The sequence below is a fragment of the Mitsuaria sp. WAJ17 genome, from assembly GCF_014174515.1.
In the GTDB taxonomy this organism is placed as follows: domain Bacteria; phylum Pseudomonadota; class Gammaproteobacteria; order Burkholderiales; family Burkholderiaceae_C; genus Roseateles_B.
The window spans coordinates 1-57,443 of record NZ_JACJUG010000008.1; the positions used below are offsets into that span (position 1 = coordinate 1).

General features: G+C 67.8%; 47 protein-coding genes (1 of these 47 running past the window's edge). 26 read left to right on the forward strand and 21 right to left on the reverse strand.

From position 1 onward, the window contains the following. Both H5407_RS07945 and H5407_RS07950 read right to left on the reverse strand, forming a co-directional pair. Positions 1 to 917: PfkB family carbohydrate kinase (locus tag H5407_RS07945; RefSeq protein WP_183103921.1), on the reverse strand; the 917-nt coding region annotated here is incomplete at its 3' end. A gap of 52 nt (positions 918 to 969) precedes the next feature. Then, positions 970 to 2,217: an MFS transporter gene (locus H5407_RS07950; protein ID WP_183103922.1), complete on the reverse strand. Its 1,248-nt coding sequence runs from the start codon at positions 2,215 to 2,217 to the stop codon at positions 970 to 972. 573 nt (positions 2,218 to 2,790) lie between these two features. Between H5407_RS07950 and H5407_RS07955 the strand changes: the two genes are divergently transcribed. From H5407_RS07955 to H5407_RS07975, 5 genes are read left to right on the forward strand one after another with little or no spacing between them, the layout of a single operon-like run. Next, entirely contained in the window at positions 2,791 to 4,338 is a 1,548-nt protein-coding gene (locus H5407_RS07955) for a GMC oxidoreductase (RefSeq protein WP_183103923.1), read from the forward strand. Next, entirely contained in the window at positions 4,329 to 4,592 is a 264-nt protein-coding gene (locus H5407_RS07960) for a DUF6137 domain-containing protein (protein WP_183103924.1), read from the forward strand. The genes H5407_RS07955 and H5407_RS07960 overlap by 10 nt, the downstream gene beginning before the upstream one ends. An 8-nt stretch (positions 4,593 to 4,600) precedes the next feature. After that, positions 4,601 to 5,704, forward strand: a complete 1,104-nt coding sequence (locus tag H5407_RS07965; protein ID WP_183103925.1) for a hypothetical protein — start codon at positions 4,601 to 4,603, stop codon at positions 5,702 to 5,704. Next, positions 5,701 to 6,933: a glycosyltransferase gene (locus H5407_RS07970; RefSeq protein ID WP_183103926.1), complete on the forward strand. Its 1,233-nt coding sequence runs from the start codon at positions 5,701 to 5,703 to the stop codon at positions 6,931 to 6,933. The genes H5407_RS07965 and H5407_RS07970 overlap by 4 nt, the downstream gene beginning before the upstream one ends. Before the next feature lie 48 nt (positions 6,934 to 6,981). Further along, positions 6,982 to 7,872, forward strand: a complete 891-nt coding sequence (locus tag H5407_RS07975; RefSeq protein ID WP_183103927.1) for a phytanoyl-CoA dioxygenase family protein — start codon at positions 6,982 to 6,984, stop codon at positions 7,870 to 7,872. A 36-nt stretch (positions 7,873 to 7,908) separates the two neighbouring features. Here H5407_RS07975 and H5407_RS07980 read toward each other — a convergent pair whose 3' ends face one another. The 17 genes from H5407_RS07980 to H5407_RS08060 all read right to left on the reverse strand — a co-directional run bounded on the left by H5407_RS07980 (position 7,909) and on the right by H5407_RS08060 (position 29,651). Beyond that, a complete protein-coding gene (locus H5407_RS07980) occupies positions 7,909 to 8,637 on the reverse strand; it encodes an SDR family oxidoreductase (RefSeq protein WP_183103928.1) in 729 nt (242 codons plus the stop codon). Next, complete coding sequence (locus tag H5407_RS07985) at positions 8,634 to 9,998, reverse strand: radical SAM protein (protein ID WP_183103929.1); 1,365 nt, start codon at positions 9,996 to 9,998, stop codon at positions 8,634 to 8,636. Before H5407_RS07985 ends, H5407_RS07980 begins: the two co-directional genes overlap by 4 nt. Positions 9,999 to 10,168: 170 nt before the next feature. Beyond that, positions 10,169 to 12,493, reverse strand: coding sequence for a carbohydrate binding family 9 domain-containing protein (locus H5407_RS07990; RefSeq protein ID WP_183103930.1), 2,325 nt, complete (start codon positions 12,491 to 12,493; stop codon positions 10,169 to 10,171). A gap of 51 nt (positions 12,494 to 12,544) precedes the next feature. Next, entirely contained in the window at positions 12,545 to 13,333 is a 789-nt protein-coding gene (locus H5407_RS07995) for an ABC transporter permease (protein ID WP_183103931.1), read from the reverse strand. Beyond that, positions 13,333 to 14,103 carry an ABC-2 family transporter protein gene (locus tag H5407_RS08000; RefSeq protein ID WP_183103932.1) on the reverse strand — a complete coding sequence of 257 codons (771 nt, stop codon included), beginning with the start codon at positions 14,101 to 14,103 and terminating at the stop codon, positions 13,333 to 13,335. Before H5407_RS08000 ends, H5407_RS07995 begins: the two co-directional genes overlap by 1 nt. After that, complete coding sequence (locus H5407_RS08005; RefSeq protein ID WP_183103933.1) at positions 14,100 to 15,086, reverse strand: ATP-binding cassette domain-containing protein; 987 nt, start codon at positions 15,084 to 15,086, stop codon at positions 14,100 to 14,102. Before H5407_RS08005 ends, H5407_RS08000 begins: the two co-directional genes overlap by 4 nt. Before the next feature lie 20 nt (positions 15,087 to 15,106). Further along, positions 15,107 to 15,745 carry a histidine phosphatase family protein gene (locus H5407_RS08010; RefSeq protein WP_183103934.1) on the reverse strand — a complete coding sequence of 213 codons (639 nt, stop codon included), beginning with the start codon at positions 15,743 to 15,745 and terminating at the stop codon, positions 15,107 to 15,109. Positions 15,746 to 15,756: 11 nt separating this feature from the next. Next, positions 15,757 to 17,031: a DegT/DnrJ/EryC1/StrS family aminotransferase gene (locus tag H5407_RS08015; protein WP_183103935.1), complete on the reverse strand. Its 1,275-nt coding sequence runs from the start codon at positions 17,029 to 17,031 to the stop codon at positions 15,757 to 15,759. A gap of 14 nt (positions 17,032 to 17,045) precedes the next feature. Continuing rightward, positions 17,046 to 18,104, reverse strand: a complete 1,059-nt coding sequence (locus tag H5407_RS08020) for a hypothetical protein (RefSeq protein ID WP_183103936.1) — start codon at positions 18,102 to 18,104, stop codon at positions 17,046 to 17,048. Next, positions 18,101 to 18,850: a PIG-L deacetylase family protein gene (locus H5407_RS08025; RefSeq protein WP_183103937.1), complete on the reverse strand. Its 750-nt coding sequence runs from the start codon at positions 18,848 to 18,850 to the stop codon at positions 18,101 to 18,103. The genes H5407_RS08020 and H5407_RS08025 overlap by 4 nt, the downstream gene beginning before the upstream one ends. Continuing rightward, positions 18,847 to 20,094: an aminotransferase class III-fold pyridoxal phosphate-dependent enzyme gene (locus tag H5407_RS08030; protein ID WP_183103938.1), complete on the reverse strand. Its 1,248-nt coding sequence runs from the start codon at positions 20,092 to 20,094 to the stop codon at positions 18,847 to 18,849. The genes H5407_RS08025 and H5407_RS08030 overlap by 4 nt, the downstream gene beginning before the upstream one ends. Beyond that, positions 20,094 to 21,905, reverse strand: coding sequence for a phosphoribosyltransferase (locus H5407_RS08035; protein WP_183103939.1), 1,812 nt, complete (start codon positions 21,903 to 21,905; stop codon positions 20,094 to 20,096). The genes H5407_RS08030 and H5407_RS08035 overlap by 1 nt, the downstream gene beginning before the upstream one ends. 38 nt (positions 21,906 to 21,943) lie before the next feature. Further along, positions 21,944 to 22,822 (reverse strand): radical SAM protein, encoded by an 879-nt coding sequence (locus tag H5407_RS08040; RefSeq protein ID WP_183103940.1) that lies wholly within the window; start codon positions 22,820 to 22,822, stop codon positions 21,944 to 21,946. After that, entirely contained in the window at positions 22,810 to 23,964 is a 1,155-nt protein-coding gene (locus H5407_RS08045; RefSeq protein WP_183103941.1) for an iron-containing alcohol dehydrogenase, read from the reverse strand. Before H5407_RS08045 ends, H5407_RS08040 begins: the two co-directional genes overlap by 13 nt. A gap of 126 nt (positions 23,965 to 24,090) precedes the next feature. After that, positions 24,091 to 27,771: a hypothetical protein gene (locus H5407_RS08050; protein WP_183103942.1), complete on the reverse strand. Its 3,681-nt coding sequence runs from the start codon at positions 27,769 to 27,771 to the stop codon at positions 24,091 to 24,093. A 110-nt stretch (positions 27,772 to 27,881) separates the two neighbouring features. Continuing rightward, complete coding sequence (locus tag H5407_RS08055; protein ID WP_183103943.1) at positions 27,882 to 29,066, reverse strand: nucleotidyltransferase family protein; 1,185 nt, start codon at positions 29,064 to 29,066, stop codon at positions 27,882 to 27,884. 156 nt (positions 29,067 to 29,222) lie between these two features. Next, on the reverse strand, positions 29,223 to 29,651 hold the full coding sequence (locus H5407_RS08060) for a hypothetical protein (protein WP_183103944.1): 429 nt from the start codon (positions 29,649 to 29,651) through the stop codon (positions 29,223 to 29,225). A gap of 753 nt (positions 29,652 to 30,404) precedes the next feature. On the opposite strand from H5407_RS08060, the gene gph reads away from it, so the two are divergent. Beyond that, complete coding sequence (gph, locus tag H5407_RS08065; RefSeq protein ID WP_183103945.1) at positions 30,405 to 31,085, forward strand: phosphoglycolate phosphatase; 681 nt, start codon at positions 30,405 to 30,407, stop codon at positions 31,083 to 31,085. Between the two features lie 27 nt (positions 31,086 to 31,112). On the opposite strand, the gene H5407_RS08070 is transcribed toward gph, so the two are convergent. Continuing rightward, positions 31,113 to 31,709 carry a chalcone isomerase family protein gene (locus H5407_RS08070; protein WP_183103946.1) on the reverse strand — a complete coding sequence of 199 codons (597 nt, stop codon included), beginning with the start codon at positions 31,707 to 31,709 and terminating at the stop codon, positions 31,113 to 31,115. Positions 31,710 to 32,117: 408 nt separating this feature from the next. On the opposite strand from H5407_RS08070, the gene trpE reads away from it, so the two are divergent. The 18 genes from trpE to H5407_RS08160 all read left to right on the forward strand — a co-directional run bounded on the left by trpE (position 32,118) and on the right by H5407_RS08160 (position 50,887). Then, a complete protein-coding gene (gene trpE / locus H5407_RS08075; protein ID WP_183103947.1) occupies positions 32,118 to 33,602 on the forward strand; it encodes an anthranilate synthase component I in 1,485 nt (494 codons plus the stop codon). Next, positions 33,602 to 34,336, forward strand: coding sequence for a glutamine amidotransferase-related protein (locus tag H5407_RS08080; protein WP_183103948.1), 735 nt, complete (start codon positions 33,602 to 33,604; stop codon positions 34,334 to 34,336). Before trpE ends, H5407_RS08080 begins: the two co-directional genes overlap by 1 nt. Beyond that, positions 34,327 to 34,911: an aminodeoxychorismate/anthranilate synthase component II gene (locus tag H5407_RS08085; RefSeq protein ID WP_183103949.1), complete on the forward strand. Its 585-nt coding sequence runs from the start codon at positions 34,327 to 34,329 to the stop codon at positions 34,909 to 34,911. Before H5407_RS08080 ends, H5407_RS08085 begins: the two co-directional genes overlap by 10 nt. A 52-nt stretch (positions 34,912 to 34,963) precedes the next feature. Continuing rightward, positions 34,964 to 35,986, forward strand: a complete 1,023-nt coding sequence (gene ltaE, locus H5407_RS08090; RefSeq protein ID WP_183103950.1) for a low-specificity L-threonine aldolase — start codon at positions 34,964 to 34,966, stop codon at positions 35,984 to 35,986. Positions 35,987 to 35,998: 12 nt separating this feature from the next. Next, positions 35,999 to 37,030, forward strand: coding sequence for an anthranilate phosphoribosyltransferase (gene trpD, locus H5407_RS08095; protein WP_183103951.1), 1,032 nt, complete (start codon positions 35,999 to 36,001; stop codon positions 37,028 to 37,030). Next, a complete protein-coding gene (locus H5407_RS08100; RefSeq protein ID WP_183103952.1) occupies positions 37,027 to 37,545 on the forward strand; it encodes a hypothetical protein in 519 nt (172 codons plus the stop codon). The genes trpD and H5407_RS08100 overlap by 4 nt, the downstream gene beginning before the upstream one ends. Positions 37,546 to 37,591: 46 nt before the next feature. Next, positions 37,592 to 38,380, forward strand: a complete 789-nt coding sequence (trpC, locus tag H5407_RS08105) for an indole-3-glycerol phosphate synthase TrpC (RefSeq protein ID WP_183103953.1) — start codon at positions 37,592 to 37,594, stop codon at positions 38,378 to 38,380. Next, complete coding sequence (locus H5407_RS08110; protein ID WP_183103954.1) at positions 38,380 to 39,135, forward strand: uracil-DNA glycosylase; 756 nt, start codon at positions 38,380 to 38,382, stop codon at positions 39,133 to 39,135. Before trpC ends, H5407_RS08110 begins: the two co-directional genes overlap by 1 nt. A gap of 177 nt (positions 39,136 to 39,312) precedes the next feature. Continuing rightward, the gene (locus tag H5407_RS08115) at positions 39,313 to 40,500 is read left to right on the forward strand and encodes a M23 family metallopeptidase (RefSeq protein WP_183103955.1); all 1,188 of its coding nucleotides are present in this window, start codon (positions 39,313 to 39,315) and stop codon (positions 40,498 to 40,500) included. A gap of 139 nt (positions 40,501 to 40,639) precedes the next feature. Continuing rightward, positions 40,640 to 41,920, forward strand: coding sequence for a lanthionine synthetase LanC family protein (locus H5407_RS08120; RefSeq protein ID WP_183103956.1), 1,281 nt, complete (start codon positions 40,640 to 40,642; stop codon positions 41,918 to 41,920). Between the two features lie 243 nt (positions 41,921 to 42,163). Further along, positions 42,164 to 43,105 carry a BadF/BadG/BcrA/BcrD ATPase family protein gene (locus tag H5407_RS08125; protein WP_183103957.1) on the forward strand — a complete coding sequence of 314 codons (942 nt, stop codon included), beginning with the start codon at positions 42,164 to 42,166 and terminating at the stop codon, positions 43,103 to 43,105. Beyond that, on the forward strand, positions 43,102 to 43,842 hold the full coding sequence (locus H5407_RS08130) for a GntR family transcriptional regulator (protein WP_183103958.1): 741 nt from the start codon (positions 43,102 to 43,104) through the stop codon (positions 43,840 to 43,842). The genes H5407_RS08125 and H5407_RS08130 overlap by 4 nt, the downstream gene beginning before the upstream one ends. Continuing rightward, positions 43,839 to 44,969: an N-acetylglucosamine-6-phosphate deacetylase gene (gene nagA, locus H5407_RS08135; RefSeq protein ID WP_183103959.1), complete on the forward strand. Its 1,131-nt coding sequence runs from the start codon at positions 43,839 to 43,841 to the stop codon at positions 44,967 to 44,969. The genes H5407_RS08130 and nagA overlap by 4 nt, the downstream gene beginning before the upstream one ends. Beyond that, positions 44,950 to 45,993 (forward strand): SIS domain-containing protein, encoded by a 1,044-nt coding sequence (locus H5407_RS08140; protein ID WP_404935607.1) that lies wholly within the window; start codon positions 44,950 to 44,952, stop codon positions 45,991 to 45,993. Before nagA ends, H5407_RS08140 begins: the two co-directional genes overlap by 20 nt. 13 nt (positions 45,994 to 46,006) lie before the next feature. After that, positions 46,007 to 47,500 carry a beta-N-acetylhexosaminidase gene (gene nagZ / locus H5407_RS08145; RefSeq protein WP_183103960.1) on the forward strand — a complete coding sequence of 498 codons (1,494 nt, stop codon included), beginning with the start codon at positions 46,007 to 46,009 and terminating at the stop codon, positions 47,498 to 47,500. Positions 47,501 to 47,531: 31 nt separating this feature from the next. After that, a complete protein-coding gene (locus H5407_RS08150) occupies positions 47,532 to 48,854 on the forward strand; it encodes an MFS transporter (protein ID WP_183103961.1) in 1,323 nt (440 codons plus the stop codon). A gap of 10 nt (positions 48,855 to 48,864) precedes the next feature. After that, a complete protein-coding gene (locus H5407_RS08155) occupies positions 48,865 to 49,791 on the forward strand; it encodes a glycoside hydrolase family 16 protein (RefSeq protein ID WP_183103962.1) in 927 nt (308 codons plus the stop codon). Between the two features lie 25 nt (positions 49,792 to 49,816). Beyond that, positions 49,817 to 50,887, forward strand: coding sequence for an acyltransferase family protein (locus H5407_RS08160; protein ID WP_183103963.1), 1,071 nt, complete (start codon positions 49,817 to 49,819; stop codon positions 50,885 to 50,887). Positions 50,888 to 50,986: 99 nt separating this feature from the next. Here H5407_RS08160 and H5407_RS08165 read toward each other — a convergent pair whose 3' ends face one another. After that, positions 50,987 to 51,991, reverse strand: a complete 1,005-nt coding sequence (locus H5407_RS08165; protein ID WP_183103964.1) for a hypothetical protein — start codon at positions 51,989 to 51,991, stop codon at positions 50,987 to 50,989. Positions 51,992 to 52,320: 329 nt separating this feature from the next. Here H5407_RS08165 and H5407_RS08170 point away from each other — a divergent pair, with 329 nt between their 5' ends. Together H5407_RS08170 and H5407_RS08175 are read left to right on the forward strand one after the other, a co-directional pair. Next, positions 52,321 to 53,847: a tryptophan halogenase family protein gene (locus tag H5407_RS08170; protein ID WP_183103965.1), complete on the forward strand. Its 1,527-nt coding sequence runs from the start codon at positions 52,321 to 52,323 to the stop codon at positions 53,845 to 53,847. A gap of 516 nt (positions 53,848 to 54,363) precedes the next feature. Further along, on the forward strand, positions 54,364 to 57,443 hold the 5' portion of the coding sequence (locus H5407_RS08175) for a lantibiotic dehydratase (RefSeq protein ID WP_183103966.1). It continues 94 nt past the right edge of the window; the window shows 3,080 of its 3,174 coding nt (coding positions 1-3,080); it begins with the start codon at positions 54,364 to 54,366; its stop codon lies beyond the right edge, outside the window.

Sequence of the window (57,443 nt, forward strand, 5' to 3'; positions counted from 1 at the left end):
TCGACGATGTCCGCCACGGTCGGTGCCGGCACGCGGGCAAGCGGCTGGCCCGCCCAGGCGCAGCGGACCTCGCCGCCGCCCTGGGTGAGCACCAGGCCTTGCAGGCCGCGGGCCTGCAGCTGGGACCAGGCCTGGTCCAGCGCGGGCTCGCCGTCCAGGACCCGGCCGGTGCAGGCGGCGAGCTCGTCCCGGTTCAGCAGCAGCAGAGTCAGGCCGCGCAGGTCCTGCGGCAGTCGGTCCATCTTGGGCACCGAGGCGGCCACGGCGGCGAGCCGGCGTTGGCCGGCTGCGGCCTCGGCCAGCAGGTTAGCGACGGATGCGGCCGGCAGGTTCAGGTCCAGCACGGTCCAGCTGGCGCTTCGGCGAAGGGCCAGGGTGGCCTGCAGGAAGCTGGCATCCAGGGCGTCGCAGGCCTGCATCTGGGCCAGGCCGATGATGAGCTCGCCCTGCTCGTCCAGCACGGCGGTGTAGCTGCCCGTGGGCAGCTCGGCCAGCTGCAGACTGCCTTGTGTGCGTATGCCCAGCGCAGCGGCCTCGGCCAGCAGGGCCTGGCCAGCGGGGTCCTGGCCCACGGCTGTCAGCAACTGTACGGGCAAGCCCAGGCGAGCGAGGTTCTCGGCGATATTGCGCGCCACCCCGCCTGCGCTCTCCAGCTGCGAAGCCGGATTGGAGCTGGCCAGACGTGCCGGCCCCTGCGTGCGCAGCTTGCGGTCGCGGTTGGCGGCACCTATGCACAGCAACTGGCGCGGCTCGGCCAGCACATAGGCACGGCCCAGGATCAGGCCTTCACGGGTCAGCTGGGCGAGCTGGTGCGTGAGGGTCGAGCGCGCCAGGCCCAACTGGGCGGCGAGGGCGTCCTGGGTGATGAAGGGCTGCTCGCGCAGAAGGGCGAGCAGCCGCTGCTTGGGGCTGTCCATGTGAACATTCTAGACAAATGTCCTGGCAATTGGACAAACGTTTGGAGACGGCTCAGGTGGCGCTGGCAGGCTCGGCCGCCGGCCCGGCGCGGCGCTGGGCCACCTTGGCGGCCAGGGCGAAGACCACCAGCGCGGCGCCGCCAATGGCGGCCTCGGCCTGCAGCATGCCGTTGTTGCCCCAGTGCGTCTGCGAATAGCCGGCCACCAGGGTCATCCAGCTGAGCGGCATATTGGCCAGGGAGGCCAGCAGGCTGTATTTGGTGGCGGCCGCACCCTTGCCGATGGCTTCCAGCACGACGGCGGCGTAGCCGGTGTAGCAAAGGCCGGTGCTCAGGGCGTAGAGGGTGGTGAAGACGACGAAGCTGGACTCGCTGTGCGGCGCCGCCGCCATGGCCAGGGCGCACAGAGCCTGCAGGCCGCCGAAGAGGCAGTAGGCCCACTTGCGGTCCATGCGGTCGCAGATGAAACCGCCCAGCAGGCTGCCGCCGGCCGACACGATGCCGCTGACCACGCCGGTCACCAGGGCGACGGTGGCCGCACTGGCATGCCAGTCCGGCGCCACCACGGACCACAGGTTCCCGGCGCCGCCGCTGCCGATGGGCAGGAAGCACACCAGGATGGCCAGCAGGCCAAGGCGGGAGCGTGCGACCTCCCAGAGGTCCTTGCCGGCGGCACGGGCGTTTGCCAGCAGGCTGAAGCCTTCGCTGCGGCCTTCCTGCGCTGGCTCGCGGACCAGGGGCAGGGCGGCGGCGCAGGCCAGAGTCAGCAGGGCCATCAGGCTGCTGGTGAGCATGGCGGACACATGCAGGTCCTCCATCATCCACAGCGCCAGGCCGCCGCCAAGGCTAGAGCCGGCCATGTTGCCGGCCTGCATCCAGCCGGCGGCGCGGCCTTTCTCCTCGTCCGGCGTGGTATGGGCCATGAGGCTTTCCACCGACATGCCCAGCAGGCTGGCCGCAATGCCTGCCGTCACGGCCACGACTGTCAGGAAGGGAATCGACTCGAGCTTGTAGGGCGTCATGCCGGTGATGAACATGCCAGCGGCCGATCCGACGCAGCCGATCAGGTACCAGGTCTTGCGCGTCAGCGTGAGGTCCACGACGGGCGCCCAGAGGAACTTGGCCGCGTGGGGCATGAAGGTCACCGCCAGCAGCCCCGCGATGGCCTCGGCAGGGACCTTGGCCTGGGCCAGCGCATAGGCGGCGGCGATGGCCAGGTAGCCGCTGAGGGCGCTGAAGGGGGCGAAGAGGACGAAGTAGACGGCTGGGTGCGAGGCCCGGTGCGGGGAGAAGGCGGACATGCGGTGATGCTCTGGGCGCCCCGGGGATGTGGGGCGATGCGGCATTGTCCCTGGCCTGCGTGTGGTCGCTGCTCCGCATCTACCCAGGGGCGCATGTCGCCCACGCCCGATCGGCTCGCCTGCGATGGGAGGCTCCTCAGGCCCGGCCGGGCTCGCGGGGGTCATGGCTTGTCCCTTCGGGGTGGCGCCACATGGCCCAGCCGAGCATCGGGGCGGGCTCTTGAAGGCGGTCATGTCCTGGCTGGTGCCGCGTGCTCCCCGGCTCCATGGCTCGGCAGCTTCTTGCAATATAGGACTTCTGGATCGGTGCAACTGCAAACTTTGACAGGGCGCAGAGCGTTTGATAACGCCTAGAAGTGATGCACGCCTGCCGTATAGTGCGCAGCTTCTTCGTGAATCGTCCCGGTACAGCGGCCAGCGGTGAACGGCTGGTGACTGCCTCGCGCCGGCACTGGGGCGCGTGCCCTCAATCTCCCGACAGGTGACACAACGATGAAATTTCCGGTGCCTGGTTTCATCCGTAGGCAAGCCCTGGGGACCTCGCATGTCCATGGTCTCGCCGGGCCAGATGCCTTGTATGACAGCTACGACGTGGTCGTCGTGGGCAGCGGTGCCAGCGGCGCGATCGCGGCCTCCGAGTTCGTACGCGCTGGACTGAGGACCCTGGTCCTTGAGGAAGGTGGCTGGTTGCGTCCCGATGCGGCGAACGCCCTGGTCGATGCCGACGCAGAGCGAGCGCTGGCCGGCAATGGCGAGCTTGGGTGGTCGACCCGGGGCTGGCCTTGGAGCACCCGCAATCTCGGCGGCGGCACGGTGTTCTATGGGGGAGCTTCGTTCCGCTACACCGACTTCGATTTCGACCCTCGCGCCAGGATCACGGCTGAGGGCCTGCATGTGCATTGGCCCATCACTGGAGCGGACCTCGCCGCCAGTTATGACGAGATCGAGGCGCTACTGCACGTTAACAAGCCTTCACCTGCTGGCGCCAAGGACAGGCCGGCCTCGCTTGGCCTCCCGGCTGAGCACCTGTGGCAGGCCGCGCAGCGACTGGGCCATCATCCGCTGGCAACGCCCTTGGCGATCGACCGCCAGCGCTGCGACCATTGCTCGCTATGCATCTCGGCGCAGTGCGACCGTGGGGCCAAGCGCGATGTGGTCCAGGCGGTGCTCAAGCCTTTGGCCGAGTCGCCGCATCTGACCCTCCTGACCGGGGTCAAGGCACTCTCGCTGCAGCAGGAGTCGGCGCGGAAAGTCAGCGCTGTGCAATGCCTGGACCTGAGCAGCGGCACCACACGGGTGATCCGCGGGCGTCTCTTCGTCCTGGCCTGCAACGCCATCCAGACGGCGGCCCTGCTCCTGCGCTCCCAGACCAGCCATGCGCCCCGGGGCATCGGCAACGAACATGACATGGTGGGGCGCGGCCTGTGCATGAAGCTGAGCGAGTACACCCAGGGCGTGGTCGCCATGGACCCGGAGGCCGTGCAGCGCCACCCCATCGGCTATCGCGGCCCCTTCTCCGGCGTCAGCGTGCTGGATCACTACCTTGACGAACGCTGTCCCACCGGGGTTGGCGGGCTCATCTACGAGACCAAGCACGACGAATGGCAGCCCATGGAGGTGCCTGGCTTGCTGCTGCGGGTCGAGACCATCCTTGCGGACCATCCTTCGGCGGCAAACCGGGTCAGGCTGTCCAGCGAGCGGGATCGGTGGGGACTGCCGCGCTTGATGATCGATTACCGAACCGATGCCCGCGATGCCGCCCGGCTGGAGTACATGTGCGATCGTTCCGCAGAGTGGCTGCGGGCGGCCGGGGCGGATGCCATCCAGCGAGAACCCTCGCAGTACGTCATGGGCAGCACGCATCTGCATGGCACCTGCCGCGCAGGCACCGATCCCACAAGCTCGGTGGTCGATCGCGATGGTCGCGTTCACTCGGTCGAGAATGTCCACGTGGTGGACGGCAGCTACATGCCCTATCCCGGTGGACTCAACCCGACGCTCACCATCCAGGCCAACGCTCTGCGCATCGCACGTGGCCTGGCCCGCGCCCCCGCCACGGCGCATAGCGCCAATGCCCTCCAGACCGCTGCCGCCGCGCAAGGGACTGCCTCATGCAGCTGAGCCGCCAATTCATACGCCAGCTCATCGTCCAAACCCTCTGCACCGTCACCGGTGAGGAGATGCAGGACATCCTCGCGATGGACGAGGTGGAGGTGGATACCCGCGACTGGGAGCAAATCATCAGCCGCCTGGAAGCCTTTCTGGACGTGAGTACCGGCCTGCTGAGCTCGGGGCAGCGTGTCGTCCGGATTGACGCTCTGGCGCAAGACCTGTTCCAGCGCGTGCATGGTGCAGGCGGCGATGCCACGGACTGAGCCTGCCCATGCAAGCCCCTGCCATGGATGAGCCTGTCATCGCCATGCTCAAACCGGATGCCCAGGAGCGCGGTCTGGCTAACGAAGTCCTGGCGGCCGTCCGAGATGCGGGCTTCCAGGAGTCGCTGCGGCGCGTGGTGCAACTGGACGAAGCCCGTGTCCGCAGGCTTTTCCTCCATCCATTGCCGGCCTATGTGCAGCATCTGTGTTCACGACCCGTCTCCCTGCACCTGCTGCAAGGTGGCGGGGGGGCGGAAGCCTTCTACGACTGCAAATGTGCCATCCGTCGCCACTTCGGCGTGCCGAGCAAGGTACGCAACCTGATCCATGGCACCGACGAAGGCACGGAGTACCACCTCTTCCTTGACGCATTCTTCCCTGAGCTGGCGCCCAGGCAGTACAGCGCCGGAGCGGATCTGGATTTGCGCTGGCCGGCAGAGACCACCCTGCAGCAGGCGCTCGATTGCCTGCGGCAGCTGGACGAGGACTCGCAGTTCCGCCATGTCTCGGTGAGCCTGACGCCGGCGCAGGCCGATCTCTGTGCCTTGCAGAGGCGGGATTGGAAGCGGCTGCGCCTGGGCTTTGCGGCGCTCCATGCCCTGCCTGCCTCGGCGGGTGGCGTGGGCCGCCTGCTGCTGCATGCCCGGGCGCAAGAGGATGTGCGGCCCTTGCTGGCGCTGTCAGACCCGAAGGCCTTGCTTGCCGACATGGCGGATCCGGGCCGGGCGGTGACCTTGACCGACATCGACATCCCTGCCTCCGAACTGGCAGCCTATGCGAACGAGCTCAGGAAGCCTGCCCCCGAGGTGGATCGGGTCCTTTGGGCCTACCCCTGTCTGCGGTGGGTGGCCCAGCTTCAGCTTCAGGGCGTAAGCCGGCTGGGCGTGTTCCAGCCGCGCCAGCCGCTCATGGCCGCGGAATTCCTGTCCGACATCGCACGGCTGTTGGGTTTGCAGGCCTGCGGCGGCAGCGCGGGCCGTTGCGCGGTCGGGGCATTCAGCATTTCCGGCCGTCGTGCACAAGGCCTGCATGGCCAGGATGGGTCATCGATCACGACGCCGCCCATGACGCCCCCCGCGGTCCCTGCCCGGCATTCAGAGGCGTCGGCATGAGGGTGCTCAAGCTCACGCCGTTTTTCCATCACCCGGATGTCAAGGCCTGGCCGGCCTCCTTCGATGCCGTGGGTGGCATGCAGATCCAGACCTGGCGGCAGGCGGCGCAGTTGGCCGAGCGCGGCGTGCACCAGGATGTGATGACCATCGGCTTTCCAGGCTTGCCGAGGCGGCGCTGCCTCCAGACCAATCTGTGGGTGGAGCGCCAGTTGGCGCCAATTCCGCATATCCGATCGGAGTTCAGCGGCCTGGTGGGACTCACCGAAGCCTGGGCCGTGGCCACCCTGCTCCGCCTGTGGCGGCAAAGACGGCAGCACACTTGGGATCTGATCCATGCCCACTTCGATGGGCAGATTCCCGCCCTTCTGGTGGCCTGGCTGGCGCCGCGCCTGCTGCGGCGGCCCCTGCTGGTCACCGTGCACTGCTCGCGATTGGCGGTGTACGCGCCTCATGGCTGGTTGGATCGCATCCAGCACGGCGTGGCCCGCTGGCTGGAACGCCGGGTGGTGGCGCAGGCAGAGCGGGTGATGGCACTTACCCAGACCACCGCCGCAGTGCTGTCGCAATGGAGTGAGCGTGTGGAGGTGATGCCCGACGTGGTGGATACCCAGCAGTTCGCGCCGCCGCCGGAAGCCGCCGTCAGGGACTTCAGGCAACGCCATCGGCTGCCGGAGCGGGTGGTGGGCTTTGTGGGACGCCTGGCCAAGGAAAAGGGCTGGACGCACCTGGCACCCCTGGCCGCGGCCTTGCAGGCGCAGGGCTACCACCTCCTGGTGGTCGGCGACGGTCCGCAGCGCGACCGCCTGCAGCAGGCATTGGTAGACGCCGGCGTGGCTGACAACGTCACTATCACCGGCTTTATCCCCAACGACGAGGTGCCGCAGGCCATGGCGGCCTGCCGCCTGCTGGTGATGCCTTCGGTGTACGAGGAATTTGGCGGCGCCAGCATCGAGGCCTTGGCCACTGGCGTGCCCGTGGTGGCATTTGCAGTGGGGGGCTTGCGGGAGATCCTCGGTGCCGTCACGCCAGGCCTTCTGGTGCCTCCGCAGGATACCCAGGCCTTGATACAGCGCGTTCAGGAGGTGCTTGCCGGCCGGCACCGCGAGGATCTGCAGGCCGATCGCCTGAGATCCCATGTGCTGGGGCGCTTCTCGCCTGATGTCCTGGCCGAGCGAACCCTGCAGCTGTACCGCCGGGCCTGCAGGCCCGAGCCTGCCCATGCCGCTTGAGCGCTTGGACTCCGCCGTCATCGTTCACTTCAGCAGACCCTTGTCGCCATGTCCTTGATCCACCTACCCAGTGATGTCCGGCCGGAAGAAGTCCTGGCCTGCTTGCAGGAACACGGCTATGCCATCATCGACCGCCTGGTGTCTCCGGACCATATGGACGGGATTGCCGGCGAGCTGGCGCCTTTCATGGACCGAACGCCCTTCGGCCCGGACGGCATCCTGGGCCGGCGCACCAAGCGCACAGGAGGCCTGGTGGCGCGTTCACAGGGCGTCCGCGATCTGGTGATGCATCCAACCATCCTGGAGACCAGCCGACGATTCCTGGCCCACGCGACGACTATCCAGTTGCATTGCACGCAGGTCGTGGCAGTACACCCAGGGGCGCGCGCCCAGACCCTGCACCAGGACGAAGTGGCCTGGGACATGTACCCTTGGCCACAGGACTATCACGTGCAGTGCAACACCCTTTGGGCGATGACCGAATACACGGAGGCGATGGGCGCGACCCGGGTGGTCCCCGGTAGTCATCGCCTGGGCCGGAGCCTGGAGCTCGAGATCGCCGACAGCCTGCCAGCCGAAATGGAGAAGGGTTCGGTGCTTGTCTACGACGGCAAGGTCTACCACGGGGGAGGGGAGAATCGGTCGGACCAAGTCCGCAGCGCGATCAACCTGACCTACGCGGTGGGCTGGGTGCGTCAGGAAGAGAACCAGTTCCTGTCCTGCCCATTGGAAGTTGCCCGCACCCTGCCCGAGGACTTGCTGCGGCTGATGGGCTACCAGTGCGGCGCCTTTGCTCTGGGCTATGTGAATGGTTTCGAGGATCCGATGACGGTCCTGGGGCGAGCGGAGCCGGGTCGCATCTTGGGCGCGGAGCTCATGCGCAATGCCGATCAAACCGATGACCGGCGCTCCTTTCTTCGCGAGGCCGAACTCGGCTGAGAACCGGCCCACCGTGCGGCAGGCCGGGGCGCACCATCAGGCCTCGGCGGCCATGGCGGAGGCTTCGGCGAAGTCGGACAGGCCATAGACGCGTCCGTTGTCCAGGCGCTGGGGTGCCGCCAGCAGGGACAGCAAGCCTCTGGCCACCTCGACAGGATCGTCGGGCGCTTCATCCCCCCCCATGTCCGTCTTCATCCAGCCTGGATCCAGTCCGATGACCTTGGCGCCCCGCGCCTCTAGCGCAGTGGCACTGTTCACGGTCAGCGCCCACAGGAAGGCCTTGGTCGCACAGTAGAGCGGGTAGCTGCCATTCCAGGTCTGGGGGAAAGCCATGTCGGACAGAACGTTCACCAGCACGCCGCCTGGCTGCAGCTTGTCCTGGACCAGGGCGCTGATCACGGCGGGCGCCGTGGCATTCACGCTGGTCATGTCGATGATGTCCCCGATGGCCAGGCCGGACAGGCCCAGTTCCTCCTGCTGCGAGAACACGCCAGCATTGTTGATGGCGCAGTGCAGTGGCCGCGCTTCCAGCAGCGGGCGCAGGCCCGCGGCCAGTGCCTGCGGATCCCGGAGATCACAGGCCAGCTCGACGACCGCCTGGCCTCCACCCTGCAGGGCGGCGCGTTGATCGGGGCTCAGGGGGCGGCGGCACACCAGCAGCAGGTCCGAACCTGCCGCGGCCAGCAATCGGGCCAGATGATGGCCCAGGCCGCGATTGGCTCCGGTGATGAGGGTGAGGGGGCGCGCTGTGGTCTGGACCATCATGCCTCCACCCTCACGGCGGGCATGCGACTCGCAGGAGCGTCCTTGGCCCAGGCCTCCATGCGCTCCAGCAGGGCCCCGATCTCGGCGGCGTCAACCTGGGCGTCCAGTCTGGCGCGCAGCGTCTCGCCCAGGTCCACGGCCGTTGCAATCTCGTCCAGGCTCAAGGTATCGGTTCGCGAATTGGCTTGGTAGCCGGTCATGCGGCTGGGCTTGAATTCGAACCAGCCACGATCCAGGGCATCCTGGTAAAAGGGGGTGCCAGGGTAGGGCGTGATGGTCGAGAGGTTGAACTCGCTGGTGCCCAGTCCGCAGTCGATGATGAAGCGGTAGGTGTTGATGATGTTCTGGCGCGTGTCGCCGGGCAGGCCGACGATGAAGAGGAACTGCATCTTGATGCCCAGCGCATTGGCGAAGGCGCGGATGTCCACCAGGCGCTGGAGGTCTAGCTTCTTGCGGGTGTTCGCTGCCTGGCTTTGCGGGTCGCCGCTTTCCACGCCGATCTCGATGCCCCGGCAGCCGGCCTCTGCCATCTTGGTCAAAAGTTCCTGGTCCAGCCGGTCCAGCCGAGTCTCGCACCACCAGGCGAGGCGGATGCCCTCTGCGACCATGCGATCACAGAGCTCGGCGGTTCTTGCCATGTCCAGGGAGAAGGTCGGGTCACGGAAGACCACGCCCCCAATGCCGAGTGCGGCAATGGACTTCAACTCGTCCAGCAGTGTCTCCAGCGGCACCGGTCGGAACTTGGTGCCTTCGGCGGCGGGGTAGGGGCAGTAGTAGCCACAGGGGTAGGGACAGCCGTAGCTGGCATTGGCTGCCGTGACCAGACCCAGTCCGGGGTCCATGTCGGTCATGGGGCTGAAGCTGTAGCAGGTGTTGTCGATCAGCGAGCGATCAGGAGCAATGTAGGCGGCGGGTGCCGGCATCTCCGTGCCGCTGCAGAGGCTCGCGGCCTGCTCGATCTGACGAGGCCCGAAGACCGTGTCGGCACCCGACCGGGCCTGGATTTCATCCAGGACGGCCTGGTCGGCGATGGAGGTGAGCACGAGCAGCCGGGTGGCGCCCAGCCGGCTCTTGAAGGCAGCGGCGCTGGCGCAGTCCTCGTCCAGAGTGGGCATCGACAGTGTGCTCACCACCACATCGCTGCGATCGGGCAGGGCCTGGTCAGGCTTGACCTGGAGGTCCAGCAGGGCAATCTCAAAGCCCTGGGCGCGCAGCACGGTCGCCATGCGCAGCAGTTCCAGCGGGGGGAAAACGATCTGGTCGGTGTCCGTCTCCTCGACCAGATCACCGTAACCACCCGAGTAGGAGCGCATCAGCCGTGCGCCGGAAGCGACGCCGGGATTGATCAGGGTGACATGCATGCGGGGGCCTTTCTGTGGGCTTGGGTCAGTGGTGGCGCTGCCTGCGTCCAATGGACGCAGGCAGCGCCGTGGCGTCGAACGGGCCGATCATGGGCCGCTCGGAACGAAACAGGGCTCCTCCAGCGCTTGGCAAGACGGACGCGAGGGGGCGACGCGCCCCCCCCCCGTGCTCAGCGCCACAGGTCCTGGGCATACTTCAGAAACCATTCGGTCTGCCGGGTGCCTGCACTGGGACTGCGGGTGTTCGTGAAGCCGAGAGCCAGCAGGCTGCCCTGGGCGGTCCGCCGCTGGTAGACCAGCGAGTGCACGGTGCTGCTGCGCAGCGAGGCTGCGGGGCCGTCCGCTTCTTCGGCCCGGACGGCGCGGTAGCGCTGCGCGATCCATTTCAGGCTGTCCTCGGCCGAGAGTTGCAGCACGGTCAGGGAACGCAGGGCCTGCTCGTCCAGCGAACGGCCGCCGGCCGGGTGCTGCAGCTGGGTCCATTTCAGCAAGGGGCTCCATTCCAGGGACCAGGCGCCCGCCCGGATGTAGCGGAACTGGGCCTCGATACGGCCATTGATGCCCGGCACGACGCGCTCGGCGTCGACATCCAGCATGCGGCCCAAGTCGAACTCCATCTTGAGGCTGCTGAAGCGGGCGCCTGGCGTAATGCCGAAGCCCAGGTTGAAGTTGTGCTCGGCATGAGATCGGCCACCGCCCTGTGTGCGCAGGTGGCGGGTGTTGTAGTGCACCCAGGCGTCCAGGTTGCGCGGGCCGCTGAACCACACGCCAGGCGCCACGGTGCGATCGACCACCTCGCCGCCAGGAATTCCGTGGTGCTCGTCGCGCAGGGCGTGCGTTTCCTGGAGCAGCAGCTGCCACTCGAACTCGTCGGCCTCGAACAGGCCCAGGGGCTTGGGGCCATCACGTTGATTCAGCTCGTACGACAGGCGCCGTATGCCGCTCTGGTTGATGAAGCCGTTGTCATTGGCAAAGCGTGGGCTGATCTCTTCCAGGTGCAGGCGCGAGGCCCAGGCTTCGCTGCGATGGCGGAGGTCCAGCCAGACGTAGTGCCCGTGTTGCGCTTTCTCCTGGACCAGGCGGCCCCCATCGTCCAACGCAGCGGTGGTGGAAGAAAGCAGGCCCAGTACGCGCCACTGCCAGCCGTTCTCGGCCTCACGCTCGATGCTGGCGCCGCCCACGACGTTGTGACGTCCCTGCCCATAGTCGCGGGCAGACGCGAGTCCGGCCAGGCCCAGGCTGTTCAGCTGTGTCCGGCCGCGGATGAAGTAGGCCTCTGAGGCCGTCAGTACTTGTGCCTCATCGGTGCCGTAGGCGTTGGCCCGCAGCACCAGGCCGCCTCCCTTGTCACGCAAGCCGAAGGCGGTGGCCTCGCTGCTGGGGCCGCGCCAGGTCGCGCGCAGCCCCCAGCGCGGGTTGGCGATGGCGCGCGAGTAGAAGCCCGCGAGACCGCGGGCTGCGCCGTCGTCATTGCCCAGCCCTTGGCCCGTGACGTCCATGCTCTCGAGGAAGAAAGGGCGCTTCTCCGCCTGGTACAGCGCATAGCGCACATTGCTGGACAGCTGGGGTTGATCCAGTTCCACCTGGGAGAAGTCGGGATTGAGGGTGGCATCGACCACCCAGTCGGCGCGGGGCCGCCATTTCACGGAAAGGCCCAGGTCGGCGGCCCGCTCCGAGCGGCTGGTGCCATCCTGCTGGGTCCGCGTGCTGCGCAGCGTCAGCTCGGGCCGGACGCGCAGAAAGCTCTGGTCGCCGATGCGTTCCATGCGTTCGGACAGCCCTTCGATGGGGGCCAGCTCGGTCAGCAGATTCAAGTCGTCCAGCGTGGCGGGGACGCTGGTCCACAGAGCGCTTTCGCTGCGTGGCACGCTGCGCACCACCATGACGCGCCAAGGCAGGGCGGAGCTCCTCGGATAGCGCAGTTCAGCCAGGGGCACGCGCAGCTCGACGCTGTAGCCGTCCTCGGTGATCCGCGACGCTGCCTGGACGTCGAAGTCGGGTGCGTAGTTCTCGGTATTGTCCTGGGCGTTGTAGATGCCGTCGGCAATGACGCCACTGGCACTGACGCGGACGTACTGCGCGGATTGCCGGCGGCCGACGGCGTCGATGTAGACGGCGACATGATCCTGACTGCGACCTACCAGATCGCGGCGGACCAGCGGGGCGCGGATGTCCTTTGGCATCGGGTCGAAGGCGCGGATGCCAAAGATCAGCGCGTCTTCGTCCACCAGGATCTGTACTGTGGTGCGCCAGCGCGCTGGCACGCGATCACGCGGCTGCAACTGCTGGAAACTGTCATGGATGGGCGCATCCCGCCACACCGGATCCGAGAGATCCCCGTCGATGCGAGGGGCTTGGGTCTTGCTGATACTGAGCGCGCGATGTGCAAGACCGGGGGATGGAGCCGTTTGAGGCTCGGTGCTCCGGGCTGCTGAGGCTGGGTCGCACAGGCTCAGCAGGGCAGGGAGGACGAGGGTGGCGAAGAGGCGACTCATGCAAGTGATATGGGCATGGGAACGGCGAGGCGGCAGCCGGCGGCTGGGTCCTCAGCTGGAGGCGGATCGGTAGCGGGCCAGTGAGCGCTGCCAGGCCCAGCGCGCCAGGCTCAGGAAGCCCGAGGCGACGGCCAGGCTGGTCAGCGCCTGCTGCGCCGTCAACTGTCCCAGCAGGGCCATGGCCGGGTAGGTGCTGATCACGGCGACAGGCAGGACGAAGGTGAACACCAGTCGCCAGAGCCCCTCGAAGACCTGCGCAGGCCAGCGTGCGAAATCCAGCAAAGAGGCCAGCACGTTCATGATGTTCTGGATCCTGACCACGACGAAGGAGCCCGCCACGCAAAGAATGAACAGGGCATAGACGGTAAGCAGGGCAGCCACGGACATCAGCACGGCCGCCAGCATGGCGCCTGCCGTGGGTATCTGGTCCAGCACCAGCAAGCCGCGGCCGGCGATGCCCAGGCCCGCCAGCGTGTGCAGGATCTGCCAGGGGCGGATGTGGCTGACGGAGCTCAGCACCATGGGATCAACGGGCTTGAGCAGCACATAGTCGAAGTTGCCGGTGCGGATGCCGGCGATGGTCTGGGCGAGGCTGGGGGTGATGATGCCGTCCAGGATGCTTCGCATCACCATGTACCAGCCGAGCAGGACCAGCATGCTGCCGTGGGACCAGCCCGCGATCTCCTGCCGCTGTCCGAAGAGCACTTCAACAGGAATCAGTTGGAGGCTGAGCACCAGCAAGGTGGCGGCTCCCTCCAGGAGGAAGTCCGTGCGGTACTGAACGGCACGCCTGAGCCCGAGCGAGGTGACGGCCTTGAGGAGGTGGAGAGGGTGTGTCATCAGCCAAACGCGGTGTAGCGGCGCACGCCCAGGGCCCAGACCTTCATGGCCATCAAGTTCAGCACGACCAGCATGGCCGCCTGCACCAGCAGCAGGCGCAGGGCCGTCGTGCCGTCATGCTGGCCTAGCAGCAGCTCCACGGGCAGTGAAATGACGAAGCGATAGGGCAGCCAGTCGGCGACGCCTCGCACGCCGGCGGGTAGGAAGGCCAACGGGATCATGTAGCCGGACAGCAGGCTGCCGACGTGCTCGTAGAGCTTGAACAGGGTGATGGACCGGTCCATCCAGAAGCCCAGGCTGCCGACCATGATCTGCACGGCCTGGTTGATGCCCAGGGCCATTGGCAAGGACAGCAGGAACAGCAGCAGGCGACCGCCGACCGGCTCGGCAGCCCCTCCGGCATGCAGGGCCAGCCCGATCACCGGCAGGGCCACCAGAACTCGCGCCGGGAGTTCCGCCAGGGTGATGGAGAGATAGGTGCTCAGGGGGTGTGCCGGCTTGATGAGCCAGAAGGACAGGCCGCCGGTGCGCAGGTCCTCATTGAGGTTCCAGACCAGATTGCATTCGGTGAGCAGGGCGACGGCCAGCACGGCCAGGAAGTAGGCTGTGATGTCCTGGCTGGTGTAGCCAGCGAAGGCGCCGTCCCTCGTCACGGCCCGCCAGAACACCAGCATGATCAAGGGCATGGTCAGCGTCATCAGCCAGAGCAGGAACTCGGCCCGCCAGGCAATGACCTCGGCGAAGCGTATGCGGGCCAGGGTGAGCATCATGCGGCCGCCCGATCCTGGCCCTGGCCATAGGCTTCTCGCAGCACATCGTCCAGCGATGGATCCTCGACCTTGAGGTCCGCGGCCTCATGCATGGACAACATGCGGCGCACCGTGTCCGGCACCCGTTCACTGGGGATACGGCCGCTCACCGTGCCGTCCTCGGACCAGGTCAGGCCCAAGGACTGCAGCAAGCCGTTGGCCGGAGGCGGGCCAAACCAGCGCAGGCTGACGACCTTCTCAGGCTTGATCGAGGTGACGAAGTCGCGGAGGTCCCCGTCATAGACGGCCGCGCCCTGGTTGATCAGCAGCACCCGCGGGCAGATGGCGGCAACGTCCTGCATGTAGTGCGAAGTCAGCAGCACGGTGGCTTCGTGCTTGCGGTTGTAGGCCAGGACGAAGTCCCTGACGGCGGCTTGCATCGCCGCGTCCAGGCCGATGGTGGGTTCGTCCAGGAACAGCACCCGTGGGCGGTGCAGCAGTGCTGCGGCGAACTCGCAGCGCATGCGCTCGCCCAGCGACAGCTGCCGGGTGGGCTTGTGGAGCAGCGGCGCGAGGTGCAGCAGTTCCACCAACTCGTCGCGGGAAGCGCGGAAAGCCTGTCCCGGCATCCGGTAGAGGGCCTGGACCATCTCGAAACTGTCCGCCGGTGGCAGGTCCCAGATCAGCTGGCTCTTGCCACCCATCAGCATGGTGATGCGCTGGAGGTATTGCGGGTGGCGCTCATAGGGCGTGAAGCCATCCACGCGGGCGCTGCCGGCCGACGGATGCAGCAGGCCGCAGAGGATTTTCATGAGCGTGGTCTTGCCCGCGCCGTTGGGGCCCAGAAAGCCCACGCGCTCGCCGGCCTCGATGCGGAAGGAGATGTCGCGCAGGGCGTGCACCTCCTCGGTGGGCCGGTGAAAGAGCGAGCGAAGAACGGAGCGCAGGTCCTGCCCACGCTGATGTACCAGGTAGCGCTTTTGCAGCCCAAGCACTTCAATCATTTGTGACTCCGAGCCGGGTCCTAGACCAGGCGATTCAAATGGGCCAGAGAGTTCACCAGCATCAGGCGAGGCGCGCTGCCATCGGTCTGGCACTCGATCATGTGAACACCGGTGTTGCTCAGGCGGAATCGGAAGCGCTGCAGGTCCTCGAGCGCCAGGCCCAGCAGGCTCAGGATCAGCAGCTCCAGTGTCTGAGCGTGCGAGACGATCATGTGGTGGCCACCGCCAGCGGCCAGCCGTTCCTTCAGAAAGCCCTGGGCGCGCAGGAACTGGGCACGCAGGGACTCCACGCCACTCAGGGGGGACTCGTCTGGCTGGCGGATGCGCTGTTCGAGGATGTCATCCCAATCTTGCTGCCACAGCGGTCGCGTGACGTCGCCCTGCAGAGTGACCTCGGCCAGCCGTTCGTCCAGGACCAGGGGCATCCCGCCCTGCCGGGCGAGTGGTGCTGCGGTTTCCCGGGCTCTGCGCATGGGGCTGACATACAGCTTCGGCGCGTAGAGCTCGGTGGGCCAATGCGCAGCCAGGCTGTTGGCCTGCTGCTGACCCAGTGGCGTGAGCGCGCAGTCATCCAGCGCTGGAGTCCAGGGCGAATCAGGCGCAAGTACGTTGCAGGCGGCCTGGGCATGGCGGATGAGGGTGAAGCGATGCACTGACATGTCGGCTCTGTTCAATCACACAGGTGGTGGGCGTTCGCCGCCACCTTCTCGAAGGCCGCGGCCACCTGTTCAATGGCCTGCGCATCCGCCAGCAGCATGCGGTGCGGGAGCGCCAGCGTGGCGGCGGAGAAGGCCTCGGCGGCTGGCAGGGCGTAGCGCTCGGGGCGGACGGCGTCGGCGAACTCCCGGCCCAGATCGAAGCGGGGTCTGGATGCGGGCTGGTACAGGCGGTTCCTGTTCAGTGAGGCATACATGGTCTTGCAGGGCAGACCGAGTTCGGCTCCGAGGGCCGCGCCAAGGCGGGCGATGGGTGCACGCTCCAGAAGGTACTCGGGCAGCCTGACGACGTAGGTGTAGTGCGCCCGCGCCGTGGTGCCGGCCGAGGTTTCCTGCGGGAAGAAGCCCAGCGACCGCAGCAAGCCGTCCAGGCGATGCGCGTTGGTCCGCCGCACTGCCAGTTGCTGGTCCAGCAACTCCAGCTGAGCCATCAGGATGGCGGCGTGGAACTCGGAGAGGCAGTAGTTGCTGCCCATGAGTTCGGCGGTTTCCACCAACTCCATTTCATCGATTGACGGAGCGGTCTCGGCCAGGATCCGGCCGTCGGCGCGGAGATGGGCCAGTCGACGTGCCAGGCTCGCGTTGTCGGTGATCACGGCGCCGCCTTCGCCGCTGGTCAGCAGCTTGCTGTGCTGCATGGAGAAGGTGCCGGCGGCACCGAAGGTCCCGACGTGGCGGCCGGCATAGCGCGCACCATGGGCCTGGGCGCAGTCCTCGATCAGCGGGATGCCCCGGGCGCTCGCGATCCGGCACAGCTGCTCCAGCTCTGCCACGGCCGACCCCAGATGCACGACGGTGATGGCGCGGGTTCTTGGCGAGAGGGCCTGCTCGACCCGGGCCGGGTCCAGGCATCCGGTATGGGGGTCGACATCGACCAGAACGGGGATGGCATTGATGCCGAGAACGGCAGATGCAGAGGCCACCCAGCTGACGCCGGGGACGATGACCTCGTCATGGGCTCCCACGCCGCAGGCCTCCAGGGCCATGGTCAGGCTGGCCGTGCCCGTGGACGCGGGCACGCAGTGCCCAGCCCCGGTGTACTGAGCAAAGGCCTTGCCGAAGCGCTCCTCCCAGGAGGGCTCGCCGCGGTACTGGCCGCTGATGGACCAGCGATGGCTGTCCAGCACCGCGTCCAGATGGCGGCGCGTGGTGGCTGAGGATTGCGGCCACTGAGGCCAGGACTGCTGGCACAAGGGCGTTCCGCCCAGCAAGGCCAAAGGCTTGTTCATCGATGCTTCCTTCATCAGCAGGAGTTCAGTCCGGCCGCTTCGGCCGGGGCAGGGGCCTGGCGCGCATGTGCCGCGACTTCGCGGACCAGGCCGGTGTAGGCCTGGGCCACATCGGCCCAGCCCCAGGGGGGCAGCTTCCGCGGCGGCAGCGCCTGCAGCGAGTCCGAGCGCAGCCAGTCTGCGAGCTGCTGCGGCCCAGGAACGATGGCGGACGCAAAGACCCGCGTGGCGCCCGAGGCTGCGTAGGCCACCACGGGCACACCAAAATGGACGCATTCAGCGGCCAGAAAGTTGAAGGTCTCGTGGAACTGCGTCAGGACCAGCGCGGCGCGAACGCCGCCGAAGACGCGTGGGTGGTCGTGGAGCAGCTCATAGTCGGTGATGACTTCGCAGCCCGCCTGGTTCCTGGCCTGGGCGAAGTGGGCCAGCGCCTGCTGTCCCATGCGGGTCCAGCGGCAGAAGATCAAGCGGACCGGGAGGTGGAGCTCGCGGCAGGCCTGTACGACCTGCAGTGTGTGGCTCAAGGGGCTCTTGCCTGCCAGCAGAAGCACAGGGCCGTGCGGGTCCCGGTAGTCGATGCGGGGAAGGTGGTCCATGGCCCAGGGAATGTGGCGACGCCGCGGGAAGCACCAGGTCAGAGGTTCGTCGCGGAAGAAGACGTCAGCGGCGAAGTGGTCCGGGCGCGTGGGCGCATGCATGCAGCGGCCCGAGCGCCCGGCGGCGGCGTGCAGGGGACAGGGGGCAGGGGATGCCTCATCGCGCCGCAGTGTGCTGTAGTCGTGCCACACCCGGATCAGGCGTTGACGCAGCCAAGGGTCAACCGGCCAGCCCAAGCGCAGCATGGGTGTGTCGATCAGCGGGATGACGGCGTCCGCGTCCACGCTGCGGGCAAAGGCCAGCAGTTCCTGCGGCCGCAGATGCTCGGACTGGCTGTACCAGTGCAGCCGGACCTCCTGCGGATCCAGGGCGCACGATAGCTGATACATCGCTCGCTCGACACCCCCGCCGTGGCGCAGGTCAAAGTCCGTGCCATAGCGTTGCATCACCAGATTCAGCGCCTGCCCCCTGCTCATGCGAAGGGCTCCGATGCCGCACGGCGCTGCCACAGCCGTTCCGCGCGCTGTGTCCCGTGGGGCCGCACCCGCTCGGCATGCAGCAGCATCTCCGCCACCGTGGGTGCGCTGGTCTGGGTGCGGTAAAGCCACATGTCTTCGCACTTCAGTTGCACGGTTTCGTCGATGGGTACAGTCACCCACGGCTCCAGTCCCTGGGCGCAAAGCTGGGTCTCGACGTCGAGCAGGGATCGTGTGCTGGCGTAGGGAATGTCCTCGTAGTAGTAGAGATGTTGCGGTGAATGTGCCTCGGCAGCCCGGCGCACCAGCTGGTGATCAATGTGGTCACCCAGGGCGCAGGGAGCCAGCACAGCCCAGGGGCGGTGGCGTGCAATGCAGGCGCCGACGGCGGCGACGACGGCTGACAGTCGCGGGTCCGTCTCCACGTCCATCGACAGCTCCTGCCGTGCGTCCAGACCCAGCAGCGCGGCATCCTGGAAGTCCAACTGCTCATGCCGGATGCCGTGCCGGCGGCAATAGACCTGGTCCTCGGCCCGTCGCAGCGCCGAGATCTCCGGGTGCGGCCGCGTGCGCAGCCGGGCCGGCAGGGCCCAGGCGCTCTGGCTGAAGACCGTGACCATGCCATAGCGTGTCTGCGCCGCCGTGGCGGCGATAAGGCCGCCCAGCGAGTAGGCGATGTCGTCAGCGTGGGGGGAGAGCAGCAGCACGTCCCTTCCTGCCAGGCTGGACAGCGCAGAATGACTCACCGCTCCTCCTCCAGCCAGTGCAGCGCGGCGTCCGAGGGCACCTGATCCGTGGCGCCGTCCATCATGCAGAAAGCGGCCTGGAAACGGCGACGGTCGCTGATGGGCTGCGGACCGATCGGCCCCAGCTGCTGAGCAGCTGAGGCCAGGGCACTGTCGAATCGCTCGAGCAGCTCGTCCAGCACCTCGGCGGTGGCGAGCGAGGGGGTCTGGTTGTCGCCTTCATACAGCAGCAGGCCGGCCGCTGCGCAGTGGGTGTAGACCACCTGGTCCATGGCTTCGGTGGCAGCCACGATCTGCAGCATCGGGCCCTCGCCATAGATGGCGATGGGCAGTTCGCGACGGCGCACAATCTCGCGCATGCCCTCTGCAATCTGGGCGCCGCAGCGCGACAGAGCCTGGTAGCCGTTGACGCGACGCATCTCGGCCAGCGTCGCCAGGGAAGCCACGATGGGTAGGGTGTCGAAATAGGCGGTGTAGGTGAACTCCTTGGCTGCGCGCATCAGGGGTTGCAGGCCAACCAGGCAGGACAGGCGCTGGCCGTTGGCCAGGCCCTTGGCGAAGGTGTAGAGGTCGGCATGCTGGCCCGTTGCCTTGGGAAAGGCGGACGCCGCTGTCGAGCGATAGCCTTGCTTGACGTCATCGCAGCACAGCAGCACGCCATGCGCCCGCGTGATGCTGGCCAGCCGGGCCAGTCCCTCCGGGCTCATGTGGACATAGTCCGGTGACATCATCACCAGCGCCACCTGGCCGCGGTACTGCGTCAGCGCACGCTCCAGCAGTTCCGGAATGAAGTAGAAGTCGATGACGCCGGCGGCATTGGGACTCAGCAGCTCGGTGGCGCTGTCCCAATCCTGTCCCCAGCCGTGATAGCCCGCGCTCAGGACCAGCCGCCTCCCGGTGGCCTTTCTGGCGACCTGCATGGCAGCGCGGCAGGCTTCGGTCCCCGTGCTGAAGAAGGCCAGGCTTGACTGGGGCAGGCTCAGGTCCTGGATGATCTGGTCGGCCAGCTGCTCGTGGGCATCGCTCCAGCAGGTCGCCGAGGCCAGCTTGCCCTGCAGATGGCGGATGATGGCCTCGTCGATGGCCGGATGATGATGGCCCAAGGTGACACAGCCCTTGCCGTTCATCAGGTCGATGTACTGGCGGCCATCGGTCAGCGTGACCTTGGCGCCTTCCGAATGTGTGGCGCGCAGGCGTGGCTTGGCGGTGTAGATGCCAGTGACGACGTGGGTGGGTTGGTCCATCAGTGCTCCATCAGGTGTTGGGTGGTGTTGTCCAGGGACTGCAGCTCCTGCTGCATGGCGAGCGTGCCGGCGGGGCTGCCCCGTCTGACGCCGCGCAGCAGGGAGCGCAGCAGGCGATGCAGCGCCTGCGGCAGGGAGGCGCGAAGGTGGTCGAAATCGAGTCCGCACAGTTGGGCCAGCTGTTGGGCATCCGCCGCGCTCAGCTGCTGGCTCAGCGCGAAGCTTGCAAGCTCGAGTGCCATCCAGCTGGGGCCTCCCCAGTTGGCCTCCAGCTGAAAGCGCCGGACCCGGCCGGCACGGTCGCATTGCCAGTGCCAGTGCGCGCCGGCATAGGGCAGGGCCGAGCGATAGAGTTGCAGGGGCCCGGGCAGGGGCCGGTGCATGCGAGACAGCGCCTGCCGAAGCGCGGGCGCCAGGACGAGGGTCGGACCGAACTGCTTCTGCAGCTGAGCCTGCAGCGCGTCGGCGGCTTCATGGACCAGCCCGCCGGGAGGTGGCAGCCGAGACAGCGTGACCGGCGCCGGCTCGGCCTGTGCCTTGAACTGCCGTGCACAGTCCTGCAGCAGCAGGGCCTTGCGAGGCCCGCTGGCTTCGCGCAGTACATCGCGCAGGGCTTGCAGCCCCTCATGGTGCCGGCTCACACGGTAGCCGTCCAGAAAGCAGGACTGCGGGTCCGGTGCCAGCTGCTGCGCCCGCTGGAACTCGGATTTGCCGAACAGCCCTTCGCCGATGAAGCGCAGATGGGCCCAGGCCTGTCCCCCGGGCAGGGTCAGCGTCAGTCCCGTCTTGCGGGGATTGATCAGGCGTCGCTCGACCGAGTCCAATGCCGGATGATCCCAGGGCAGCCAGGCCTGGCCGTGCCCATAGTGCTGCTCGGCCTGGGAGCAGCGAACGGCCAGGCTCAGCTGGGGCGGGAGCGGCCCGAGCCCGCCATGGGCCTGCAGGCGTTCAAGAAACCGCGGATGGGCCGATGGCAGCAGGCATTCCCACAGGCGTCCTGCGCGGCGAGGGTTCAAGGCAGATCGCCGGTGGACCGGGGGACTCGCGGGCGGTGGGGCCCGCCAGATCTTGCCGGGACTGGCAGACCAGAGCGAGCCAAGGGGAGCTTGCAGGGCCTTCGCGACGCGAGTCAGTGTCCGGCCGGTGTCGGGCTGGTCGTCCAGCATCACCACGTGGGCCTGGGGATGTCGCCGCAGCCAATCCAGGCAGGGACCGAGCCCCAGGCAGGCGACACCCTCCGCCTGGGGGCGCACGGTATGCCAGGTCATGGGCCTCGCGCAAGCCCGTTTCAGTGCGGCATGCCAGAGAGGCGCCAGGTACAGGCCGCCGGTACGCACGCCAAGCAGGAGCACGGGACTGTCATCGGGCCGCTGCGCCAGCCAGGCCAGGGCGTCCTCCGGGATCCGGTCCAGATCGGCCAGGTCGTAGCCCAAGCACTCGGGCATGGGCAGATGCACCAGCTTGTCCAGCAAGGCCGGCGGGAACAGGTTCGCGGCCAGGCGCAGGCTCAGGGGGCGGGGCTCGGCAAGGTCGGACACCTTCACAGCTTCAGACGTGTCCTCCATGAGGGCAGCTGCGGCAGCCTCCGCAGCCCTCATGGCCGCAGACTGCGAGGCCTTGATCGAAGCCATGGAGAGGAGCTGCCCGTCTATGAGAGCGTCACTGGAAAGACAGAGATCCAGCAGATCCGACCACAGTTGCAAGCCGAGGCAGGTCTGCTGGTACCGGTCCAGCGGGTCCGCGGCGCAGCGCGCGGCTGCCCAGGGTGCCATGAGCAGGTCCGTCCTGAGCTCCAGCTGGGTGCTGGCCATCGCGGTCGATCGGGTGGGCGTAAGCAAGGGGCAGGCCTTCACAGGCCCATGGCGGGCCGGCGGTTGTTGAACTCTTGGTGCGACAGGCAGGTTCCGCAGGGAAATTCCTCGAACTCGACCTCGTCGCCAAGCCCCTGGATGGTGAAGGCGGGCGGCGGTGCGTAGCAGTCGCACTTCACCATCTCGATGCGATCGTCGGCGACGTAGTAGTTGTAGCCATTGACGAGCTGGTCGCAGACAAAGTCGCCGCGGTTGCCTTGCTTGCGGATGTGCTCCCAGCGATCGAAGTAGGCCTTCTTTTCAAGGAAGGGCGCCTTGTGCAGCGACTCGTAGTCCAGGGCCACCTGAATGGGCTTGCCGCCGAGGGCCAGCAACGGCAGCAGATGCAGGCGGCCTGCAAAGCCGCGGCGGCTGAGCTCATCGATGAAGGCGTTCATCTCCTCCAGGGACTGGTCATGAAAGACGCACTGCAGGTCGGCAGACAGGCGCACGGCGTAGTCCATGATGATGTCGATCTGTGCCTGCTTGAGTCCACGCTTGCTGTTCATGGCTTGGGTGTGACCGTCCAGGGAGATGACCCAAAGCAGGCCCTCTCGGAGGCATTCCGGAAGCCGCGTCCCATTGGTCAGGACCTCGATGCGGTAGCCGTCGCTGGCCACCCGCTGAGCCAGGTAGTCCAGGATGGGCGGATACAGCGCGATCTCACCATCGGCCTCGACGCGGAACAGCGTGGTCTTGGGGTCGAAGCGATCCAGGATCTGTCCCACCGAATGAATGGTCTTTGGCACGTCGACGCGGGCCTTCTTGACCTCGCAATAGGTGCAGCGCAGATTGCAAGGCGCCTTGATCACGATGTTTCGATAGCGGCGGATGGCGCGCGGGCGCGGCGACCACACGGGAATGACTACTGAAGACACAGGTCCCCCTCTCTTTGCAGGGCCTGGCCCGCTGGGGCCAGGCAGTCGGTGATGCAGCGCTCGACCAAGTCGATGTCCACCAGGGTCAAGGGCCGTTCAGCAGGGCCCGCTGGCTGGCCGATGTCCTGGAGCAGGATCATGGCCAGTTGGTTCTCGCCTGCCGCCATGTAGCCGCGCTTGTTGTCGGTCAGCAGCAGGGCACGAACCTGGGCCAGAGTGACGCCCTGCGGCAGTTGAAGGGCAATGCCGTTGCGAGCCAGCAGGCGTCGATGCAAGGCCACCTTCTCCTGGCTGAGCAGGCCCAGCCGACAGGCGACCTCGGCCGCTACGACCATGCCCAGCCCGACGGCTTCACCGTGCGGCAGGCGACCCTGCGCGGCCAACTCGATGGCATGGCCCACGGTGTGACCGTACTCAAAGACCACGGCCTGCTGGCGCTCGCGCTGGTCGTTCCGCATGATGCGCTGCTTCGCCTGGAGGCCCGCCTCGACAACGTCCAGCAGATCCGCGTTGGAATAGCGGGCTTCAGGGTTGAGCAGCTGCTCCAGCAGAGGGATGTTGCCGGAGGCGACTGTCAGGGCATTCTTGATGATCTCACACATGCCGGAGCGCACATGCGCAGCCGGCAGCGTCTGCAGCCAGGCGATGTCCATGAGGACGGCCGTGGGCGTGTGGAAGCAGCCGATGAGATTCTTCCCCATGGGGAGATTGACCGCTTGCTTGAGGGAGGCGACCGAATCCCCAGCAGCGATCAGCGTGGTCGGCACATGGATCAGGCGAATGCCGCGAAAAAGCAGGGCCGCCAGCAGGCCGGCCATATTGCCTACCACCCCGCCTCCTACGGCCACGATCACGCTGGAGCGATCGATGCCGGCGCGCACCATGTCCTGAGCGAGTCGATCGAGGGTGCTCAGGGATTTGACGGACTCGCCTTCACTCATGACCCACATGCGCGTGTGCGCCTGCGCCGCCATGTGAGCATGCAGCTTGCTGGCATGCAGCGCGCTGACCGTGACGTCGGTGACCAGGTGGTAGCTGGAGGCGGGATATGACAGCAGGCGAGACGACAGCTCGGCAATGCAGTCAGAGCCAAGCCAGACGGGATAGTGCGCAGATTCAAACTCAAGTTGCAGATGTCGCATGGGCGATCCTCCCCACTCTGAACGGTGAATCCATCCAGCCTGTGCACGATGCTGCGCCAGGGCAGCTGTCTGAGCACGTCCCACTGGATGCCTAGTGTTGCCTGGCCGGCATTCGGCCCAGGTGCATCAGACGGCCTGCACCTCCTCGTGCCGGGCCGGCTCATTGGCGGGCCCGTCGGCCCAATGGTCCAGGGCTGTCCAGTCCACGCCACTGGAAAGAGCGAAGCGATAGCGGGGGCCGGTCTTGGCCAAACACTCCGCAATGCGGTGCTCAGCCGCCGCTTGCTCGCCCCAGGGCACGGTGTCCATGTCAGTCAGCAGTTGCCGCACAAGGGCGATGGGCAGCTCTCCGGCATGGCGTGCGACGAGCAGTTGCCTGGCTCGCCGATAGCGGGCGCCTTGGCCCTTCAGCAGCTCCGCCGTGGCATGCGCTCCCCATGCCTGGACGAGCAACTCAGGCGCGTACTTCACGCTGCACTGCGCCAGAGGTGTCTGCAGCGACGGACTCGCGCCCAGCAAGGGCAGCAGAGCCTGCCGGCAGTCGCGGCGCTGCAGCACCACACTGGCCAGCAGTTCGTGGCCCACATGCAGAGCCGGCGCGCTGCGCAGGGTTTCAAGTGCCTCGACAGGCCAGTGGCTGCCCATGAGCACACACAGCTGGCGCAGGTATTCGTGGCGATGGCGCCAGCGCTCGGGCGACTCCACGAGGTTCAGCCAGGCGGCGTAGCGATCCAGCAAGGTCACGCAGGCTCGGAATCCGGCGCGTTGCCCTCGCAGCATCAGGCTGCGCACCACGGCGCTCTGAGCCAGTGCGCTGACCGTCGACGACAGCGGCAGCGTGTGCAAGGCGACATACTGGGCGGCATCCTCCAGTTGCGAGCGATGCGCGACGAGCTGCTGCATCAGTCCGCCCCAGCCGGGTCTTTGCAGGCTGGCCATCAGGCCATCGGCGGCTTCGACAGGCACATAGGAGAAGTCGTAGGCCGCGTCAAACAGAAGGCGGTTGGCGGCGATGAACTGATGCAGGTCTTCGAAGCGCCAGCTTCCGCCCGGCTGCAAGTTGGCGTGGATGAGCAAGGTCCAGGTGCCCAGCGTGCGTTCCCGTCGGAAGCTCAGACTGGGAATCTGGGTGTCACGCAGCAGGCCCAGGAGCTGCTCGAAGGCCACGATGCGGGCGATCTCCTCCGTGGGGCAGTTGGGGGGTTCAGACCACTCCACCGCCATTCGTTCTGGCCCGAAGACGAAGCTGGCCTTGTGCGTGCCCATGGGGATCTGGACTTCAAGCAGACCCTGCTCGAAACGGAGCACCTTGGTGGCACGGCTGCTGAAGGTGGAGCACAGCAGCTCCAGGGCCTGCACCCGAGCCGGCAGCAGCCCACTCTCAATATGCAGGGTCGCCAGCGACCACTGGTGCAGAAGGTTATGAATGACATGGGCATTCTCGTAGCGCTCCGGCTCGGCGCCCTCTGCGGCCAGGGCGTCGAACTCAACGCGCCAGTTCCTGTCATCGATCTCGAAGGAATCCGGCATCGGCCCCTGCTGCCACTCCTTGATCCAATGGCGGAACAGGGCGAGCACCTGCTCCTCCTGTGGCGTCAGATGCTGCTGCGCGATGGATGCCAGCCAGCACAGCATCATGCGCAGGTAGCGGCAGTAGCTGCCGGTATCGCCGTCTATCACGGCCTGGGTTAGCAGGGACTTCAGTGTGGCGTCATAAGCCTCGATCAGCGTGCTGCGCAGCTGCTCGCTGACGCCGCCAAGGCCGGCTTCCAGCAGCAGCTGTCTCGCGCGCTGGAAATCGGTGTTCAGCAGTTCGGCAAGCTCGGGCGCCAGAGGATCCAGGACGGCACCCCTGAACTGGACAAAGCGCTGCTGCAGCGCAGACAGCGCAGCGACGACCTGGGGATGGGCCGCATGCGACTGCGCCAAGCGCGCGGTGGTGGGCGCGGCCAGGCCGAAGCTGCGTACAGCGGCCAGCGCGAAGGGAGACATGCCATCGGCCAGGGCCTGGACGCAGCTTGCAAAGCACTGGGCAAGCTCGGCGGGCTCATAAAGGGGCAGTCGCTTGGTCTCGTCAGCCAGCTGCTGCGGGAGCAGGAGGGCCAGCCGGGCGGCGTCCGGCTGGCCCTCTTGCACCAGGGTCGCCGCGAAACGGAAGAGCTTCGCCATTTCAGGCGCGCCGAGCAGCGGCACCTGCTGTTGTGCGCCCAGCAAGGCCATGCGCAGTCGCAGGTCCTCGCTGAGGGCGAGGCTCCGCAGTGAGGCGGCCTCGCAGGCCAGGGAGGCCGCCAGTCGTTGCAGGTCCTGTGCATCCAGGCGGAGTGCGCGGGTGTAGTCCTTCCAAAGGCCGAATGGGTCGCCGTCGCCGCTCAATGGCGCCTCGCAGGCTGATCCTGGCTCGGCTTCGATCTGGCAGGCCCGCAAGGCAGGGGACCTGAGGAAGCCCGGGCGTTGTTCCAGCCAGCGATCGGCGCTGGGCCAGAGACTCACTTGCCGAAGTTCCCGGGCCACGCGTTCGTCGACGGGCAGGTCGGCCAAGCGTTGCAGCTGAGCTTCGGCATCCTGGTCGGCGAACGAGCCCGGGCTTGCCGCCTGGGTCGGGCTGAAGACCAGGCCGCATTCGTCCGGCAGCACCAACTCGTGGCGTTCCTCCGTTTCGACGCACTGAAGCAGCGAGCCGTCGCCAAAATAACTGCGCCCTTCGTCCAGGCAAGCCCATTGCCAGCCCGGTGCGCAGAGCCCCGTGTTGCCGCGCACGCAGGTCATCTGCTGCTGGCGGAACATGATGCCGGCATGCTCCTCGGCGTTGCCCTCGTCAACCAGCACCAGGTCAATTTCCAGGCGTACGGCGGGGTCCATGGCGATGAAGCGTCGCCATGCGGTAGCCAGATCCGGCGCTGTCAGGCAGCGGCCAAAGGCCCGCCGGCCCAGAAGCAGCAGGGTGACGGGGAGCGACGCGTACTGCGCGGCCAATCGAGCACGCGCCTGGCTCGTCAACACCTGACGCTGACGGTAGGCTTCGTCCAGGGGCGTAGGGCGGGCCTGCAGCAGATGGACCTGGCGGACCTGCACCTGACGCAGATGCCTGCCGCGCCACAGGCGCAGCGGCGTCCCGGCGGGGCGCAGGGCTAGGGAGGTGGCGCCTTGGCCCGAGGTCTGGGCGCTGGCAAAGCCGAATCCGAAGGTATGGGCCGTGTGCATGCGGCTGTGGTCGGCCGGGAGCATGGTGGTCGCCGACACAAAACCGGCATCCGTTTCCAGTCCCCATTCGCAATCGATGGCCTGCATGCCGAACTGCGCGATCAGCTGCGTGGCCACGGCCTCCATGCGCTCCAAGGTGGGCTTCGACAGATAGGGCACCTGCGAGCTACCCGGTGTGGACGTTTCGACGGTAAGCAGGGGCTGGATGAAGCAGTCGATCGCTCGTGGTGGCGGCGATGCGCTTGACAGGGCCTGTTGCTGCTGCGTCTGAGGGCGCCAGGCGCTGGTGGCCACCGCTGCGACAGTCAGAAACAGTGCCTGGGCATCGGCACAGGGGCGGCTTTCGTAGGCGCCTGCGTTGCTGTTGAGCTCACTGTCCTCGTCGCCGGCGCTGCGCACGATCCACGGCGCCGAGCCGCAGACCTGCTGGACCTGGGCCAGGAGCTCGGGATTCTGGCGGTGCAGCAACTCGGCGTACTGCTCGCAGCATTCGGCATGCGAGCGGCTTGCAGGCGCGCTGAAGCCAGCCAGGGCGGCAATGGGAAGCAGGGGGGGCACCAGGGGCCGCAGCGCATCCACGGCTTGGATGTCGAGCAGGCGCTGCAACTTCGGGCCGTACTGCGTGCTGCGCGAGACTGGCGACGCGTGTGCCCCGGGTCCAGCATGCTGCTGCTCTGTGGAAGTGCCTTGGCGATGTGGCTCTTGAGACATGGGCGTCACGCGAGGAGTGCTTGCGGCGAATAGGGCCGTAGATCTTGGGGCAGGCCTTCGACCAGACCCAGGGCGCGGGTGACGCGGCATCCGAAATCGATGCACGAAGACCCTCTGCGTACATGCAGGGCATCCATCACCCAGTTCGGGACCTCGGCCACGCCCAGCTGCGTCAGCAAGCGCAAGGCATAGAAAAGCGCCGGTCGCAAATCGGCCGAGGCCACTGTCTGCACGAGCAGGTTCCAGTCGATACCGGGCTCGTTCAGCAAGGCAACCAGATAGGCAAGGTCCCGATGCTTGGGATCTTGATGGATGGTGCTGCTTTCGAGGTAGAAGCGCAAGGCGGTGGTCCAGACGTGGTCCGTGAGGGAGAGCGTCACGGCGCCTGCGTAGTGACTGGGCACCGCACGTTGGAACAGCGAATCCACCTCCATGCGTATGAACAGACTCTTGTGGAGGTCAATGATCTCCATCAGCAAGGCCTGCCCTTGATAGACAAACAAGGGCATCATCCGACGGGCGCTGGCGTACTGGATTTCATCGCTGCTCAGGGCGAGAGGACTCAGCCGGCAAAGCGGGTACAGCTCGCGGTGGGTGGCCTCATGGGCCAGCACCTTTTCCATGGCAATCGGCACCAGGCGGCCTGTACTGGGATCATAGGCCGAGTGCGAAAAGCCGATCTCCTGCAGGGTGCTTCGGGCGCGTTCAATGTCTCCAGGCGCGACCAGGACATCCACATCGGAGCTGCTGGAGATCGCCCGCCCGCCCATGACGCGATGACGGAGTTCCGCGCCCTTGACAACCATTGGCACCAGGCCGCGATCATGCAGCGCTTGTGTCACGGCCGCCGCCGCTCGCGACTGGCCTTCGGCCATGCGCTGATAGACCCGCTGTTCCACGGCATCTCCCTTGCCGCTGGCAAGGTAATGCAGGCTGTCCACGCTGACCTCGGTCAACTGATCGCGGATCCAGGCCGACATGCGCTTCAGGGGACCGAGCTCCTCGTGTTTGCGGATCGCGGGGACCAAGGCCAGCAGGGCAAGGTGAACGTGCGCCAGCTTGGCCGCTGCGAGTCGCGCGTCGCCGGGATGGGGCTCCGACGCCATTTCGGAAAGGTCAGCGTGCCAGCGTGCCCATCGCGCTTGCGACGCAAGGGCGGAGCCGGAAGGGATGTCGATTGCCACGGTCATGCCGGACGCTCCAACGAACAAGGGCCAGGAGCAGGGTTGGCGCATCCTCGGAAGTCATGCGCGCAATAGCCTGCAAGGTCAAAGACCGGATGCAACCCCGAAGGCTTTGGGGCCCGGAGGGTTACACCCGGTGAACTCAAGGGATGCTCAGATCAATCAGGCGCGAACCATCGGAAAGTCGCCGTAGACGCGGCCAAACAGCGAGGCCATGCGATCCAGGGATGCGTTCTCGAAGCTGGCCAGATCGTGGAAGGGGCCGGCGTTCGGGGTTTGCGTCGGATTCGCGGTCGGCGCCTCGTTGATGAGGCCGGCAGCAGCGGCCGTCAGGGTGGGATTGGCCGTGCGGGCCTCTTCAGGCTCCTGGGAGGCGGACTGGTTCTGGGTCGGATCCGAGGTGGGCGCCTCGACCAGCTCCACATAGGCGGCGGCGACCAGCGTGGGATTGGCCGTCGGTGCTTCTTCGGCCGCTGCGGCCTGGGTGGGGTCGGCCGTCGGGGCCTCCACCACTTCCAGGTAGGAATGGGCGACCAGGGTCGGATCGGCCGTGGGGGCCTCATCGACCGACTGGAAGCTGGATGCACTCACCGTTGGATCCGCCGTGGGGGCTTCGAAAAGTTCATGGTAGGCGCTGACCTGTTGAGTTGGGTCAGCGGTCGGCGCTTCCACGAACGAAGTCATCCCGAATGTGTATTCGGGCGCTTGGTCCAGAAGTGCTGAGGTGGACGAGTAGCCACGATCAGTCATTTGCATTTCTCCTAGCAAATCAGTTGTGAAAGCCGATCTGTTGCTGAATCGGCGTCGAGTGATAACGTTCAAGATGAACGGTCCAATCGCCTTTCGATTCATCAATCGATCTATCGACTGACGCGCCAATCGGCGATGAACACGGGTCGGCGTCGATTCAGAGGCTGCTCACGCAGCGGTGCCTCTTGGTCGTGGCCATCGATGCACGTGCGGCAATTCCCAGAGGGCATTGGCTTTCCGCGAATCCAGGCAGACGGCATGTTGGGCGCATGGGCAGGACACTGGCTGGCACGCATGGGTGGCGTGACACTGGCTGGTCTTGAAGCCCCCAAACGGGATGACCGCTGTATGGTGGGCGCGATACTAATATCAATACTGTTGAGGCGCGTCAAAGTCTTGTGTTGTATGTAAGGCTTTACAGGTTGCGGTGGGCGCTGTTCGTTTATCGCCCTTGGCATAACCTGGTTAGCCCATGCCCCGCGGCGATATGCGTTTCGGACGGGCGAAAAGCGCATCATTGCGCTCGGCCGGTCCGGTGGTGCTGGCCTGTGTTGAAATGGAAGACCTTCCATTCCTTGAGCGCAGGACCCTGCCTTGAACGCGCGTTTCACGCCTTCCTTGCCTCCGCAGGCCTTTCTCATCGACCTCGACGGCACCCTGGTGGATACCGTTGGCGATTTCGTCGCTGTGCTGACCCGGACCCTGGCGGACCTCGGCCTGCCCGCGGTCTCACGCGACTGGGTGCTGCAGGCCGTGGGCCGCGGCAGCGAGCAGCTGATCCGCGCGGCCCTGCGCGAGGTGGGAGGAGATGCCGGTCTCTACGAGACCGCCTGGGCGCGCTACCAAGCACACTACCTGCAGCTCAACGGGCAGGCCTCGGACCTGTTCCCGGGTACGGTGGAGGGTCTAGACCTGCTCAAGGCGCAGGGTCTGCCCATGGCCTGCCTGACCAACAAGCCGGCGCGCTTCGCCCGTGACCTGCTGGCGGCCAAGGGCCTGTCGGGCTACTTCGACCGGGTCTTCGGCGGGGACGATTTCGAGCGCAAGAAGCCCGATCCGCTGCCCCTGCTCAAGACCTGCGAAGCCCTGGGCGTTGCGCCTCGGGACGCCTGGATGATCGGGGACTCCAGCAACGACGCGCAGGCCGCGCATGCGGCCGGCTGCCCGGTCGTGCTGCTGCGCCATGGCTACAACCACGGCGAACCCGTCGATGCGGTGCCGGCCCTGGCGCACCTGGACCGGCTCGATCTGATCGGGCGCCTTCTGGCGCCCTGATCCAAGGCCTTCCCAGGCCCGCGCCGCTCAGCGGCTGCGGCCCTGCGGCTGGATGCCCAGCAGGGCGTCCTTCAGCTGGCTGTCGGCCGGGTTCTTGCCCAGCCAGATGCGCATCAACGTGGTGAAGAACTCCGGCTCCCTGATGGGCTCGCCCTGCACCTTGCCATTGACCGAGATCACCGTGCCGGTGCCTGGGACGAAGTCCACGGCAAAGCCCTCGCCCGAGCTCATCTTCTTCTTGGCCGCGAAGACCTCGGCGATGCGCATCACGCCCGGGATGGACTTGGAGAAGTCCTCGGGGCTGGCGTTGTCCTGCATGCCCTTGGTGAAGAGCTTGCCCAGCTCGTTGGCATCGATCTCGCGCAGCATGTGGATGGACAGGCGCTTGGGGCCGCTCATGGTGAACACGCCATCGGGCGTGCCGGCCTTGTCCTTGAGGTAGAGCCCGGCGGTGTAGACCTTGAAGATGGCCTTGTAGCGGATGCCCGCGCCATTGAGGACCAGCTTCTGCCCGCCCAACTCGGCCTGAGGCTCGTATTTCACCCCCGCCAACTCCACGGCCTGGGCCTGGGCGCCCAGGGGCAATGCCAGCGCCACCAGCGCTGCAAGAATCAAACGACGCATGTCTCGCTCCAAGGATGTCTGCATGACGGCTGCAGAACTTGTAAAAAGGAGTATGTCTGAACGACGAAGGCTTGAGCTAGGGGCAGGTCTCAGTTTTCGTGTAGCACTGCTACACTTCGCCGCACTATGTTCATCACGCGCAAGCAGATCAAGGGGTCGAACGACCGGGGAGCCTGGCCCTGGCGATGCCCGTCCGCCTTCACCCACTGAAGCGCCTGGCCTGCTTGCCGGCCCCGGTCCCCGGGGTCCACACTTCCGCGTCATTTCCTCGTAGTTCCCGCGAAAGCTGTTGCGAATCCGTGCGCCGGTGCTGCTCCTGGCAGCGCCGCGGCATGTCAGCCACGCTGATCTGTACGATCGGGCACCGCCGCCCCTGGGCCGGCGCCCTTGCCATCGCGAGAAGAGACCGTGATCACCGAACTCGAATTCCAGAGCTTGGCCGCAGAAGGCTACAACCGCATCCCTCTGATCAGCGAGGCCTTTGCGGATCTTGAAACCCCCCTGTCCCTCTACCTGAAGCTTTGCGCCGGTGCCGGACAGGGCCGCTACAGCTTCCTGCTGGAGTCCGTGGTGGGGGGCGAGCGCTTCGGGCGCTACTCCTTCATCGGCCTGCCGGCGCGCACCGTGCTGTGCAGCCATGGCCAGCGCACCGAGGTGCGCCGCGATGGCGAGGTGCTCGAGACCCATGAGGGCAACCCCCTGGCCTTCATCGAGGCCTACCAGCAGCGCTTCAAGGTGGCCCTGCGCCCGGGCATGCCGCGCTTCTGCGGTGGCCTGGCCGGCTACTTCGGCTATGACGCCGTGCGCTACATCGAGCCCCGCCTCGCGAAGACCGAGAGGCCCGGCGGACTCGACACCCCCGACGTCATGCTGCTGCAGTGTGAGGAGCTGGCCGTCATCGACAACCTCTCGGGTCGCCTCTACCTGATCGTCTATGCCGACCCGGCCCAGCCCGAGTCCTATTTCAAGGCCAAGAAGCGCCTGGCCGAGTTGCGCGACAAGCTCAGCTACAGCGTCTCGGCGCCGCAGGTGAAGCGCGGGCAGTCGCATCCGGTGCAGCGCGAGTTCGCCAAAGCCGACTACTTGGACGCGGTGCTGCGGGCCAAGGAGTACATCGCCGCCGGGGACATGATGCAGGTCCAGGTGGGCCAGCGCCTGTCCAAGCGCTATACCGAATCGCCGCTGAGCCTCTACCGCGCGCTGCGCTCGCTCAATCCCAGCCCCTACATGTACTTCTATGACATGGGGGACTTCCAGATCGTCGGCGCCTCGCCCGAGATCCTGGTGCGCCAGGAGCGCACGGCGGAGGGCCAGAAGGTCACGATCCGCCCGCTGGCCGGCACCCGTCCGCGCGGGGCCACGCGCGAGCAAGACCTGGCCCTGGAGGCCGAACTCAAGGCCGATCCCAAGGAGCGCGCCGAGCACCTGATGCTGATCGACCTGGCCCGCAATGACATCGGCCGGATCGCCAGCATCGGCAGCGTCAAGGTGACCGATGCCTTCGTCATCGAGCGCTACTCGCATGTGATGCACATCGTCAGCAACGTCGAGGGGCAGCTGCAACCCGGCGTCAGCAATATGGACGTGTTCCGCGCGACCTTCCCGGCCGGCACCCTCACCGGTGCGCCCAAGGTGAGGGCCATGGAGATCATCGACGAGCTGGAGCCCGTCCAGCGCGGCATCTACGGCGGCGCTTGCGGCTACCTCAGCTACGCGGGCGACATGGACCTCGCCATCGCCATACGCACAGGCATCGTGCAGGACCAGATGCTCTACGTGCAGGCCGCGGCCGGCGTGGTGGCGGACTCCGTGCCTGAGCTGGAGTGGAAGGAAACCGAGGCCAAGGCGCGTGCCCTGCTGCGTGCGGCCGAGTTGGTCGAGGAAGGCTTCTGATGCGGCCCGCCCACGCCATCGAGCTGGTGCTGGTGGGGGACCGCGACGAGGCCATTACCGCTCACCGGGCCATCCCCCTGGCGCTGGACCTCGCCAGCCAGGCCCTGCACCTGCCCCTGCAGGCGCGCTGGGTCGCCACTGACGAAGTGGGTGACGGCCGCGCGCTGCAAGCGGCCCACGGCGTGTGGTGCGTGCCCGGCAGCCCCTACCGCAGCATGGACGGCGCCTTGCGCGCCATCCGCCAGGCGCGCGAGACCGGCCAGCCCTTCCTCGGCACCTGCGGCGGCTTCCAGCATGCCGCGATCGAGTACGCCCGCCACGTGCTGGGTTGGGTCGATGCCGAGCACGAGGAGACCGCGGGCCCCGGCGAGCGACGGGTGATCCATCAGCTGGCCTGCGAGCTGGTGGAGCAGAACGAGCGGCTGGCCCCCCTGCCGGGCACGCGCCTGCATGCCGCCTACGAGGGGCAGCCCTTCAGCGAGGGCTACCGCTGCCGTTTCGGGCTGAACCCGGACTTCGTGGCGGCCCTCACCGCCGGCCCCCTGAAGGCTGCGGCCCTGGGCCCGGACGAGCAGGTGCGGGCAGTTGAGCTGAAGGACCATCCCTTTTTCGTGGCAGCGCTGTTCCAGCTGGAACGCCAGGCGCTGCAAGGCAAACTGCCGACCCTGGTGAAGGCCTGGGTCGAAGCCGCGGCCGTGCGCGCCGCTGGACAGGAGGCGCGCTCATGCTGCTGATGATTGACAACTACGACAGCTTCACCTTCAACCTGGTGCAGTATTTCGGCGAGCTCGGGACCGAGGTGAAGGTGGTGCGCAATGACGAGATCACCGTCAACGAGATTGCGGCCCTCAAGCCCGACCACCTGGTCTTCTCGCCCGGGCCCTGCTCGCCCGCCGAGGCGGGCATCTGCGTGGAGGCCATCCGGCACTTCGCGGGGAGGCTGCCCCTGCTGGGTGTCTGCCTGGGCCACCAGAGCATGGGGGCGGCCTTCGGCGCCAACATTGTGCGCGCCAAGACCCAGATGCATGGCAAGACCAGCGTGATCACGACGGACCAGCAGGGCGTCTTCAGCGAGCTGCCCAAGGACTTCACCGTGGTGCGCTACCACTCGCTGGTGGTTGAAGAGGCGACGTTCCCCAAGGAGTTCGTCGTCACCGCCCGCAGCGAGGACGGCGAGATCATGGGCCTTCGCCACCGCGAGCTCGCCGGCACGGCCACGCCGCTGGAGGGGGTGCAGTTCCATCCGGAGTCCATCCTGTCCGAGCACGGCCATGCCATGCTGAGGAATTTCCTGCAGCTGAAGCGCTGAGCGGCATCCGCCGCAGCGGGCCAGCGCATGTTTGCCAAGGAGTAGCCAGGCCATGATTGACTTGCGTAGCGACACAGTGACCCGGCCCACGCCGGCCATGCGCGAGGCCATGTGGGCTGCGCCGCTGGGTGACGACGTCTTCGGCGACGACCCCAGCGTCAACGCCCTGCAGGAGGACCTGGCCGCGCGCCTGGGCTTCGAGGCGGCGCTCTTCATGCCCACGGGCACGCAGAGCAACCTCTGCGCGCTGATGAGCCACTGCCAGCGCGGAGACGAATACATCGTCGGCCAGATGGCCCACACCTTCCGCTGGGAAGGTGGCGGTGCGGCGGTGCTGGGCTCTATCCAGCCGCAGCCTCTGGCGCAGCAGCCGGATGGCAGCCTGCTCTTGGCCGACATCGAGGCCAACATCAAGCCCGACGACGCCCACTTCGCCCGAACCCGGTTGCTGACGCTGGAGAACACCATCGGCGGCAAGGTCCTGCCCATGGACTACCTGGCCGCGGCCTCGGAGCTCGCGCAGCGTCGCGGCCTCGTCCGCCACCTTGATGGCGCGCGGCTCTTCAACGCGGCCGTGGCTGTGGATGCAGCGGATCCGTACGCCGCGGCGCGCCGCATCTGCAGTCACTTCGACAGCGTCTCCGTGTGCTTCTCCAAGGGCCTGGGTGCCCCGGTGGGCTCGGTGCTGTGCGGCTCGCGCGACTTCATCAAGAGCGCCCATCGCTGGCGCAAGATGGCCGGCGGCGGCTTGCGCCAGGCGGGCCTGCTGGCCGCTGCGGCCCATCATGCGCTGGACCACCACGTGCGCCGCCTGGCCGAGGACCACGCCCTGGCCCGCCGCCTGGCCGAGGGCCTGGCCGGGGTGCCAGGTCTTGCCATCGAGGCACCGCAGACCAACATTGTCTTCGCCGACGTCAGCGATGCTGATCGCGCAGCCGGCCTGCTGCCCTTCCTGAAGGAGCGCGGCGTGCTGGCCACCGGCCTGTACCGCCTGCGCTTCGTGACCCATCTGGACGTCGATGCGGCGGGCGTGGACCGCGCCATCGCCGCCGTCCGCGACTACTTCAAAGCCTGAACGGGAACCGCCATGCCCATCACCGATAACGAAGCCCTGACGCGGACCATCGAGCACCGCGAGATCTTCCACGACGAGATGCTGACCCTGATGCGCCGCATCATGAGCGGCGAGATGTCGCCCGTGATGGCCGCGGCTCTGCTGATCGGCCTGCGCGTCAAGAAGGAGACCATCGGCGAGATCACCGCCGCCGCGCAGGTGATGCGCGAGTTCTCCGTCAAGGTGCCGCTGGGCCCCAAACCGCATCTGGTCGATGTGGTGGGCACCGGTGGCGACGGTGCCCACACCTTCAACATCAGCACCTGCTCGATGTTCGTCGCGGCTGCGGCCGGCGCGCAGGTGGCCAAGCACGGCAATCGCAGCGTCTCCAGCAAGACTGGCAGCGCCGACGTGCTGGAGGCCCTGGGGGCCAACATCATGCTGAACCCCGAGCAGGTGGCGGCCAGCGTGGCCCAGTGCGGCATCGGCTTCATGTTCGCCCCCAACCACCACCCGGCCATGAAGAACATCGCCCCGGTGCGCAAGGAGCTGGGCGTGCGCACGATCTTCAACATCCTGGGACCGCTGACCAACCCGGCCGGCGCGCCCAACATCCTGATGGGCGTGTTCCACCCGGACCTGGTCGGCATCCAGGTGCGCGTGATGCAGCGCCTGGGCGCCGAGCATGCCGTGGTCGTCTATGGCAAGGACGGCATGGACGAGATCTCGCTGGGCGCGGGCACGCAGGTGGGCGAGCTAAAAAACGGTGAGATCCGCGAGTACGAGATCCACCCCGAGGACTTCGGCCTGGCTATGGCCTCCAACCGCAGCCTGAAGGTGGCTGGTCCCGAGGACAGCCGCCAGATGCTGCTCGGCGCTCTGGCTGACGAAGCCGGTCCTGCGCGCGACATCGTGCTGCTCAACGCCGGCGCCACGCTCTACGCCGCCAATGTGGCGGATAGCATCGGCAACGGCATCGAACGCGCCCGCGAGGCTATCCGCAGCGGCGCGGCGCGGGCCAAGCTTGATCAGTTCGTGGCCACGACGCGCTCGCTCGCGGCATGAGATCCAGCGCCGCACTGTTCCGGCGCCTGCGGGACGAGATCCCGCAGGCGGACCAGGTGCTGCTGCCGCGCGTGGAGGTGCATCCGCTGTCCTGGGGCCTGGGCCTCGCGGGCACGGCGCTGGGCCTGTGGGGCGTGCCCCTGCTGCCCGAGGCCTGGCGCACGGGCGCCGGCTGGCTGGCCCTGGGCCTGGTGGTGGCCGGCATGGCTGCCTGGGGCCTGCTGAGGCGCGAGCACCTGGGCTGGCGCCTGGACTTCGCCTCACGCCAGCTTGGTCCCGTGGGCATCGACGGCGAGCCGCGCCGCGTGGACGGCCCCGGCTGGGGCCTGTACTGCGTGGGCGGCTCCAAGCGCCGTTCGCTTGCGCTGGAGTTCCGTCACGAGGACGGCGGCAAGGCTCTTCGCGTGCTGGAGACCCGCGGCGGCGCCAGCCGCGAGGAGCACCAACTGGTGAGCCAGATCGCCGACGCGCTGGCAGCGCGGCTGCAGATGCGCCGGGAGGGGCTCAGCTTGTGAGCCAGCAAGGCCCTGGGCACCCGAATTCCTGAATCAAGGCAAAGACATGTCCGACATCCTGAACAAGATCAACGCCGTCAAGCACGAGGAAGTGGCGGCTGCACGCGCGTTGCGCTCCCTCGCCAGTCTGCGCGAAGCGGCCGCGGCGCAAGGCCCCACACGGGGCTTCGTGGCCGGGCTGCGCAGCGCCATCGCGGCCGGCCGCAGCGGCGTCATCGCCGAGATCAAGAAGGCCAGCCCCAGCAAGGGCGTGCTGCGCGAGGACTTCCGCCCCGCCGAGATCGCGCAGAGCTACGCCCGCCATGGCGCGGCCTGCCTGAGCGTGCTGACCGACCGCCCCTTCTTCCAGGGCGCGACTGAGTACCTGCAGGCCGCCCGCGCCGCCTGCACGCTGCCGGTGCTGCGCAAGGACTTCATGGTGGACGAGTACCAGATCGTCGAGGCCCGGGCCATGGGCGCGGACTGCGTGCTGCTGATCGCCGCCAGCCTCGACGACGCGCTGATGGCGGACCTCGAAGCCTGCGCGTTGGACTTGGGGCTGGACGTGCTGGTCGAGGTCCACGACGGCGCAGAGCTGGACCGCGCCCTGCGCCTGAAGACGCCGCTGGTGGGCATCAACAACCGCAACCTGCGCACGTTCGAGGTCACGCTGGACACCACCCTGGGCCTGCTGGACCGCGTGCCGGCGGATCGCCTGCTGGTGACCGAGTCCGGCATCCTGCAGCGTGCCGACGTGCAGCGCATGCGCGACCACGGCGTGCACGCCTTCCTGGTGGGCGAGGCCTTCATGCGCGCCCCCGAACCCGGCGAGGCCCTGGCGGCCTTGTTCGCCTGATGCAGGCCTCGCTGCTGGACGAGGACGGCGCCGCCCTGGCGCCCAATGCCCTCGCGCGCCCGCTGGGCGAAGTGCTGGATGCCGCGACGCTGTCGCCCGGCTGGCAGACCGTGGTGCAAGGGTGGCGCCAAAGCGCCGAAGGCCAGTCCCTGGTCGCCTACGTCGAGCGGCGCCAGCGCGAGGGCGCCACGGTGTTCCCGGCCCAGCCCTTGCGGGCGCTGAGCCTGACGCCGCTGGAGCAGGTGCGCGTGGTCATCCTGGGCCAGGATCCGTACCATGGCGCCGGGCAGGCCGAGGGCCTGGCGTTCTCCGTGCCGCCGGGCCAGAAGCTGCCGCCCTCGCTGCGCAACATCTACAAGGAGCTGCAGCGCGACCTGGGCCAGCCGCCGGCGCGCGACGGCCACCTGATCGCCTGGACACATCAGGGCGTGCTTCTGCTCAACACCTCGCTGACCGTGGAGGAGGGCGCGGCGGGCAGCCATGCCAAGAAAGGCTGGGAAGCTCTCACCGATGCGCTGATCGCGGCCACGGCCGCACACGCCGCACCCAAGGTCTACCTGCTGTGGGGCGCTCATGCCCAGGCCAAGGGCCCGCTGATCGCCGCGGCCGGTCCGCAGCATCGGGTGCTGCAGGCCAACCATCCCTCGCCGCTCTCCGCCACCCGGCCGCCCCTGCCCTTCATCGGCTGCGGCCATTTCTCCGCCGCACGGGACTGGCTGGAACAGCGCGGACAGAGTCTGGACTGGCGCCCCTGAGGCGCTCCGCAGCGGCGCTGCCGAAGGGGTGGGCTTGGGTTCGCACAAGATGCGCTGCTCTGCATAACTTCCCTGATGTGTGCCCAAGAGAATTCCGGTGCAATCGGCGGAGCCCGGCTGCGCGCGTGACCCCGAGGATCGCGGCCCATGACCCGGGCAGACCAGGGGAGGCTTTTGATGATGGCGAGTGTGCGGGCTGCGGCCTGGGGCGTGGTTATTCTTGTTGCCGGGCTGCTGGCCGGCTGTGGCGGAGGATCGGCGGGGGGCGGGCCTGCATCGGGCGCTGCGCAGCCCGCGGACTCGGTGAACCTGGACTACCAGGTCAGCATGCCTGTGGGCAAAGTCCATTGGCCACATCACGGCCCTTCGATGGACGCTGCGGCCCATGAGCGTCTGATGTCGACACTGTGGGTCAGCAACAACTTCGGCCTTTACCAGGGGAACGGCACACCCGAGAGCATGTATCTGCACGACGGGCTGGACATCGTTCTGCCCAATGGCACGCCGCTGTATGCCATGGCGGATGGTCGGGTCGTCTACCGCGGCAGCGCCGGCAACGGCGAGATGCTGGTCGTTGAAGACACCCAGGGCGAGGGCTGGTGCTGGATGTACGTGCACGTTGGGCAGGTCCGCGTGAAGCTGGGAGACCCGGTGCGCAATGGGCAGCAACTGGCCGTGGTGGACTTCCGCGACGGCCTGCAGCACCTCCATCTGAACCGGGCCAGGGCGGTGCCCGGACAGGGCTGGGGGGAGAACTATCTGGCGCGCGATCCGACGCCGCTCTTGGTGCTGAAGGATGCCGAGCCGCCGGAGATCCAGTCCCCCTTGCTGTATCTGCGATCGGGCAGCGAGGAACTGTTGGGCAGGGGCAGCGGCAGCACTGTTTCCGGACGTGTGGACATCGTGGCAGCCTTGCGGGATCGCGGCAGCTACGCCAATCCCGTGCCAGGGGCCGTGCCTGTCCAGCGCCTGGCGCCATCGCTCATCGCCTGGGAGATCAGCGATGGCAGCGGCCGGGTGCTCAAGTCGGGGCGCTTCGATTTCACACGCTTCGGCATCCAGGGCTTTTTGCAGTCGCCGCAGCGCAAGGCGCGGCAGGCCCAATTCCTTTTCAAGGTGCCGGAGGCCTTGGGTGGGGATGTCCAGTGGCGCACGGGGTTCAGCTACTACCTTCTCAACCATCTGCATCAGGGCCTGACGGAGGTCGGTGACGCCCGGCCTCAGGACCAGGACTGGGACACCACGGAGCTGCTGGCCGATGGCCGCCGCCTGTGGCCCGACGGGGCCTACACCGTGCAGATCACGGTCACCGACGCGACGGGCCTGAGTGCCCGCGCCACGGAAACCATCCAGGTGAGGAACTGAGATGAGGATGCGAAGGCTGAGTTTGCTGCTGCTTCTGTGGATGGCGGGCTGTGGCGGGGGCTCGGGTGGGTCGGCGGGCGGTGGCGTTGCCACGCCGCCACCGGCCGCCCCGTCCTCGCCGGGCGCGGGCGAGTGGGCCTTGAATGATCCGGCGCTGTTCGGCAGTTCGCTGCGCCAGCAAGCTCGAGTGGCGGCGGAATCCGTGGGCCGCTGGTTCGCCGCCCATGCCCAGCAACAGGATGCTGGGCTGGCATGGCCGGCCTCGGACAGGCAACCGGCGCCGGCCACCGGGCTCGAAAACGGGGCGGCCGGTGTTGGCATGTTCCTCCTGGCGCTGGCCGAGAAGACTGGTGAGCCGGCCCACCAGGCGCTGGCGATCCAGGCGGGCGACTTCATCCTGTCCCGTTATGCGGCAGGGGAGTTCAACGGGCCGGACTGGCTCGCGGGAGCGGCGGGGACGGGCGAGTACATGCTGGCGTTGCATCGCGCCACAGGTCAGGCGCGCTTTCTCCTCGGCGCCCGCAGGGCCGGGCAGTACCTGGCGGGCCAGGCACACCACGAGGGGGCAGGGGTGTACTGGAAGCACGCTCCAGATCATCCCAAGCGCTACACGGGCAAGGCGCACGGCGCCGCGGGCATCGGCGAGTTTCTCCTGGCCCTGCACGAGGCGACTGGAGAGTTGCAATACCTGGATCTGGCCGAGGCCGCTTTCGTCTGGTTGGAGAGTCAAAAGCTGCCGCTGGAGCCGGGTGGTGTCGGCTACAGGCGACTGGCCAGCGACCAGTTCGTCTATCACGCCTGGTGTGGCGGAAGTGCCGGCGTGATGCCCTTTCTGAAGCGACTGCACCAGGTGACGGGCAAGGCGCTCTATCGCCAGCGCTATCTGCAGGTGGCCACGGGGCTGGTCAACCGGGCGGAGCCGCGGCCGCAGGGCGAAAGCTGGCGGCGAGAGGATCTGGCGGACAGCCCACAGTTTCCTGCCTACTGCTTTGGCGCAGGCGGGGTGGTGGAGCAGCTGTTCAATGCCTATGAAGCCAGCGGCGAGCCTCTCTATCTGCAGCATGCGCTGGCCGGTGCGAGCTGGCTGGCCGCACAGGCACGGACGCTTCCGAAGGGACGGGGGCATTACTGGCCGATGTCAGCTGACAGCGCTGAATTCGAGCTGGGTTGGCACACGGGTGTCGGCTCCGTGGGGCGCGTGCTGCTGAGAGCCTCGGCCTATGAGCCTCGGTACCGTGCCGAAGCGGAGGCGGCCGCCATCCTGCTGTTGGAAACGGCTGTGCGCTCGCAGCCGCAGGCCTTGCAGTGGTGGGACCGCTGGCGCGTGGCTTCTCCAGCCGCGGCGCCTGAGCAGTTCGTCGGTTGGCACTATGGCTCCGCCGGCATCGGCATGTTCCTGCTGCAGATCGACACGCCCTGATTTCCGGCCCGTGAAGGCCGCGCTGACCCCGGGTTGACCCTGGGGCCAGCCCCATGCCGCGCTTGGTTCTAAACTGGTATTGTTCCATTTGGTGCGATACCCGTGCGCACCTGTCTGCTACCCCGTGAAATCGTCATCAAAGCCAGGCATCGCCGGGTGGTCGGCTTGATGGGGGGATTTGAATGTAAGCCAGTGCAATACCAATTGACGCTTGGCTAATTCTGGTACTAAACTGGTATTACTATGAACAAGCCCCTGCCTTTGCATCACACCCTGGCGCGCGCTGAAGCGCTGGCCGCGGTGCGCTACCACGTGGGGGTGGATGGCGGCGGTACCGGCACGCGGGTCAAGCTGGCGGACGCCGCCGGCCGTGTGCTGGGTCAGGGCGAGGCCGGCCCTTCGGCGCTGGGGCAGGGCGTGGCCCAGGCCTGGCGCCACATCCAGGACGCCCTGCAGCAGGCGGCCGCCCAGGCTGGCCTGCCGTCGTTGCCGCTGGCCGAATGCGCGCTGGGCGCCGGCCTGTCAGGGGCCAATGTGCTGGCGGACGCGCAGGACTTCATCCGCACGCAGCCCGGCTTCGCGGCCGTGCTGCTGGAGAACGACGGCTTCACCACCGTGCTGGGGGCCCATGGCGGCCACCCGGGCGCCGTGGTGGCGGCCGGCACCGGCACCGTGGGCGAGGTGCTGCGGGCCGATGGCTCACGGGCCATCGCCTCGGGCTGGGGCTGGATCACCGGAGATGAGGGCAGTGGCGCCTGGCTGGGCCTGCGCGCCATGGGTCATGCCCAGCAGGCCCTGGACGGGCGGGTGCCGGTCAGCGAGCTGGCCCGCCGCGTGTGGGCCGTGGCGGGCAATGACCGCGAGTCCATCCTTGCCTGGTGCGTGGCCGCCGGCCAGCATGGCTTTGCGACGCTGGCGCCGCTGGTGCTGGATGCGGCCGACGCCGGCGACGCCGCCGCCCAGGCCCTGCGCGAGCAGGCCGTGAGGGCCCTGGAGCAGTTGGCGCTGTGCCTGGATCCGCAGGAGGAATTGCCCCTCGCCCTGGCCGGCAGCATCGCCAGGCGTCTTTTGGCCCATTTCTCAGGCAACATTCGTGCCCGTTGCGTCGAGTCCCAAGGAGATTCGGCCGACGGCGCACTGCTCTTGGTCGGCAGTGCACTCAACGACAAGACGGGTACACGATGACAAAGCTGCCGTTCCAATTCAAGCCTGACCCCGAAGCCGCCTCGCCGCTGTACATGCAGCTGGCGCACAAGCTGGCGCAGGCGATCCGCGAAGGCCACTACCAGGCCGATGAAGCCCTGCCCTCCGAGCGGGTGCTGTCCGAGTCCCTGGATCTCTCGCGCGTGACCGCGCGCAAGGCCATCGACCGCCTGGTCGAGCAGGGCCTGATCATCCGCAAGCGTGGGTCCGGCAACTACATCGCCCCCAAGCTGGAGCAGCCGCTGTCGCGCCTGACCAGCTTCTCCGAGGAGCTGCACCAGCGCGGCTTCAAGCCCAGCTCGCGCTGGCTGACGCGCGGCTTCTCCCTGGCGGCGCCGGACGAACAACTCTCCCTGGGCCTGACCACCGGCCAGCGCGTGGCGCGCCTGGAGCGCCTGCGCCTGGCCGATGCCGTGGTCATGGCCTACGAAGTGAGCGTGCTGCCCGAGGCGGTGCTGCCGGACCCCGAGTCCGTCAGCGCCTCGCTCTACGAGCACCTGGGCCGGCTGGGTGGCGCCCCGGTGCGCGCGCTCCAGCACATTCGAGCCATCAATGCCGACTCCCGCCTCGCCAGCCTTCTGGAAGTGCCCGTGGGTCAGGCCGTGCTGTTCATCACACGGGTGGGCTATCTGGAATCGGGTCAGGCCGTGGAGCTGACCCATTCGTACTGCCGCAGCGACTACTACGACTTCGTTGCGGAGATGAGGCGGGATGGATGACCGACGCACAGCGCACTGACGGATTCGTACTGACACCTGCGGGATTCATCCGCGGTGTGCTGGAGCATCAAGGAGGCCGCATCACCCGGATCGAGGGCGAGGCGGTCACCGAGTACGAGGTCCGCCACGGATCTCAGGATCTGCCCCTGATCCTCCCCGGCTTCATCGACGTGCATGTGCACGGCGGCGGCGGCCGGGACACCATGGAAGGCGGGGACGCCGCCCGGCAGATCGCCCGCCTCCACGTGCGTCATGGCACGACCTCGCTGCTGGCCACCACCATGACCGCGCCCATGGACGAGATCCGCGCGGCCCTGGCTGCCCTGGGCCCGGTGTGCAGCGAGCGCGAGCCCCAGGCCGCCCGCGTGCTGGGCGTGCACCTCGAAGGGCCCTACATCAACCCCGGCAAGCTGGGCGCCCAGCCCGACTTCGCCCGCGCCGCGCAACTGGCGGAGGTGCAGGCACTGCATGGCCTGGCCCCTATCCGCCTGATCACGCTGGCGCCCGAGCTGCCGGGCAATCTGGATCTCACCGAGCAGCTGCGCGCGGCCGGCTTCCAGGTGCAGATCGGCCACACCCTGGGCACTTATGAGGACGGCGTCGAGGCCCTGGAGCGCGGCGCCGGCGGCTTCACCCACCTTTTCAACGCCATGACGGGCTTGCACCACCGCGAGCCCGGCATGGTGGGCGCGGCGCTGGCCCATGCGCGCTATGCCGAGATCATTCCCGATCTGCTGCATGTGCACGAGGGGGCCGTGCGCGTGGCGCTGCGCTCCATTCCCTGCCTCTTCTGCGTGACCGACTCGACGGCTGCCGCCGGCATGCCCGATGGCGAATACAGCCTGGGCCGCCACCGCGTCACCAAGTGCATGGGCGGCGTGCGCCTGCCCGATGGCACGCTGGCCGGCAGCACGCTGACCATGGACCAGGCCCTGCGCAACCTGGTCGGGCTGGGGCTGGAGATGGCGGACGCCTCGCGTCGCGTCTCGACCTACGCAGCGGATTACCTGGGACTCAGCGATCGCGGCCGCCTGGCCGTGGGCGCGTGGGCGGATTTTGTGGTGCTGGACCGTGATTTGCAGGTGCAAGGCGTGGTCGTTGAAGGAGATGGAATTGACCTCGCTTGATATCAAGACCCGCATGCTGGAAGAGTGCCTGGCGGCGCCCGCGGCCGTCGCGCGCCAGCTGGCCGCTGATCAGAACGCCTATGCGGCCCTGGGTGAATCGCTGCGCGACGCGCCGCCCAGCAGCCTGCTGACCGTCGCGCGTGGCAGTTCGGACCACGCCGCCCACTACATGGCCTACCTCGTGATGGCGCGCTTGGGCCGCCTGGTCACCTCGCTGCCCATGTCCCTGATCACGCTGTACCAGAGCAAGATTGCTTGCGAGGGCCTGGTGTCCCTGGCCTTCTCGCAATCGGGCCAGAGCCCGGACCTGGTCGCGCCCACGCGCTTCTTCCGCGACGGCGGTGCACGCACCGTGGCCTTCGTGAATGCCGCCGGCTCGCCGCTGGCCGAGGCGGCCGAGCATGTGTTCTCCCTGCACGCTGGCCCCGAGAACAGCGTGGCCGCGACCAAGAGCTACATCGCCCAGCTGGTGGCTGGCGCCCGCGTCGTCGCCGCATGGCAGGGGGACGAGGACCTCGCCGCCGCCCTGCAGCAGCTGCCCGACGATCTCGTGAAGGCCGCCGGCCTGCGCTGGGACAGCGCCGTGGACGCGCTGCGCGGCGCCGACAAGCTCTTCGTGATCGGCCGCGGCACCAGCCTGCCCATCGCGTTGGAGGCGGCCTTGAAGTTCAAGGAAACTTGCGGTATCCAGGCCGAGGCCTTCTCGGGCGCCGAGGTCAAGCACGGCCCCATGGCCCTGGTCGAAGAGGGCTATCCGCTGCTGGTCTTCGCGCCCCGCGGCCCGGCCCAGGCCGGCCTCGTGGCCCTGGCTGAGGAGATGCGCGGCCGTGGCGCCCGCGTCCTGCTGGCCGCCCCGGCCGGCACGCCCGGCGCCGAGCTGGAACTGGCCTGCACGGGCAATGAGGATCTCGACCCCATCGCCGCCATTCAGAGCTTCTATCCCATGGTCGAGGCCCTGGCCCGCGCCCGCGGTCTGAACCCCGACCAACCGCGCCACCTGGCCAAGGTCACCAAGACCCACTGAGCGAGGCGCCCTCATGACCCAAGCCCAAGCATTCACGCCCGAGGACGCCGGCCAGCTGGTGATGGTCGATATCCAGGGCAAGACCCTGGACCCGGCCACCGCGGCTTTCCTGCGTGAGCACCGCATCCGCGCCGTCTGTCTGTTCCGCAAGAACCTGGGCACGGAGGAAGAAGTCCGCCAACTGACCCGCCAGCTGCGCGAGGTCATGGGCCCGAACGCCCTGATCGGCCTCGATCAGGAAGGCGGCTCCGTGGTGCGCGCCACCTTCCTGCCGCAGGCGCCCTCGGCCATGGCCCTCGGCGCGGCGGGCGACAGCGAGTTGTGCGAGCGCGTGGGCGCCGCCGTGGCCCGCGGCCTGCGCAGCATCGGCGTGAACTGGAACTTCGCCCCGGTCCTGGACATCAACAACAACCCCGCCAACCCGGTGATCGCCGAGCGCAGCTTTTCCGAGCGCGCCGACGAGGTCACCCGCCTGGCCGGCGCCTGGATGTGGGGCTCGCTGCGCGAGGGCGTGGCCTGCTGCGTCAAGCATTTCCCCGGCCATGGCGACACGCATGTGGACTCGCACCTGGCCCTGCCCACGGTGGACAAGAGCCGTGCCGAGCTCGACGCCCTGGAGCTGCGCCCCTTTCACGCCCTGCGCGAGATCGCGCCGGCGGTGATGACGGCGCACATCGTCTACCCGCAGATCGACCCCGAGTACCCGGCCACGCTGTCCGCCACCATCCTGGGCGGCATCCTGCGCAAGGAGTGGGGCTACGAGGGCGTGGTGATCACCGATGCGCTGATGATGAAGGCCATCTGCGAACGCTATGGCTACGATCGCGCCGCCGTGCTGGCCCTGCAGGCTGGTGCCGACATGATCCTGGCCCAGGGCTCGCTGGAAGAGCAGGGGCAGTCCTTGCGCGCCCTGCGCGAGGCCTTCGCCCGCGGCGAGCTGACGGCGGAGCAGGGCGCGCGTGCGCGCGATCGCCTGGACCGCCTGGCAAAGGCTTACCCGGTGGTCCACGATGCGTACGGCGGCGCCGTGCGCGAGGCCGATGGCGCGCTGATGGCCGAGGCCTGGGCGCGCGGCCTCACGGCCCTGCGAGCGGCCCAGGCCCCGGCGCTGGATGCCCCGATTCGCGTCTACGTGCAGACCGATGTTCCGACCGACATGGTCAGCGAGGCCGGCCCGACCGGCGCGCAGATCGCCGGTCTCTTCAGCGGCTTCTCGGACGCCGAGATCGTGATGCTGGACGACCTGCTGGGCCTGGACTGGGCCGACGTGCCGCGCGATGGCCGCAAGACCATCGTCGCCTCCACGCACCGCCTGCGCTACGGCGCCAACGCTGGCCAGTGGCAGCCCGACCTGCACCTGGTGCTGTGGAACCCCTTCCAGGCCCTCGATGTGCAGGGGGCCACCGTCATCAGCTGGGGCTATGCCGACGGCGCGCTGGCGGCCTTGAAGAGCTGGCTGCAGGGTGAGCTGGTGGCCTCGGCGACCTCGCCGGTGAGCCTGGGCTGAGGCCCGCCTCGAACAACAACAAGGACAAGCCATGAGCGCGATCCAGGACTCTTCTACGACCAGCCCCCTGCGCTGGGTGCCCAGCCTGTACTTCGTGCAGGGCCTGCAGTTCTTCGTGGTCATGCTGATCGCCAGCATGATGTACAAGAAGCTGGGCGTGGAAAACGACCAGATCGCGCGCTGGACCAGCCTCATCGGCCTGGCCTGGGCCTTCAAGCCGCTGTGGAGCCCCTTCCTGGAGTTGATCCCCAGCAAGAAACGCATCGTGGTGAGCATGCAGTTCCTGGGCGCAGCCGGCCTGCTGGCGGTGGCGCTGACCCTGCAGCTGCCCAGCTGGTTCGCAGCCTCGCTGGCGGTGTTCTTCGTGCTGGCCTATGCCTCTGCCACGCATGACATCGCCTGCGACGGGCTCTACATGGCCTCGCTGTCGGACAAGGAGCAAGCGGCCTATGCGGGCTGGCAGGGCGCCTTCTTCAACGCCTCCAAGTTCCTCACGCAGGGCGGCCTGCTGATCCTGGCGGGCCTGCTGGCCGAGCGCTTCGGCCTGAGCAATGCCTGGACGACGATCTTCGTGATGCTGGGCGTGCTGCTGGCGCTGCTGGCCAGCTACAACGCCTTTGCGCTGCCCAACCCACTGCCGGCGCAGGCACCCAAGGGTGGAGCGTCGGCCGTCTGGCAGACGCTGGTCGAGGTGGTCGCCGACCTGTTGCGCAAGCCCGGTATCTGGGTCTTCATGCTCTTCATCGTGTTGTTCCGACTGGCGGAAGGACAGGTCCAGACCATCGGTCCGCTGTTCCTGCTGGAGGCGCGCGAGAAGGGCGGCCTGGGCCTGACGCAGGAGCAGACGGGCGGCGTCTATGGCACCGTGGGCACGGCGGCCTTCCTGGTGGGCAGCATCCTCGGCGGCTACTTCACCTCGAGGCTGAGCCTGCGCCGAGCCATGCCGGTGCTGCTGCTGGCCATGGCCGTGCCCAGCGTCACCTTCTACTACCTGGCGGCGGCGCACCCGACCGACATCGTGCACATCGGCGCGGCCATCGCGCTGGAGATGTTCGGCTACGGCTTCGGCTTCGTCGGCATGATCCTCTTCATCATGCAGGTCGTGGCCCCCGGCCGCTTCCAGACCGCGCACTACGCGCTGGGCTCGGGCGTGATGCAGCTGGGCTTCATCCTGGCGAGATCCTTCAGCGGCGACGTGCAGCTGGCCCTGGGCTACGAGCGCTTCTTCCTCTGGACCATCGCCTGCGGTGTGCCGGCCCTGCTGCTGTTCTTCTTCGTCCGCTTCCCGCAAGGCGAGGCGGCGGCCGACCCGCAGGCCGCGGCCGGATCGGATGCCTTGCCGGCGAGCCGCTGAGCTGCTTGCCATGCGCTCCCTGAGTCTTCATGTGGTAGGCCTTGTGCTTGCCTTGTCTCTTGGGCCGGCCACCGCACAGGGCGGGGCCGGCCGCTTTTTTGACGACTTCAGCGATGCCGAGCTGGCCGGCCTGCGTGCCGCCGGCTGGACGGCCCGAACGGCACCTGGCCATCCCGGCGTTCCAGGCGCGCAGTGGGGTGAGTCCCAGCTGCGCCTGCTCGACGACCCCGCGCAGAAGGGCAATCGCCTGCTGCGCCTGGTGGCCGAGACCGATGGCACCGGCCCCGGCACCCGCCAGGCCCAGCTGTGCCAGCAGCGCAAGTTCCTGGAAGGCACTTACGCGGCGCGTGTCCGTTTCAGTGATACGCCGGTGCAGGGCGCGGACGGCGATCCCGTCGTCCAGACCTTTTATGCCGTGGCACCCCTGCGCCACGACTTCGACCCCGAGTTCAGCGAGATCGACTGGGAGTACCTGCCCAACGGCGGCTGGGGCAGCGAGAAGACGCGGCTCTACGGCATCAGCTGGCAGACCGTGCGCATCGAGCCCTGGCTGGCCTACAACGGCTCGCATGAGGAGATGGGCGCACTGGGGGCGGGCGACGCGGCCTGGCATGTGCTGCTGATGCAGGTGGGCGGCGGCCGCGTGCGCCTGTTCCTGGACGGCCGCCAGGTCGCCGAGCATGGCGGGCGCAACTATCCCGTGGTGCCCCTGTCCATCAACTTCAACCAGTGGTTCTCGCCCGGCGGGCTGCTGCCTGCGGGCGGCCCGGCGCGCCGCTACGAGCAGGACGTGGACTGGGTCTTCCACGCCCGCAACGAGCTGCTGAGCCCGCGGCAGGTCGAATCGGCCGTGGCCGCCTACCGTCGCCAGGGCCGGGCTCGCGAGGACACCGTGCCTGCCGCCCTGCCCGCGCTGGAAAGCCGCTGCGACTTCTGAGCCCCGAGCCTTTGTGACCTCCCCGATGACTGCGACCTCCCGTCTGGCCTCTGTCGATGCCCTGCGCGGCCTCACCGTGGCCGCCATGCTGATGGTCAACAACCCCGGCGACTGGGACCATGTGTTCTGGCCCCTGGAGCACGCCGCCTGGAATGGCTGCACACCCACCGACCTCATCTTCCCCTTCTTCCTGCTGATCGCCGGCGCCAGCCTGAGCCTGGCCACGGGCGGGCGCTGGAGCCGCGGCGAGCCGGCTGGCCTCCTGCTGCCGCCCTTGCTGAAGCGGGCGCTCAAGGTCTTCGTGCTGGGACTGGTGCTGCACCTGCTGGCATGGTGGCTGATGGGCAAGCCCAGCTACCGGTTGATGGGCGTGATGCAGCGCATCGGCCTGTGCCTGGCCTTGGCCGCCCTGCTGGGCACGGCCTGGCGCAGCGAGCGCGCGCGCTGGGGCCTTCTGGCCGTGCTGCTGCTGGGCTATGGCGGCCTGATGGCCTGCGGCGGCGGCTGGGAGCCGTCGAGCAATCTCGCCTCGCGCCTGGACACGCGGATCCTGGGGCCCTGGAACTACCAATGGGACGCGGCCACCGGCCGGGGCCATGACCCGGAGGGCCTGCTGAGCACCCTGGGGGCCCTGGCCAGTACGGTGCTGGGGCTGATCGCTGGCGAACGCCTGCGCCAGGGGCGCGGCCGCAGTCTCTGGCTGCCCGCCGCCCTGCTGCTCCTGCTGGGGGCGCTGAGCGCACAGTGGGTTCCCTGGAACAAGCAGCTGTGGACCCCCAGCTTCGTGCTCTGGACCGGCGGCTGGGCCTTCGCGGCCCTGGCCCTGGCTTACGAGCTGGTGGACCGCCAAGGCCTGCCGCCGCTGGGGCGGGCCTTCGGCGTCAATGCCCTGGCGGCCTATGCGGGGGCCTGGATGTGCACGGTCTTCCTCGAGGGCTTCGGCTGGATGGCGCCGCTGTACCGCGGGTTGTTCTCACCCATCGGCACGGCCTTCGGCCCCGAGGTCCAGTCCCTGAGCTTCGCCCTGGCCTTCGTGGCGGTGTGGAGCGTCATTGCATGGGCGCTGGACCGGCGGGGCTGGTACTGGAAGCTCTGAGGCAAGCTTGGCAGGGGCGCCTGGAGCGGCACGGGATGAGCGGCACGAGAAAAAGGGCCGGCCCTTGCGAGCCGGCCCTGCTGACGACGCGGAGGTCGATCAGGGGATGGGGCAGGACTTGGTCGGGTCGCGCAGGCTGCATTTCCACTGCCACATCACATTCAGCTTCTCGGTGAGGTTCACCGTGAAGTTCATGCCTGGCGCGCTCAGATTCAGGGTGATGACGTTGCCGCTGATGATGTCGGCCGTAGGTTCGCCAGTCCCATAGACGCCCTGCACCACCGCGCCCTTGCCCAGCTGCACGCTGACCTGGCTGTTGGCGATCAGGTAGGCCAGGTTGTTGTTGACGTACTGGCCGATGGGGAACGTCTGGCCATTGGGCAGCGTCACGACCTTGTCGGCCGGGATCAGCTTGTTCAGGCCCGTCAGGTAGTTCTGGTCGCGGCCGAAGAAGAGGTTGTCCTTGACCATGCCCAGGGAGCCCTTGACGCCGTCCAGTACGCCCTGGTCGATCTTGCCCTCGGCCTTGTTGATGATGATGTTGCCCAGGATGGGCAGTATCCAGCTGAGGTTGGAATCGCAGTCGGTCGAGGATCCCACATTGGCGGTGACGCCGATCTTGTCCGAAGGCAGCTCGCCGGTCGCCGCACCGTACTGGGCCGTGACCTGGAGATTGGCCAGGGAGGCATGGTTGACGCAGCTGTACGAGATGACGCCCCAGCGCTTGCCGCTGAACTGCGTGTAGGCGTCATAGCGGACGCCCCCCAGCGTCATCAGCACCGTGCCGTTGGCTTGGGGCTGGATCTGCACGTTGACATCGCCGGAGAGCGTGCCGCTCTGGAAGTTGACGCCCTGGCTGGCGGCCGACTTTCGCATGAATTCGTTCAGGCCGTTCTGCATGCTGTAGGGCACGGCCTTCATCTGCCCGGCGATGGTGCCCAAGGGGCCGCCGCTGCGCCAGTCCTCCGTGTAGCTCAAGCTGCCGCCGCCATAGGAGACGGTTGCCACATACTGGCCGGATTGGATGCGCGGAGACCAATCGGCCTGAGCCGCACCCGTGAAAGCCAGGGCCAGAGCCCCCAGAAGCAGGTGTTGTCGCTGCATAGTTCCTCATTCCCGCCTCTGACGTGGCCGTGTGCCCTTGCCTGGGCGCCGCTGCCTTCCCCGATCATGGTCAAGCGCACCGCCCCGTCTTTGGCGGGCATGGGGTAGGGCGGGTGCCTGATGGCCCCGGCCCCTCAGGGTCCGGCGCGGCGGAAGGATGGCAAAGAACCGAGCACGGCAACACTGCAAGAGTTGCGAGGTTCTGATGGAGTGGGCGATCTGCAGGCTGGCGGTAGACGGCGCCAGTTCCTCCCTGCTAGGCAGGGGGCTTCGAGCTCATGGTAGATGGCAATTGACTACCACTTAAATACCAATCAGCATCCCAGCTCATGAAGATCAAGACGATTGCCATCATCGGCGGCGGCACCGCGGGCTGGCTGGCGGCCAACCACCTCGGGCGCGAGCTGCTGGCCGACCCGGAGTTGAGCATCACGGTCATCGAGTCGGACGAGGTGCCCATCATCGGCGTGGGCGAAGGTACGGTGCCCTTCATCAAGCAGTCGCTGCAAAAGTTCGGCATTGGCGAGGCCGAGCTGATGCTGTCCTGCGAGACGACCTTCAAGACGGGCATTCGCTTTCAGGGCTGGCTGGATGCGGCCCGCCATGGCGCCGCTCACCACTACCTCCACGCCTTTGCGTCGCCTTTCCCCGGCGGCATGGACGTGACGCCCAGTTGGCTGGAGGAGGGCAGCGAGCGGGCTTTCGATGGCGTGTCCGTCGCGGCCCGCCTCTCCGAGGCCGGCCGCAGCCCCAAGCAGGTGTCGTCGGGCCCCTATGTGGGTGAGGTGGACTACGCCTATCACGTCAACGCGCAGCAGTTTGCGCAGCTCCTCTCGCGCAATGCGCAGCAGCGTTTCGGAGTCAGGCACCGGGTCGCCACCATCGTCGGTGCCGAGCGCGCGGCCGACGGCGGCATCGAGGCCCTGCGCACCCGCAGCGGCGAGCGCCTGGCCTTCGATTTCTACATCGACTGCAGCGGCTTTGCCTCGCTGCTGACGCAGGGCGTGCTCAAGGTGCCCTTCGTGGACAAGTCCCACCAGGTGCTGACAGACACCGCCCTGGTCCAGCAAGTGCCCTTTGGCCCCGACGAGCCCATTGCGCCCTACACGTTGGCGACGGCACACCGCGCCGGCTGGATCTGGGACATCCCCGTGACCCAGCGCCGCGGCACGGGTTTCGTCTACGCCAGCGCCTACATGGGCGAGGACGAGGCGGTGGCCGCCTTCGCGCGCTACCTGGGCCGCTCCGAGGCCGGCTTCGCGCCGCGCAAGATCGCCATGAAGATCGGCTACCGCCAGCAGCTGTGGAGCCACAACTGCGTGGCGCTCGGGCTGGCTCAAGGCTTTGTCGAGCCGCTGGAGGCCACCTCCATCCTGCTGACGGATTTTTCGGCGCAACTGCTGTCCCGGAATTTTCCCCGCCAGCAGGGCGACGAGCCCGCGCTGCGCCGCCACTTCAACGAGGCCACCGGCCAGGCCTGGGAACGGATCATCGATTTCGTCCAGCTGCACTACCACCTGTCGGACCGCAGCGACTCCGCCTTCTGGCTGGACAACCGCCAGCCCGGCCATCTCTCCGAGGTGCTGCGGGAACGCCTGGCGAAATGGCGCGTTGCCCCGCCCCAGGCCACGGACTTCGGCAGCCGATTCGAGCTCTTCAGCGTCGAGAACTACCTGTACGTGCTCTACGGCATGAAGTTCGCGACCCGCGGCTTCCCCATCGGTGAGGCGGAGCGCCGCGAGGCCCGTCAGCAGCTGGCGCAGGTGGATGCGCGCGCGCGGCGCCTGGTGGAGAGCCTGCCCTCCCACCGCGAGTGGCTCGACGGCCTGCGGGCCGCCGCTCAACAGCGCGCCTGATCCCGGCGCCGGCTGGCTTGGCGCCGCCCCCAGGCGTCCTGCCGGATTTCGTCCTGTTTCACCTGTGCCCGTGCCATGCGTTGCCCCATTCTCCTGTGGGCGCCCTCGCTCCCGCCCTGTTCGCGGCCTGAAACCCGGCCACTCCCTTGACCTGTAAGAACTGACAGGTGCGGCCGCGCAGCGCTCGCCGTCCTGGAATCCATGCTTGCGCTGGATTTGCGCAGGTATTAAATTGGTATTCGACTATTAAATCTGGACTCTGATTGGTTTCTTGCCCGCTGAGGGTGAGCACCGGCGGGAAGGACGCGCGGCAGGCGGTATTGACACGAGGGGTGCTGACCTAATCGGTTGGATGGTGCCCTTGGTGTTGCGGCTGTTTGGCTGTGCGGGGTCTGGTAGCGAGCGCTGGAGACACGGCGCCAGAACATCTTGCAAGACGGAGATCCGCAGCCAAAGCCTGGCTTGCGTGTGGTGGTTTGGTCTCCGGCATTACGAGTTTCGTCTCGGAGGGAGACCATGAAAGAGCTGATCGCGCCGGCGGGCTTTGCCTTGCTGCGCCACCCGCTGCTGCCCCTGCGGCATTTCCAGGACTGGCAGCAGAGCCAGGATGCTGAGTCCTTCATCCTGGCCCTGTATGCCCAGCCCTGGCTGGAGGAAGGGCTGTATGTGTCCAGCCCCAGCCTGCACGCGCGCCTGCTGGAGCTGAGGCAGGGCACAGGCGAGGTCAGCCGCCTGCCGACGGAGCGCAGGAAGCTGGTGGCCAGCCTGGCGCGCTTCCTCAGCCGGGCGGCCTACCGTTGCACGCCCTTCGGCCTCTTTGCCCAGGTCCAACTGGCGACGATTGGGTCTGGCGAAGCGGCCGCCGGGGCGCCGGCCACGCATGCGCTGCAGCGCGGCATCCACCTGGACAGCGGCGTGGAGGCCTGCCTGCTGGAGCGGGCCCTGCAGGACCACGGCTGGCGCGAGCGGCTGAGCTGGCAGATCAGCAACACGGCAGTCCGCTGCGGCGAGCACCTCAGCTACGTCGATTGGATCTACCAGGCCAACCGGCAGCGCAGCTACCGTGCCGTTGAACTGGTTCATGGCGAGGCCCTGCAGCTGCTGTTGGATGCCGCCCAGGCCCCGCGCGACTTCGGTGCGCTGAACGGATTGCTGTGCCGGCAGCTGGAGGTCGAGCCGGCCGAAGCCGCGGCCTTCTTGCATGAGCTGATCGATCGCCGCCTGCTCCTGCCGCTGCTGGCGCCCACGGCCAGCCCAGGCTGCAGCCTGGACCAGGCCCTTTCCCGGACGGCGCCCCATCCGGCCCTGGAGGCGCTGCTGGACATCCAGCGCCAACTGCAGGGCCTGCGGTCCCGGGCGGACAGCGCCGAGTCGCTGGTGCCGGCCTATCAGGCCTTGCGTACCCGCATCGAAGCCGAGATCGGCAGCGAGGACCTCAGCCGGGGCGTGCTGCAGATTGACACCCTGGATCCGCGCCCGGCGCAGCTGGATCCGGCCCTGGTGGCCGGCCTGGTGGCGCGGCTGCAGGAGGTCATGGTCCACACGGCGCGGCGCACGGCCCAGCGGCAGGATTACAAGCGCCTGTTCCGCGAGCGCTTTGAGGAGCGCGAGGTCAACCTGGCCTATGCACTGCACCCGGAACTGGGTCTGCCCTATCCGAACCGGGGCAGCCTGGCCTCGCCTCTGCTGGAGGGCTTGAAGCTGGGCGGGGCAGGAGGCGGTGAGGGCGGCGGCGCCCTGCCCATGCTGCCACTGGAGCGCCTGGTGCTGAGCCGGCTCTTCGCGCAGGGCGGGCAGGCGGCGCCCATCGAGCTGAGCGCCGCGGACCTCAAGAGCCTGGGCCAGCCGGCCGAACCGTCCCTGCCCGAGGGGCTGTACGCCCAGGTCGCGCGCCTCCCAGCGTCGCTTGGGCAGCCGCCGCAGTTCGAGCTGCGCGGCCTGGGCGGACGCAACGGCCTGGAGCTGGTCGCCCGCTTCTGCCATCTGAGCCCCCAGCTTGGCGAGGCCGCGGCCCGCTATGCCCGCGAGGGCCGTGACGAACAGCCGGACTGCCTCTACGCCGAGCTGATCCACCATCCCCAGGACCGCCTGCTCAATATCCTGCGACGCCCGGCACTGGCCAGCCACGAGCTGGTCTATGCCGGGAGCAGCGACAGGCCGCGCGAGCAGCAACTGTGGCTCAGCGACCTCAGCATCCAGCTCGTCGGCGATCGCTTCGTGCTGCGCGAGCTGCGCAGCGGTCGCCGTGTCATCCCGCGCCTGAGCAGCGCGCACAACTACAGCGCCCGCCAACTGGGAACCTATGAATTCCTGGCCGGCCTGCAGGACGAGGATGGCCCCTGGATGGGCTTTGCCTGGCCGCAGGCCGTGCAGCACCTCCCATTCCTGCCGCGGGTGGCCTACGAGGGCCTGATCCTGGTGCGTGCCCGCTGGTCGCTGGACGCCGCCGGCATCGAGGCGCTCAACAAGGCTTCAGCCCAGGGCAGCCTGGCGGCCTGGCGGGCCGAGCGCGGCCTGCCCCGCTTCGCTACTTGGGACCAGCACGACAACCACCTGCCGGTGGACCTGGACAACCCCGGATCGGTCGGCCTTCTTCTGGACGAGATCATCAAGCTGCCGCAGGCCCTGCTGCACGAATGCCTGGCTCTCAACGCGGCCGAGCAGCACCAGGCCTTCGACCAGCACAGCCAGGAGTGGCTGCTGCCACTGCAACGTCCGCGCAGCGCACCCGGGCCGGCACAGGCGGCAGCCTGGCATCCGCAGCGCCAAACGCTGGTGGCGGAAGGCGAGCGCCACCCTTGCCTGGAGGACTGGATCTATCTGCGCCTCTACACCGGGGCTGGCTATGCCGACCGGCTGCTGCGCGAGCACATCGCACCACTGATACGTGAGGCCCAGGCCCAGGGCCAGCTCAAGGCCTGGTTCGTCGTGCGCTACCAGGACAGCTTCGAGCATCTGCGCCTGCGCTGTCGCGCCGTCGATCGAGACACCTTGGTGCAGCTGCACCAGCGACTGCAGGCCAGCCTGGCGCAGGCTCAGCGGCGCGGCCTGCTGTGGCGGGTGCAGGCCGACGACTACCTGCCGGAGATTGAGCGCTATGGCGGTGCCCAGGGCATGGCCCTGGCCGAACAGCTCTTCGCCTTGGATTCGGATGAGCTCCTCGCCCTGCTGGACATCGAGGCCGCAGCCGGCGAGGCCGGCGCGGAGGCTCCGCCGCGCTGGCTCCATGCTCTGGCCTCCCTCGATTCCTATGCCGGCCTGCTTTGCCCTGATCCGGCGCGGCGCGAGGCGCTGCTGGACAAGCTGGCCCGGCAGTTCCTGGAGGAGCAGACCGGCAGCGCGGGCCGCTCGGCGGCACTGGTGGCCATCGGGGCCCGCTTCCGGGAGTTCAGGCGCGAGCTGGAAGGGCTGCACAAGGGCGAGGGCAGCCTGGGGCGCTGGCAGGCTGTGCATGCCGCCCACGCGCCGGCCCGCCTGCAGCTCCTGCAGGCGCTGCAGGCTCATCTGGAGACCTTGCCGGAGCTGCAGCGCGAGTCCGTCCTGGAAAGCCTGCTGCACATGCACTGCAACCGTCTCGCGCCCAGCGAGCCTCGCCG

What these genes read in the sequence shown, in the direction of transcription:
- H5407_RS07950 (WP_183103922.1), bottom strand. Translation starts at nt 2,217, where the DNA reads ATGTCCGCCTTCTCCCCGCACCGGGCCTCGCACCCAGCCGTCTACTTC.
- H5407_RS07960 (WP_183103924.1), top strand. Translation starts at nt 4,329, where the DNA reads ATGCAGCTGAGCCGCCAATTCATACGCCAGCTCATCGTCCAAACCCTC.
- H5407_RS07965 (WP_183103925.1), top strand. Translation starts at nt 4,601, where the DNA reads ATGCAAGCCCCTGCCATGGATGAGCCTGTCATCGCCATGCTCAAACCG.
- H5407_RS07970 (WP_183103926.1), top strand. Translation starts at nt 5,701, where the DNA reads ATGAGGGTGCTCAAGCTCACGCCGTTTTTCCATCACCCGGATGTCAAG.
- H5407_RS07975 (WP_183103927.1), top strand. Translation starts at nt 6,982, where the DNA reads ATGTCCTTGATCCACCTACCCAGTGATGTCCGGCCGGAAGAAGTCCTG.
- H5407_RS07980 (WP_183103928.1), bottom strand. Translation starts at nt 8,637, where the DNA reads ATGATGGTCCAGACCACAGCGCGCCCCCTCACCCTCATCACCGGAGCC.
- H5407_RS07985 (WP_183103929.1), bottom strand. Translation starts at nt 9,998, where the DNA reads ATGCATGTCACCCTGATCAATCCCGGCGTCGCTTCCGGCGCACGGCTG.
- H5407_RS07990 (WP_183103930.1), bottom strand. Translation starts at nt 12,493, where the DNA reads ATGAGTCGCCTCTTCGCCACCCTCGTCCTCCCTGCCCTGCTGAGCCTG.
- H5407_RS07995 (WP_183103931.1), bottom strand. Translation starts at nt 13,333, where the DNA reads ATGACACACCCTCTCCACCTCCTCAAGGCCGTCACCTCGCTCGGGCTC.
- H5407_RS08000 (WP_183103932.1), bottom strand. Translation starts at nt 14,103, where the DNA reads ATGATGCTCACCCTGGCCCGCATACGCTTCGCCGAGGTCATTGCCTGG.
- H5407_RS08005 (WP_183103933.1), bottom strand. Translation starts at nt 15,086, where the DNA reads ATGATTGAAGTGCTTGGGCTGCAAAAGCGCTACCTGGTACATCAGCGT.
- H5407_RS08010 (WP_183103934.1), bottom strand. Translation starts at nt 15,745, where the DNA reads ATGTCAGTGCATCGCTTCACCCTCATCCGCCATGCCCAGGCCGCCTGC.
- H5407_RS08015 (WP_183103935.1), bottom strand. Translation starts at nt 17,031, where the DNA reads ATGAACAAGCCTTTGGCCTTGCTGGGCGGAACGCCCTTGTGCCAGCAG.
- H5407_RS08020 (WP_183103936.1), bottom strand. Translation starts at nt 18,104, where the DNA reads ATGAGCAGGGGGCAGGCGCTGAATCTGGTGATGCAACGCTATGGCACG.
- H5407_RS08030 (WP_183103938.1), bottom strand. Translation starts at nt 20,094, where the DNA reads ATGGACCAACCCACCCACGTCGTCACTGGCATCTACACCGCCAAGCCA.
- H5407_RS08035 (WP_183103939.1), bottom strand. Translation starts at nt 21,905, where the DNA reads ATGGCCAGCACCCAGCTGGAGCTCAGGACGGACCTGCTCATGGCACCC.
- H5407_RS08045 (WP_183103941.1), bottom strand. Translation starts at nt 23,964, where the DNA reads ATGCGACATCTGCAACTTGAGTTTGAATCTGCGCACTATCCCGTCTGG.
- H5407_RS08055 (WP_183103943.1), bottom strand. Translation starts at nt 29,066, where the DNA reads ATGACCGTGGCAATCGACATCCCTTCCGGCTCCGCCCTTGCGTCGCAA.
- H5407_RS08070 (WP_183103946.1), bottom strand. Translation starts at nt 31,709, where the DNA reads ATGCGTCGTTTGATTCTTGCAGCGCTGGTGGCGCTGGCATTGCCCCTG.
- H5407_RS08080 (WP_183103948.1), top strand. Translation starts at nt 33,602, where the DNA reads ATGCGGCCCGCCCACGCCATCGAGCTGGTGCTGGTGGGGGACCGCGAC.
- H5407_RS08085 (WP_183103949.1), top strand. Translation starts at nt 34,327, where the DNA reads ATGCTGCTGATGATTGACAACTACGACAGCTTCACCTTCAACCTGGTG.
- ltaE (WP_183103950.1), top strand. Translation starts at nt 34,964, where the DNA reads ATGATTGACTTGCGTAGCGACACAGTGACCCGGCCCACGCCGGCCATG.
- trpD (WP_183103951.1), top strand. Translation starts at nt 35,999, where the DNA reads ATGCCCATCACCGATAACGAAGCCCTGACGCGGACCATCGAGCACCGC.
- H5407_RS08100 (WP_183103952.1), top strand. Translation starts at nt 37,027, where the DNA reads ATGAGATCCAGCGCCGCACTGTTCCGGCGCCTGCGGGACGAGATCCCG.
- trpC (WP_183103953.1), top strand. Translation starts at nt 37,592, where the DNA reads ATGTCCGACATCCTGAACAAGATCAACGCCGTCAAGCACGAGGAAGTG.
- H5407_RS08110 (WP_183103954.1), top strand. Translation starts at nt 38,380, where the DNA reads ATGCAGGCCTCGCTGCTGGACGAGGACGGCGCCGCCCTGGCGCCCAAT.
- H5407_RS08115 (WP_183103955.1), top strand. Translation starts at nt 39,313, where the DNA reads ATGATGGCGAGTGTGCGGGCTGCGGCCTGGGGCGTGGTTATTCTTGTT.
- H5407_RS08125 (WP_183103957.1), top strand. Translation starts at nt 42,164, where the DNA reads ATGAACAAGCCCCTGCCTTTGCATCACACCCTGGCGCGCGCTGAAGCG.
- H5407_RS08130 (WP_183103958.1), top strand. Translation starts at nt 43,102, where the DNA reads ATGACAAAGCTGCCGTTCCAATTCAAGCCTGACCCCGAAGCCGCCTCG.
- nagA (WP_183103959.1), top strand. Translation starts at nt 43,839, where the DNA reads ATGACCGACGCACAGCGCACTGACGGATTCGTACTGACACCTGCGGGA.
- H5407_RS08140 (WP_404935607.1), top strand. Translation starts at nt 44,950, where the DNA reads ATGGAATTGACCTCGCTTGATATCAAGACCCGCATGCTGGAAGAGTGC.
- nagZ (WP_183103960.1), top strand. Translation starts at nt 46,007, where the DNA reads ATGACCCAAGCCCAAGCATTCACGCCCGAGGACGCCGGCCAGCTGGTG.
- H5407_RS08150 (WP_183103961.1), top strand. Translation starts at nt 47,532, where the DNA reads ATGAGCGCGATCCAGGACTCTTCTACGACCAGCCCCCTGCGCTGGGTG.
- H5407_RS08155 (WP_183103962.1), top strand. Translation starts at nt 48,865, where the DNA reads ATGCGCTCCCTGAGTCTTCATGTGGTAGGCCTTGTGCTTGCCTTGTCT.
- H5407_RS08160 (WP_183103963.1), top strand. Translation starts at nt 49,817, where the DNA reads ATGACTGCGACCTCCCGTCTGGCCTCTGTCGATGCCCTGCGCGGCCTC.
- H5407_RS08165 (WP_183103964.1), bottom strand. Translation starts at nt 51,991, where the DNA reads ATGCAGCGACAACACCTGCTTCTGGGGGCTCTGGCCCTGGCTTTCACG.
- H5407_RS08170 (WP_183103965.1), top strand. Translation starts at nt 52,321, where the DNA reads ATGAAGATCAAGACGATTGCCATCATCGGCGGCGGCACCGCGGGCTGG.